49 protein-coding genes (2 of these 49 cut by a window edge) are annotated in these 57,671 nt (G+C 56.9%); 21 read left to right on the plus strand and 28 right to left on the minus strand.

What is annotated here, in order from left to right; genetic code table 11:
- A protein-coding gene (locus MID00_RS12905) for an SDR family NAD(P)-dependent oxidoreductase (RefSeq protein WP_254498922.1) crosses the window boundary here: on the plus strand, nt 1-396 show its 3' portion. It extends 357 nt beyond the left edge of the window; the window shows 396 of its 753 coding nt (coding positions 358-753); the start codon falls outside the window, past its left edge; the stop codon is at nt 394-396.
- A gap of 218 nt (nt 397-614) precedes the next feature.
- Here the strand turns inward: MID00_RS12905 and MID00_RS12910 are convergent, their stop codons facing one another.
- The 3 genes from MID00_RS12910 to MID00_RS12920 form a co-directional block, all read right to left on the minus strand.
- Nucleotides 615-1,874: an FKBP-type peptidyl-prolyl cis-trans isomerase N-terminal domain-containing protein gene (locus MID00_RS12910; RefSeq protein WP_254498923.1), complete on the minus strand. Its 1,260-nt coding sequence runs from the start codon at nt 1,872-1,874 to the stop codon at nt 615-617.
- Nucleotides 1,871-2,233, minus strand: a complete 363-nt coding sequence (locus MID00_RS12915) for a hypothetical protein (protein ID WP_147293836.1) — start codon at nt 2,231-2,233, stop codon at nt 1,871-1,873. Before MID00_RS12915 ends, MID00_RS12910 begins: the two co-directional genes overlap by 4 nt.
- Nucleotides 2,234-2,560: 327 nt before the next feature.
- Nucleotides 2,561-3,757, minus strand: coding sequence for an MFS transporter (locus MID00_RS12920; RefSeq protein ID WP_254498924.1), 1,197 nt, complete (start codon nt 3,755-3,757; stop codon nt 2,561-2,563).
- 219 nt (nt 3,758-3,976) lie between these two features.
- On the opposite strand from MID00_RS12920, the gene MID00_RS12925 reads away from it, so the two are divergent.
- Nucleotides 3,977-5,323 (plus strand): PLP-dependent aminotransferase family protein, encoded by a 1,347-nt coding sequence (locus MID00_RS12925; RefSeq protein ID WP_254498925.1) that lies wholly within the window; start codon nt 3,977-3,979, stop codon nt 5,321-5,323.
- 373 nt (nt 5,324-5,696) lie between these two features.
- Here the strand turns inward: MID00_RS12925 and MID00_RS12930 are convergent, their stop codons facing one another.
- The gene (locus MID00_RS12930; RefSeq protein WP_115633984.1) at nt 5,697-7,109 is read right to left on the minus strand and encodes an amidase; all 1,413 of its coding nucleotides are present in this window, start codon (nt 7,107-7,109) and stop codon (nt 5,697-5,699) included.
- Nucleotides 7,102-7,284, minus strand: coding sequence for a hypothetical protein (locus MID00_RS12935; protein WP_003803240.1), 183 nt, complete (start codon nt 7,282-7,284; stop codon nt 7,102-7,104). The genes MID00_RS12930 and MID00_RS12935 overlap by 8 nt, the downstream gene beginning before the upstream one ends.
- Before the next feature lie 402 nt (nt 7,285-7,686).
- On the opposite strand from MID00_RS12935, the gene MID00_RS12940 reads away from it, so the two are divergent.
- Both MID00_RS12940 and MID00_RS12945 read left to right on the plus strand, forming a co-directional pair.
- On the plus strand, nt 7,687-8,805 hold the full coding sequence (locus MID00_RS12940; RefSeq protein ID WP_115633983.1) for a fimbrial protein: 1,119 nt from the start codon (nt 7,687-7,689) through the stop codon (nt 8,803-8,805).
- A gap of 160 nt (nt 8,806-8,965) precedes the next feature.
- Nucleotides 8,966-9,964: an EAL domain-containing protein gene (locus MID00_RS12945; protein ID WP_254498926.1), complete on the plus strand. Its 999-nt coding sequence runs from the start codon at nt 8,966-8,968 to the stop codon at nt 9,962-9,964.
- A 32-nt stretch (nt 9,965-9,996) separates the two neighbouring features.
- On the opposite strand, the gene MID00_RS12950 is transcribed toward MID00_RS12945, so the two are convergent.
- The 6 genes from MID00_RS12950 to MID00_RS12975 form a co-directional block, all read right to left on the minus strand.
- Nucleotides 9,997-10,656, minus strand: a complete 660-nt coding sequence (locus MID00_RS12950) for a response regulator (RefSeq protein ID WP_035272032.1) — start codon at nt 10,654-10,656, stop codon at nt 9,997-9,999.
- Nucleotides 10,657-10,678: 22 nt separating this feature from the next.
- The gene (locus MID00_RS12955) at nt 10,679-13,822 is read right to left on the minus strand and encodes a hybrid sensor histidine kinase/response regulator (RefSeq protein ID WP_254498927.1); all 3,144 of its coding nucleotides are present in this window, start codon (nt 13,820-13,822) and stop codon (nt 10,679-10,681) included.
- Nucleotides 13,823-13,918: 96 nt separating this feature from the next.
- On the minus strand, nt 13,919-16,681 hold the full coding sequence (locus MID00_RS12960; protein WP_250755974.1) for an ATP-binding protein: 2,763 nt from the start codon (nt 16,679-16,681) through the stop codon (nt 13,919-13,921).
- Between the two features lie 26 nt (nt 16,682-16,707).
- On the minus strand, nt 16,708-19,383 hold the full coding sequence (locus MID00_RS12965) for a fimbria/pilus outer membrane usher protein (RefSeq protein WP_250755973.1): 2,676 nt from the start codon (nt 19,381-19,383) through the stop codon (nt 16,708-16,710).
- Nucleotides 19,384-19,512: 129 nt separating this feature from the next.
- A complete protein-coding gene (locus MID00_RS12970) occupies nt 19,513-20,268 on the minus strand; it encodes a molecular chaperone (RefSeq protein ID WP_250755972.1) in 756 nt (251 codons plus the stop codon).
- 67 nt (nt 20,269-20,335) lie between these two features.
- Nucleotides 20,336-20,899: a fimbrial protein gene (locus tag MID00_RS12975; protein ID WP_247966543.1), complete on the minus strand. Its 564-nt coding sequence runs from the start codon at nt 20,897-20,899 to the stop codon at nt 20,336-20,338.
- Between the two features lie 366 nt (nt 20,900-21,265).
- Here MID00_RS12975 and MID00_RS12980 point away from each other — a divergent pair, with 366 nt between their 5' ends.
- Nucleotides 21,266-22,438: a fimbrial protein gene (locus tag MID00_RS12980; RefSeq protein WP_254498928.1), complete on the plus strand. Its 1,173-nt coding sequence runs from the start codon at nt 21,266-21,268 to the stop codon at nt 22,436-22,438.
- Nucleotides 22,439-22,480: 42 nt separating this feature from the next.
- Here the strand turns inward: MID00_RS12980 and MID00_RS12985 are convergent, their stop codons facing one another.
- The 12 genes from MID00_RS12985 to hcaE form a co-directional block, all read right to left on the minus strand.
- Nucleotides 22,481-23,101 (minus strand): hypothetical protein, encoded by a 621-nt coding sequence (locus MID00_RS12985; protein ID WP_238441753.1) that lies wholly within the window; start codon nt 23,099-23,101, stop codon nt 22,481-22,483.
- Between the two features lie 362 nt (nt 23,102-23,463).
- The gene (gene mhpT, locus MID00_RS12990; RefSeq protein WP_250755970.1) at nt 23,464-24,708 is read right to left on the minus strand and encodes a 3-(3-hydroxy-phenyl)propionate transporter MhpT; all 1,245 of its coding nucleotides are present in this window, start codon (nt 24,706-24,708) and stop codon (nt 23,464-23,466) included.
- Between the two features lie 141 nt (nt 24,709-24,849).
- Nucleotides 24,850-25,884, minus strand: coding sequence for a 4-hydroxy-2-oxovalerate aldolase (gene dmpG / locus MID00_RS12995; RefSeq protein WP_115634055.1), 1,035 nt, complete (start codon nt 25,882-25,884; stop codon nt 24,850-24,852).
- A 17-nt stretch (nt 25,885-25,901) separates the two neighbouring features.
- The gene (locus MID00_RS13000; RefSeq protein WP_250755969.1) at nt 25,902-26,846 is read right to left on the minus strand and encodes an acetaldehyde dehydrogenase (acetylating); all 945 of its coding nucleotides are present in this window, start codon (nt 26,844-26,846) and stop codon (nt 25,902-25,904) included.
- 25 nt (nt 26,847-26,871) lie between these two features.
- Nucleotides 26,872-27,669 carry a 2-keto-4-pentenoate hydratase gene (gene mhpD / locus MID00_RS13005; protein WP_115633973.1) on the minus strand — a complete coding sequence of 266 codons (798 nt, stop codon included), beginning with the start codon at nt 27,667-27,669 and terminating at the stop codon, nt 26,872-26,874.
- A gap of 1 nt (nt 27,670) precedes the next feature.
- Nucleotides 27,671-28,525 (minus strand): alpha/beta fold hydrolase, encoded by an 855-nt coding sequence (locus MID00_RS13010; RefSeq protein ID WP_060186368.1) that lies wholly within the window; start codon nt 28,523-28,525, stop codon nt 27,671-27,673.
- 32 nt (nt 28,526-28,557) lie between these two features.
- Nucleotides 28,558-29,505, minus strand: coding sequence for a 3-carboxyethylcatechol 2,3-dioxygenase (locus MID00_RS13015; RefSeq protein ID WP_254498929.1), 948 nt, complete (start codon nt 29,503-29,505; stop codon nt 28,558-28,560).
- A 14-nt stretch (nt 29,506-29,519) separates the two neighbouring features.
- Complete coding sequence (gene hcaD, locus MID00_RS13020; protein ID WP_254498930.1) at nt 29,520-30,806, minus strand: 3-phenylpropionate/cinnamic acid dioxygenase ferredoxin--NAD(+) reductase subunit; 1,287 nt, start codon at nt 30,804-30,806, stop codon at nt 29,520-29,522.
- Nucleotides 30,806-31,621 (minus strand): 3-phenylpropionate-dihydrodiol/cinnamic acid-dihydrodiol dehydrogenase, encoded by an 816-nt coding sequence (hcaB, locus tag MID00_RS13025; RefSeq protein ID WP_060186371.1) that lies wholly within the window; start codon nt 31,619-31,621, stop codon nt 30,806-30,808. Before hcaB ends, hcaD begins: the two co-directional genes overlap by 1 nt.
- The gene (gene hcaC, locus MID00_RS13030; RefSeq protein WP_060186504.1) at nt 31,618-31,938 is read right to left on the minus strand and encodes a 3-phenylpropionate/cinnamic acid dioxygenase ferredoxin subunit; all 321 of its coding nucleotides are present in this window, start codon (nt 31,936-31,938) and stop codon (nt 31,618-31,620) included. Before hcaC ends, hcaB begins: the two co-directional genes overlap by 4 nt.
- 28 nt (nt 31,939-31,966) lie before the next feature.
- Nucleotides 31,967-32,515 (minus strand): 3-phenylpropionate/cinnamic acid dioxygenase subunit beta, encoded by a 549-nt coding sequence (gene hcaF / locus MID00_RS13035; protein ID WP_009459254.1) that lies wholly within the window; start codon nt 32,513-32,515, stop codon nt 31,967-31,969.
- Nucleotides 32,512-33,870: a 3-phenylpropionate/cinnamic acid dioxygenase subunit alpha gene (gene hcaE / locus MID00_RS13040; RefSeq protein WP_009459253.1), complete on the minus strand. Its 1,359-nt coding sequence runs from the start codon at nt 33,868-33,870 to the stop codon at nt 32,512-32,514. Before hcaE ends, hcaF begins: the two co-directional genes overlap by 4 nt.
- A gap of 385 nt (nt 33,871-34,255) precedes the next feature.
- On the opposite strand from hcaE, the gene MID00_RS13045 reads away from it, so the two are divergent.
- On the plus strand, nt 34,256-35,209 hold the full coding sequence (locus tag MID00_RS13045; RefSeq protein ID WP_009459251.1) for a LysR substrate-binding domain-containing protein: 954 nt from the start codon (nt 34,256-34,258) through the stop codon (nt 35,207-35,209).
- A 45-nt stretch (nt 35,210-35,254) separates the two neighbouring features.
- Here the strand turns inward: MID00_RS13045 and MID00_RS13050 are convergent, their stop codons facing one another.
- From MID00_RS13050 to MID00_RS13060, 3 genes are all read right to left on the minus strand, one after another.
- Nucleotides 35,255-35,701: an OsmC family protein gene (locus tag MID00_RS13050; RefSeq protein WP_239054546.1), complete on the minus strand. Its 447-nt coding sequence runs from the start codon at nt 35,699-35,701 to the stop codon at nt 35,255-35,257.
- 310 nt (nt 35,702-36,011) lie between these two features.
- Complete coding sequence (dbpA, locus tag MID00_RS13055) at nt 36,012-37,400, minus strand: ATP-dependent RNA helicase DbpA (RefSeq protein WP_031232692.1); 1,389 nt, start codon at nt 37,398-37,400, stop codon at nt 36,012-36,014.
- 364 nt (nt 37,401-37,764) lie between these two features.
- Nucleotides 37,765-38,553: an IclR family transcriptional regulator gene (locus MID00_RS13060; protein ID WP_031232690.1), complete on the minus strand. Its 789-nt coding sequence runs from the start codon at nt 38,551-38,553 to the stop codon at nt 37,765-37,767.
- 310 nt (nt 38,554-38,863) lie between these two features.
- Here MID00_RS13060 and MID00_RS13065 point away from each other — a divergent pair, with 310 nt between their 5' ends.
- From MID00_RS13065 to MID00_RS13110, 10 genes are all read left to right on the plus strand, one after another.
- Entirely contained in the window at nt 38,864-40,339 is a 1,476-nt protein-coding gene (locus MID00_RS13065) for an NAD-dependent succinate-semialdehyde dehydrogenase (RefSeq protein ID WP_254498931.1), read from the plus strand.
- A 98-nt stretch (nt 40,340-40,437) separates the two neighbouring features.
- A complete protein-coding gene (locus MID00_RS13070; protein WP_009459234.1) occupies nt 40,438-41,736 on the plus strand; it encodes an ABC transporter substrate-binding protein in 1,299 nt (432 codons plus the stop codon).
- A 252-nt stretch (nt 41,737-41,988) separates the two neighbouring features.
- The gene (locus MID00_RS13075) at nt 41,989-42,885 is read left to right on the plus strand and encodes a branched-chain amino acid ABC transporter permease (RefSeq protein WP_031232688.1); all 897 of its coding nucleotides are present in this window, start codon (nt 41,989-41,991) and stop codon (nt 42,883-42,885) included.
- Complete coding sequence (locus MID00_RS13080) at nt 42,882-43,868, plus strand: branched-chain amino acid ABC transporter permease (RefSeq protein ID WP_021446921.1); 987 nt, start codon at nt 42,882-42,884, stop codon at nt 43,866-43,868. The genes MID00_RS13075 and MID00_RS13080 overlap by 4 nt, the downstream gene beginning before the upstream one ends.
- Complete coding sequence (locus MID00_RS13085; RefSeq protein ID WP_254498932.1) at nt 43,865-44,614, plus strand: ABC transporter ATP-binding protein; 750 nt, start codon at nt 43,865-43,867, stop codon at nt 44,612-44,614. Before MID00_RS13080 ends, MID00_RS13085 begins: the two co-directional genes overlap by 4 nt.
- Entirely contained in the window at nt 44,604-45,266 is a 663-nt protein-coding gene (locus MID00_RS13090; RefSeq protein WP_009459228.1) for an ABC transporter ATP-binding protein, read from the plus strand. Before MID00_RS13085 ends, MID00_RS13090 begins: the two co-directional genes overlap by 11 nt.
- Nucleotides 45,267-45,277: 11 nt before the next feature.
- A complete protein-coding gene (locus MID00_RS13095; protein WP_026484785.1) occupies nt 45,278-46,432 on the plus strand; it encodes an iron-containing alcohol dehydrogenase in 1,155 nt (384 codons plus the stop codon).
- A 318-nt stretch (nt 46,433-46,750) separates the two neighbouring features.
- Nucleotides 46,751-47,425, plus strand: coding sequence for a hypothetical protein (locus MID00_RS13100; RefSeq protein WP_254498933.1), 675 nt, complete (start codon nt 46,751-46,753; stop codon nt 47,423-47,425).
- Nucleotides 47,418-48,113: an RES family NAD+ phosphorylase gene (locus MID00_RS13105; protein ID WP_009459224.1), complete on the plus strand. Its 696-nt coding sequence runs from the start codon at nt 47,418-47,420 to the stop codon at nt 48,111-48,113. The genes MID00_RS13100 and MID00_RS13105 overlap by 8 nt, the downstream gene beginning before the upstream one ends.
- Nucleotides 48,114-48,306: 193 nt before the next feature.
- Complete coding sequence (locus tag MID00_RS13110; protein WP_254498934.1) at nt 48,307-50,058, plus strand: DUF4153 domain-containing protein; 1,752 nt, start codon at nt 48,307-48,309, stop codon at nt 50,056-50,058.
- A gap of 51 nt (nt 50,059-50,109) precedes the next feature.
- On the opposite strand, the gene MID00_RS13115 is transcribed toward MID00_RS13110, so the two are convergent.
- Nucleotides 50,110-51,012 carry an alpha/beta hydrolase gene (locus MID00_RS13115; protein ID WP_254498935.1) on the minus strand — a complete coding sequence of 301 codons (903 nt, stop codon included), beginning with the start codon at nt 51,010-51,012 and terminating at the stop codon, nt 50,110-50,112.
- Between the two features lie 481 nt (nt 51,013-51,493).
- Between MID00_RS13115 and MID00_RS13120 the strand changes: the two genes are divergently transcribed.
- The 3 genes from MID00_RS13120 to MID00_RS13130 all read left to right on the plus strand — a co-directional run bounded on the left by MID00_RS13120 (nt 51,494) and on the right by MID00_RS13130 (nt 56,066).
- Entirely contained in the window at nt 51,494-52,438 is a 945-nt protein-coding gene (locus tag MID00_RS13120) for a helix-turn-helix transcriptional regulator (protein WP_254498936.1), read from the plus strand.
- Between the two features lie 147 nt (nt 52,439-52,585).
- On the plus strand, nt 52,586-53,761 hold the full coding sequence (locus MID00_RS13125) for a Bcr/CflA family efflux MFS transporter (protein WP_254500301.1): 1,176 nt from the start codon (nt 52,586-52,588) through the stop codon (nt 53,759-53,761).
- Between the two features lie 106 nt (nt 53,762-53,867).
- Entirely contained in the window at nt 53,868-56,066 is a 2,199-nt protein-coding gene (locus tag MID00_RS13130; protein WP_254498937.1) for a TonB-dependent siderophore receptor, read from the plus strand.
- Nucleotides 56,067-56,241: 175 nt separating this feature from the next.
- On the opposite strand, the gene MID00_RS13135 is transcribed toward MID00_RS13130, so the two are convergent.
- Nucleotides 56,242-56,766 (minus strand): DinB family protein, encoded by a 525-nt coding sequence (locus MID00_RS13135; protein ID WP_254498938.1) that lies wholly within the window; start codon nt 56,764-56,766, stop codon nt 56,242-56,244.
- Between the two features lie 168 nt (nt 56,767-56,934).
- On the opposite strand from MID00_RS13135, the gene MID00_RS13140 reads away from it, so the two are divergent.
- Both MID00_RS13140 and MID00_RS13145 read left to right on the plus strand, forming a co-directional pair.
- Nucleotides 56,935-57,450: a MarR family winged helix-turn-helix transcriptional regulator gene (locus MID00_RS13140; RefSeq protein WP_009459754.1), complete on the plus strand. Its 516-nt coding sequence runs from the start codon at nt 56,935-56,937 to the stop codon at nt 57,448-57,450.
- 62 nt (nt 57,451-57,512) lie between these two features.
- Nucleotides 57,513-57,671: the beginning of an MFS transporter gene (locus tag MID00_RS13145; RefSeq protein ID WP_254498939.1), read on the plus strand. 1,038 nt of this gene lie beyond the right edge of the window; only the first 159 of its 1,197 coding nucleotides appear in the window; it begins with the start codon at nt 57,513-57,515; its stop codon lies beyond the right edge, outside the window.

Below are 57,671 nucleotides of genomic sequence, written 5' to 3' on the forward strand. Positions count from 1 at the left end.
GTAGCCTATGGCTTGCGCTATCAGATTCCGGCTATTTTGGCAGCGGGTGGTGGGGCGATTGTGAATATGTCGTCCATCATGGGCCTGGTGTCCAATGCCCGTTTGCCCGGCTATAACGCGGCGAAACATGGGGTAGTGGGGTTGAGCCGAGCCGCTGCGCTGGAATACTCCTCCAAAGGCATACGCATCAATACGATCCATCCCGGCTATGTGGATACGCCGATACTGTCGGACTACGACGATGCGGCGCGGGCAGATCTGGTGACTCAGCATCCTATTGGCCGCTTGGGGCATTCAGATGAAATTGCCCATGCCATTGCCTTCCTGTTGTCGCAGGGGGCCAGCTTCATGACGGGAGCATGTCTGGTGGCCGACGGGGGCTATACCGCTCGTTAAGCGACAGGTTTGGCGGCTCTTTTTTTGTGTTGGAGCCGCCATCCTGTGTTGGAAAATATATTGATGCCGACATCCGACATCCGACATCCGACATCCGACATCCGACATCCGACATCCGACATCCGACATCCGACATCCGACATCCGACATCCGACACCTGACACCTGATATCCGGCTCGATCCTTGATGCGGAGGAATGGGGCACCTCTATTCCAGTCTTATTTCACACCAATAATTTTGATGGTAGTGATCGATACCGAGCCCGGCAGCACACCAGTAGCAGCATGAGCCTCGGTGATAGGGATATGGATTCTTGCCGAACCGCCAATACCCAGTTGTTTGACGATATCTTGGAATAGGGGCGGCAAGTTCGTGGTGAGACTGGTTTTGGTTTCTCTGGCCGCCAGCACCTCACCTGTGGCCAGTTCCTCATCCAGTTCAAACAGAATGTCGCTGCTAGCGGTTACCATGGGCGCCTTGCCCTTGCTCAAGATTTTGTAGACCACACCATCAGGCATTTTGATTGCGCCTTTTTCGGCTCCAGCCGCCGCAAGAACAGACTTGGCCTGTTTCTCGTTCTTGGACAGCATGGCTTGCTCCAATAACTTGTCTACGTTGGCCAGCTCCACAGAAATGATGCTGGAGGACAGCTGCAGGCGTTGATCGATCTTGTCGCTGAAGCCTTGTGAGAAGGCTTGCAAATCCAGTGTTTTGCCAATGGATGCCAGCTTCTGTGTCTCGTGCGGCGCACTGTCCGCATACCAGGCTCCGATGGCATAGCTAAGGCGGATATCTGACGAGGCTGCATCATTCACAATCATGCGCCTGGGGGCTCCGCCAGATTCGGCCTTGCTGGCAGTAAGAGCCTGCGCGACCAGTCTGTGCTGCAAGTCCTGTTTTGTTTCTTTCAGATCATCAATTTCTTTTTTGAGGGTGGTGATTTCAGCCGCATTTGCAGCCAGTCTGCTGTCTTGTGACTGGCCATTAGACAGCTCCAGGCTTCGGTCTCTTTGCAGGCTTTCCAGTTCTGATGCCAAAGCATGTTTCTGATTCAGCTCCTCTTCCAGACGCTGACTCAATTCCTTGATCCGTGCTTGGTTCTGCTCCTGATCGATAGCAATGGGCGCCAGGACCAGAGCTCCATCCGGTTCTGCCTGTAGCTGCTGGAGTTGTTGTTGCAACTGGCTATTCAGGTTTTCGGCATCCGACAGGCGCTGCTGCAAGGCGATCAACTGAGTATTGGCTTGATGCAGTTCGTTGCGGAGCAAGGCGTGGCTGTTGTCCTGATCAGAATCGACAGCGAAAGAGGGGACGGTATTTCGCTTTACTGGATTTGAGGCGGATTGGGGGCGAGCTAGGCCGTCGCCAATAATGTTTTCCTGGGCCAGACGGTCTAGTAAACCTGTTCCAACCGAGTGAGAGGCCTCATAGAAAATCAGCAAGGTGCAGCACAGGGCTGCATTGAAGTACTTTTTCATAGCTTGTTCAGGGATTGAACGCGATCGACCATATTGGAATAGACGGCGTTGTTGATCCGGATGCAAACCAGGGAAAGCATTTTATTCACTTCGGTCAGCATGATTTCAGACGCATTTTCATCAATCAGAGATTCATTGGCTTTGTAGATGCCAAAGTTCTCATCAATGGTCTGCATTTGCTGTCGATATTTCTCATAAGAGACGGGGTCCAGCTCTTTTAGCGCCGCGAATTCCTGATAGCACTTGTCTTCCTTGCCCGACGCGGCGGATTCCGGGGTGGGCCGAACAGGGGCGCTAGCTTGGCAAGCAGAAAGAAAAAGAGCGACCAGGATGGCCGCGCCGGGAACAGCGAATCGCATAAACACCTCGAGACGTTCGACTATCTTTATTCAGATTCTTTTAGGGGACGAGCATTGAGTTCGAGCGTTGCAGCCAAGTTGGGACATGCAGGCCATCGCTGCCTGTGGTAAGTGATAGCCTCGCGTGGCGTGATCAGAGTGTCTGGGCTTGTGCTGCACGGGAATTGGACCATGCAGATGCGGGCAGAAAATTAAGAACTATCTGATTTTCACGGCTTGCGATTATCGACAGGAGTACAAAAATCCTGCCGCTTTTCATAGGAAGCCGTGATTGTGCAGGGGCGGGCTTGAAAGCCCGCTAGCGTGTTCAGTGGGTAAGGTCCGGATCTATGGCTTGCCTGATGTTTGGGGCGGAATATAGATCAGCGACAGAAGCAGTAGCATCAGGCAGATAAGTCCGGCCAGAATATTGGTGCCGCTCCAGCCAGCAAAGCTGAACAGGAAGGCAGGGGCAAAGGCACCCAGTGTGGCAAAGATGGAGACGCCCAGATCATTCAAGCCCTGTACCGCCATAGCTTGCGGCTTGCCTTCCAGGCAGTTGCTCAGCAAGGCACTGCCACCGACATAAGTAAAGTTCCATCCCAGCCCCAGCGTTAACAGGGAAAGGCTCAGCGCCGTATAAGTATGAGCCACGATATTGGCCAGACTGCTGAGCAGCAAGAGCACGATGCCGCTGATGGCAATGGTTTTCAGGCCAAATTTTTGAATCAGAAAGCCGGTGAAAAAGGAGGGGGCAAACATGGCCAGCACATGCCATTGAATGGCGGTGCTGATATCCGAGAAATGCACATGAAGATGGGACATATGCATGGAAGCTTGAATCATCAGCAGATTCATGATGCCGTAACCTATGGCCGCAATGCAGATGGCAATGGCCAGGGTTTTGTTGTGCAGCACCAGTCCAAGTGCCTGGCCACGGCTTTTTTCCCCGAGTGCCGCGCCATGACTCGGTTTTACTTCTTTGATGAGCAGATTCAGCATCAGCGACACTAGGGCCAGAACGGTGAGGGCAGCATAGCAGGCTGCAAATTCCTGTCCGAAGCTGCTGCTTTTCAAACCCCGTATCAGCATTGGGCCTGATACTGCGGCAAGCACCCCGCCAGCCACAACTAATGAAATGGCGCGTGGTTTCAATCTGTTGTTCAGCCCGTCCGTGGCTGCAAAGCGATTGAAGTTGGCAAAGGCAATATAGATTCCCAGTAGGGCGTGTGAGGCCACCAGCCAGGAAAACTGCTTCATTTCTATCGCCCAATATCCCACCACCCCCGATACAGCCAAAGGCAGGCTTGCCAGCAGAAAGGATTTCTTGCGACCTATGGCAGCCATCAATCTGGAGGCGGGCAGGGTAAAGAGCATCACAAACAGGAACTGAAAACCGTATGGAACGGTGGATAACCAGGGCTCGGGGGCCAAACTGCCACCTACCAATGCAGCCATGGTGACAGACATGACGGCAGTGGTCAGGTTGATGGATTGGGCCAGAAAGTAAAGGTAGGTTCTGTAAGGAAGGTGGGTGGCAGTCATGGTGCTACGTGGTGAGGGATATTGAGGCTGATCGTGCAGTCAGGAACAGCGGAAGTGTGATGCAACGCGTTCTGTATGTGCAGGAGAAAATGCGGGTCACGCCTGCACATGCTGGTGGGGATTTTGGCCTTGTCGGGGGCCCCTGTCTCGAACAGTCGGTGTACTATCCTGAAAACTGTTAGCTAATTTTTTCTAACAGTGTTTGGGGAGCAGGCAGGTATGGATTTTCACGAGCGTTTGAAGGACGCCATCCTCCAGGGCGAGTGGGCGGTAGGGCAGCAGTTACCTTCGATTCGCAAGATGATGGTAAGGGAGGGTTTGAGCCATCACACAGTCGTCAGTGCGTACACCCGTCTGGTGGGTGAGGGCATGCTGGAGGCCTTGCAAGGGCGCGGTTATTTTGTGGCCCGCTGGTCCGGTTTGAACGAGGACCTGCCCATTCTGCCGTCCGAAGCCCCGATGGATCCCTTGTTTAAACTGCTGCAGGCCAGGCCCGAGCAGTGCAAGCTGGGCTGTGGTTGGTTGCCCCTGCCTTGGCGGGATACGGATATGCTGGCCAAGGCCATACGCAAAACGGCCCGATCTGGCCGTAGTGGTTTGGTGGAGTATGGCGATATTCATGGGTATCTGCCGTTACGCAAGCAGTTGTCCCTTTTGCTGCGTCAATCGACCTTGATCCAGGTTTCCCCTCAGCAGATTTTGACGACCCTGGGAGCAACGCAAGCCTTGGATCTGATCTCGCGCACGGTGATTCGCGCCGGGGATCATGTTCTGGTGGATGAGCCTTGCAGCAGTAATTTGATCAAGCTGATTCGTTTGTGCGGTGGGATACCTGTCGGGGTGCCTCGTCTGGCGGATGGGCCGGATGTGGCGGCGCTGGATCGTATTTTGCAGACTCACAAAGTGCGGGCTTTTTTCTGCAATAGCACGTTTCATAATCCAACTGCTGCGGGTTTAAGTCCCAAGGTGGCTTTTGAAGTGCTAAAGCGCGCAGCCGAACACGATTTTCTGATTGTGGAAGATGATGTGTATGGGGATTTTTTCCCTGGTGTGCGTCAGACGTTTGCGGGGTTGGGGGATTTTGAGCATGTGGTCTATATAGGCAGTTTCTCCAAGTCGCTGTCGGCTTCCTTGCGTATCGGCTATCTGGTTTGTGGGCCGAAGTTGATGGAGTCCTTGCTGCGTCTGAAATTGTTGACCAGTGTGGCCGTACCGGGGTTTTGCGAGCGTTTTGTGAATACGATTCTGGCCGATGGCACTTATGCCAAGCACACGCAGGCGATTCAGCGCCAGTTGATGACGCATCAGCAAGTTGCGCAAAAGGTACTGAAAGAATACGGCTGGGAGTTCGAGGTGCAGGCGCAAGGTGGAATGTTCTTGTGGATTCGGCATCCGGATCTGCCGGATTTGACGGACTTTATTCAGCGGCTGGAGAGCAAAGGGGTTTTGCTGATGCCGGGCAGTGCGTTTGCCGTCAGCAAGGAGTTCAAGGACAGGACGCGATTGAATGTGGCGCATTTGATGCCTGCGGTGTTTGATTGTCTGGATGTGAGTGTGGGAGCTTGATTCTTGGTCAGTATCTGGGTTTTTTTGCCAAGACGCCCCTCAAGCCCGCCGCCCGACCAATCTGCTGAGCCCTTGCCGGTGCTGCGCACCGGTGCCCTTGGCGTACCATTGCTCCGGGCGCGCCCTTAACTCCGGGGGTGACTGGTCCCCCGGACCAGCCACAAGCGTCCCCGTCAAACAGAAGGGCGCTTGCATCCCTACGCAATGGTTCGCCGGCGGCAAGGACTCTGACCCGCCGATTGGTCGGGCGGCGGGCTTGAGGGGCTTGGGAAATACATAAAGAACAAGCCAGAATCCCAAACTGGGTTCTGGCTTGTTGGTGTAAAAAAACCGGCCCCGTTTGCCTATGCATACAGGTGGGGCCGGGGTCGGCTTAAGGCTTCAGAACGGGTTGGTGTCCTGCCAGGGGTTTCATCGATTCCACGGCGTAGGCTACGTTCAGGATGCGTGCTTCTTCAAAGGCAGGGCCGATGATTTGCAGGCCTACGGGCATGCCGTTGGAGATACCGGCGGGCACCGTGACGGCCGGCAGACCGGTCAGGTTGCTGGGGCCGGTAAAGCGGATGCCTTCGTCGATGAAGTCCAGCGTTTTTCCGTTGATGTTGACGGTATCCATGCCAATGTCCGGTACCTGGCAAGGCAGGGTGGGGGCGATGATGACGTCTACGTCGCTGAAGGTGCCGGTAAATTGCTGTTTCAGGGCGCGGCGTACTTGCTGGGCTTGCAGGTAGTCGATGCCGCTGAACAGTTCGCCCAGTTCAAACAGGAAGCGAATGTCACCGCCAAAGTCTTCTGGGCGTTTGATCAGGTCCTGGTGGTGGATGGTCGCCGCCTCGGTCAGGCTGACGGCCAACTCGGCCCATTCGGAGTAGCGCAGGGCAGGCACGTTCAGGGGGATGACCTTGGCGCCCTGTTTTTCCAGGTCGGCTAGGCGGTCGCGAATGACTTTTTCAATGCCCGAGTCGACGTTCTTGAAGAAGTAGTCTTCGATGATGCCGATGCGCAGACCTTTGACGTTGCCGTTCAGAGCGCTCAGGTAGGAGCCGACAGGGACATTGGCGCAGGTCGGGTCGCGGGGATCAAAACCGGCAATCACTTCCAGCATCGCGGCAGCGTCCGCTACGGTTTTGGACATGGGGCCAACGTGGTCCAGGGTCCAGGCCAGTGGGTAGACGCCAAATTTACTGACGCGTCCGTGCGTGGGTTTCAGACCCACAATGCCGCAAGCGGCCGACGGGATGCGAATGGAACCGGCTGTGTCAGTACCCAACGTGTTGTAGGAACTGTGGGAGGCAACGGCGGCGCCGGAGCCACCGCTGGAACCGCCGGGGACGCGATCAGGGTTCCAGGGGTTATGCACGGCACCAAAGTGCGGGTTGTTGTTGTCAATGCCCCAGGCATATTCGTGCATGTTCAGCTTGCCGGTGAAGATCACCCCGGCATCGCGCAGCTTGGTGGCAACGGTGGCGTCGTCCTTGGAGACAAAGTCCTTGTGAATCTTGGAGGCCATGGTGGTGACCTCGTTCGCAAAGTAGATATTGTCTTTCAGCGCCAGGGGCACACCATGGAACACGCCCTTGTACTTGCCGGCCATGATGTCCTGTTCGGCTTGCTTGGCACTTTTTCTGGCCTGCTCGGCGGTGACGGAAATGTAGGCGTTGGTCTGTGGGTTCGACTTGTCGATGTAGGCCAGTAGGTTGTCGGTCACTTCGACAGGAGAAACAGTCTTGTTGCGCAGTTTGTCCGCCAGTTCAATGACGCTTAGCTCAAGCAATTCCTTATTCATGGTGATCCCCTCCGGCCAGGTGTTTGATAGCAAGGTCGGCATCGTCAATGGCGATGCCTTCCAGATTGCCTTTCATGGCTTGAATCTCGCGCCATTTGGTCTCCAGCTTGGCCAGATGTTCGGGACTGGGGTGTATTCCTTTTGCAGCCAGGGTGTCTTTGACACTTACAGTCATTTGTCCTCTCCTTATCGTTTTCAAAACCGTGCATGCGCCGATGACGCGCACAAAAAAAGCCCCACCCCTGGTGACAGGGAGTGAGGCTTTATTGCCTGCATGTCGCTGGCAACGTTGGCAGCGCATGCATGTGTTTTGGCAGACTCAGATGTCTGCTTTTTCAATCTACAAAATATTGTTGCCTAAACATACTGGGGTTTACCAGAGGGCGTCGAGGACGGGAAAAGCTGGTCGATTTTGCAGCTTTCCGGCCTCTGATCTATGCGCTTTAGCCGGCTTGATTCACAGATTTAGACAGTAGGTAAAAAGCACTATCGGAATAGTCTTATGGTTTGTTGGGGTATGAATTGGTGAAATTGTATCTGGGTCTTTTTACATACCTATTTAACAAAAGGTAATCCCATGAGAAATAAAAAATTCAAAAGCAAGTTGTGTTCAATGCTGGTAGCCGGTTTTATTACCTGCTTTTCCGTGAATACTATTGCTCAAACTAATGAGGATTGCATAAGAAATACGGATTTGAATTTATATGATTGGAAGGTTGAGCCTTATGGAAATGGGTTCTATAACGGTCAGGTAATAGCCTCGGCGCTGACATACTCGACATTTTTTTATTCGGGATACGAGCGCAAAACCAGTGTGGATGCAGGGGGGGTGAACGGTGGTGAACACCCCTATAACGCTATTCCTATGCCCAAAACACCTGGTGTGGGAGTGCGAGTTTCCTGGAATGGATTTTATAGCCTTTACGCGTTTACTGCTTCTTCTGTCCGTCCTAACGGAACCCCGGTTTCTGTTCCTTATCTGGGGAAGATGTTGACTGGAGAAGGCCCCAGAAGCTACACGATTTCGTATTATTTCAAATACGAAATTGTGGTGATCGACGCGGAAAAATATAAGGGTGGGAAGCTTGAGGTAACTAATGAGCAGGCAGTTACTGCTTTTGTTTCTCGGACTAGTTCAGCAGGCAGAAACACAATTTGCGTTAATGGGATTCTTGATTTGATGGCGCCTTTGGTAAAAGGGGGTGGAATTCCCGAAATGCCCAAACCTCCAGCTCCTACCTGTTCGTCGGCGGACCTGAACCGGGTGGTGTCCATGCCGCCCATCACCCTCTCGCAGTTGGCCGCATATGGCAGCAGTCGCAGCGAGGGGAGGATCGCTGAACAAAACTTTGAACTGGTAGGCCGCGGCTGTCCGGCAGGTACCACGATCAAGGCCTTTTTTACCGATACTCGTGCCAGTTCGGAGCCCAAGAATTATTTGCGCTCTTCACATCCGTCGGTTGGTGTGCGTCTGTATCACCGGGATAGCCAGCAGCCAATCGGGTTTGGGCCTGCGCCTGTGGGTTCCACTTTGCCGGACCGTCCCCCCGTCGTGGAAGGGCCAACAAGCAGCTCTTTATCTGATATGTATTTGCCTATCACCGCCCAGTATGTGCAATTGCCCAATGTGCAAAGCGGCACGGTAACACCAGGCAGTTTGCAGGCCGAGGCCGTGGTCACTTTCATGTATGACTAGGCCTGTGATGGCATCCGCTCATACAAAGAGCGGGCTGCACTGGCAAGGGCTGGGGTTTTCAGACTATTCCTAGGCCATTAGCCCGCAGGAAATCTTACGATCTCAGTTATCGATTCTGGCCTGGAAATTCCAGTCTGTTCATTGTTAGCCGGGGACATTCATGTTCGCACCATCCACTTCTCACCTGCCACCTACGATGGTGATGAACTTGCTTCGTCAGCCTCGCTCGGAGTCCGGCTTGTGGATGCCCCGGCGCATTGTCCCTGCTGTCGGGCGTTCTGCTAAAGCAAGCGCAGCTCCGGTAGACAGCAAGGCCTTGAGCAGCCGCCTAGTCCGGCCTTACGGCTTTTCGGGCCGTAGGGGGTGCGCTCAGGCTGAACAGGGCGGGATGCTGATTACGCGGGCCGTTTTGCTCGATGCCTTGCGGAAGGAGCAGGTTCAGGCGTGGCTGCAGCCCAAGGTCTCGGTGCAGTCCCAGCAGTTGGTTGCGTTGGAGGCTCTGGCGCGCTGGCGTCACCCTCAATGGGGTGTCTTGTCACCCGATGTGTTTTTGCCCTGGTTCAGTGAGCATGGCCTGGACGAGGCTTTGCTCTTGCATATGCTGCAAGAGGTTCTAGGTTTACAGGCCTATTGGCGTCGTCAGGGTTTGTCGGTGCCTGTTGCAGTGAACCTGCCCACTCATTTGCTTGATGATGTCAGCCTGCCAGATCGTCTGATGGCCTGTGTACAGGAACAGCAGGGGCAGGCCAGCCAGATTACGTTGGAGTTGCTGGAAAACTCCAACACCCGGACGCCCTGCGCCTTATTTTTAGGGGCTTCACGCCTGGTAGCGATGGGCTTTGGGCTGGCGCAAGATGATGCCGGGGTGGCCTACAGCTCAATGGAACGTTTGATGTCAGCCCCGTTTTCAGAACTCAAACTGGACCGGCAAAGTGTGTATGGCTTGGCGCACAGTCGCGAGCAAAGCGAACAGGTACAAGACTGGATCCGGGTGGCCAAGCAGCGTGGCCTGCGTGTTACCGCCGAAGGAGTAGAGCAGCAGGAGGATCTGGATTGCTTACGACAAATGGGCTGTGATTATGCTCAAGGCTATTTGTTCGCCAAACCCACACCCGCCTTTGAGCTGGATATGTGGATGCGTCAGCGTTGGGCGACATGAATCAAGCATGCCCGGCCCTGCCTTGTGCGTATTTAGGAGAACAGGTTGTTCTGGGTACAGAACGCAATCAGGTCCTGGTTGTTATGCACGTTCAGTTTGCGCATGGCCGATGCTTTTTGGGCGCTGATAGTCTTGATGCTGCGGTTTAATTGTTCAGCAATGGCGCTGATGGAGTCTCCCATGGCAAACAGGCGCAGGACTTCAAATTCCCGGGGGCTCAGGGACTCCAGGCGTTCCTGTACCGAGCTGGTCAGCACGTCTTTGGGCGTATCTTGCTTGAAATTGGCCGGGTAGTACTTCACGCCCTGGCGCAACAAGTGCAGGGCGACCAGGACTTCAGAGAGCTCGTCCTGTTTGAGGACAACTCCTTGTACGCCAGCATCGTACAAAGAAGAAATAATCATGGGGTTGGACACCATGGTCAGCACAATCAGTTTGACGTCTGGAAAGTGGCGCCGTAGATAAGAAATGAAGCGCATCCCGTCGCCATACTGCTCATCGCCGGGCATGGAGTAGTCGGTAATGATGGTATCGGGCTGGTTTTTCTGCAGGTGCTCGACCAGCTCCGAGGGGCTGGCAGCTACGGCCTCAACGCTCAGGTTGATATCGCGGCCCAGCAGCTCGCGTATCCCCATCAAAATCAATGGGTGATCGTCTGCAATGATGACGCGCAGTTTCTGAATGGCGGGCATTCGGGTTTCCTTGCCTGTTTTGCTAGACTTGTTCAATCAGCTCGCGTAGTGCCTGGCACACGGCAGCGGCTGTATGAACTTGTGTTTCAGTTTGTTGAGTATTTTGCCTGAAATTCTGTTCCAGTTCTTTCACTCTGTCCGCGATTTCATGCAGACCCATTACCACCAGAGCTCCAGCCATGCGATGCAGGACGGCCTGGCTTTGCGCCGCGTTTTGCTCTTGCAGGGCTTGTTCCAGAGTCTGTAAATCCTTGCTCATGGTGCTGCGGAAAATATCCCGATAGCGTTTGGGCACAGGTGAGGTAGCTAACGATTCCAGCAGACTGCTCAGGGTGGCCAGATTCATGGGCTTGACCAGGCATGCGTTCATGCCGCTTTGCGTACAGCGCTGGGCTTCGTCGCGCATGGCGTTGGCGGTAATGCCAATGATGGGTGCATTCATGCCTTGTGCACGCAGTTGGCGTGCCAACTCGTAGCCCGTCATATTGGGCATATTGACGTCTGTCAGTAGCAAATCATGGTTGTTGTCATCCCACAGACTCAAGGCCTCTTCGCCATCTTGAGCCAGGGTTACCTGATATCCCAAACGCTCCAGCTGTTCCCGCAAGGTCGCCTGATTGAGCGGGTTGTCTTCAGCGACCAGCACATGCAGGCCTGGGCGGCTGGGGGGCTTGATCGCTGTTTTGGCGGGTGGCGTGGACTCCAGGATTTGTGCCGGCGTGGCATGTTGTTGTGCCCGCCAGCGCTCCAGGGAACGAGCGATGCTTTCGGGACTGGTGCCATCCGCCTCGGGCAAGGTACTACTGCCATCGCGTGCCGAGACACTGAGGTAGGGGCCGAGCCAATGAGGTACCGGCTGGCTGCCGGGCATCATCACATCCAGCAAGATCTCTTCGGCCTGGCCTGTCAGAGAGTCGCTGGGCAGCAGGGCTTGTGCCTGGGCATTCCAGCGGATGAGCCAATTGCAGATTGACTCGGACAATTCGGCATGGGGTGTTCGCACATGCAGCTTCATGCCATTCAGATTCGGGGCAGGGAGGGCTCCGGCCTCTGTGGGCCCTATGTCCAGGTTTAGCGTAAAGGAGAAACTGCTGCCCAAGCCTGGCTCGCTGGTGAGTTGAATCTGACTGTTCATCAGTTCGGCCAGACGGGCACAGATGGACAGCCCCAGGCCTGCTCCGCGTATGGTGTGCTCGCCCGCGTGGGCGACGTAGAAGGGGGTAAATAGCTTGTCCTGTTGTTCGTGCTCGATGCCCACGCCACTATCAGCTACCTGAAACAATACTTGCGCTTTGCCCTGGACAACCTGCTCAAGACGTAGCCGCACAATAATGTGGCCAGCCTGGGTGAACTTGACGGCATTGCTGATCAGATTGCTCAGTATCTGGCGTATGTGCAACGGATCGCCCAGGACGCAACGGGGCACATCCGGGTCTACATGGCAAAACAGCAGCAGATTTTTTTGCTGCGCCATGGCGGTATAAGTGGCGGTGCAATCCTGGACCAGAGCAACCGGGTCCAGGGGGACAGACTGTACATGTGTCTGGCCCGCTTCAATCCGGCTGATATCCAGAATGTCGCTGATGATTTGCAACAACTGGCGCGAGGCCCCTTGAATTCGGTCCACTTGTTGATGTTGCTGGCTATTCAGCTCCGTCATGGACAGCAATTCCAAAGAGCCCAAAACCCCATACAGGGGAGTGCGGATTTCATGGCTCATGGTGGCCAGAAAAGCAGACTTGGCGGTACTGGCTTCATCGGCGGCGGCGCGAGCGCGCTCCAGTTCGCGCTGGATTTCTTCTTGTGCCGTCAGGTCCATCAATACACACAGCAACACATCCTGCTCGTGATAGCGGCTGGGTGCGCAGGCCAAATGCAGGCTGCGGCCATCTGCCAAATCTACTTTGCCCTCGGTCGCTTGCGGTCCTTCTTGCTGCAGCTCGTCCAGGGCTAAGGCCAGAGGAGCTTTCTCAGGCAAATTATCTCCGGCATCCAGTCCCAGCCATTCCAGTGCCTGGGCATTGCCAAAAATAATCTGCCGCTTTTCTTTGCTGATGACGCACAGGGCTACCGGCGAGGTATCGATGATGCTGCGGTTAAAGTCCCGGCTTTCCAGCAGCGCTCGTTGGGCCTGGCGAGCTGGTTCCACTACGCGGCGTCCGTACCAGCGCGCATAGGCCACGCCGCCAAGCAAACTCAACAATAAGAATGCCACGGTGCCCAAGGGCACCCAGGTGCTGTTCAGCAACTGGCTGGGGCTGATCAGGTAGCGCCCTGTCCAGGTGCCGGAAGGGTCGCGTACTTGAAAGGCCAGGCCCTGCAGGCTGATGCTGAAACCGTCGTGCTGCAAGTTCGGGGAGTCGTTTTTACCGATCAGCAAGCCCTGGTCGGCATGGTGCAGCCAGAACCGATAGCCGACAGGCGCTTCGGATTGATTGAAAAATTCACGCAACCTGCCCTTGTCAAACAGACTCATGGCCTGGAATCGGGCAGGGTCTGCACCCGGTACGGGCAGGCCGGGCAAGGCAATCGGGATGATGCCCAGCATATGCAAAGGGTGGTCGGGCAAGGAAACCCATTTCACGGGCTGCGGGCCGGGTAAGGGTGTGCTTGAGGGTTGAATATGTTCGCGTGCTTCCTTGTGCGAGGCAATGGGCAAGACCGTATCCGTGCGGGAGGATTCCAGCTCCGGAATGCTCAGGCTGTCCTCCATGTCGGGATGGAACAGGAACAGGTAGCCGGACGGAAAATAGGATCTGGCCCAAAAGGACGCAAAGCTGTCGGCCAGATCAGCCCCCAAGGTTCCGTAGGCCTCTTTGGGGGCGCGGCAGTGCTGCTCGCAAATCATGGAAAACGAGACGCTGGCTGTTGGCCGCCAGATACTCACGGAACGGCCGCTTTCTACCGGAGGAGGTTCTGGCTCCGGCCCGGCTTGCAGTTTGGCGGCATCTGCCTTGAGCTGCGCTAAAAATCGTTCCTGTTCGTGGATATAGGCCACCGTCACGGCGAAATCGGATTTCAGACGATGGCGCTCTTGGCTGAAAAAATGCTGGCCGCCTACGACCAGAGCGCCCAGCAAAACGAAGGAGACAGGAATAACGCTAAGCAATAGTCGCGTGTGTCCACGCGAGCGCCGCGTCATACGATTAAAAGGTGAGTTGGCCATGGTTCTCCGTGAGGTCGCCGATTTGGGCAATTCCTGCCGTATCATACCGCCCTGCGCCGCGGTAGCGACGTAGCATTTGTGGCGGGTCGGGCTGGTTTAGAGGGTCGGAGGCTGCAGGCTATCGCGCAAGGCGGCCATGGGCAGAGGTTTGATCAGCAGGGCATCCATGCCTGCGGCTGACCATTCTTTGTCTTTATCCAAAATGGCATTGGCGGTAATGCCAATAATGCGTCCCTGGTAGCCTTCCGCACGCAGGGCGCGGGCCAGAGAGTAGCCGTCCATGCCGGGCATGAACAGGTCTGTAAACACAATATCAAATTGATCTTTGTTTGCCAGTGTCAAGGCGGCTTCGCCGCTGGCTTCCAGATGAGTCGTGCAGCCCAGTAAAGTCAATTGCTCCTGAAGAATTTGCCGGTTAACCGGGTTGTCGTCCACGACCAGTACACGTTGGGGGCGTACGGAGGGTTTTAATGTCTCTTTGGTCGGCTGAGGCGCGCAATCGAGCGCTTGAGCCTGCTGCACCGCTTGCATGATGTGTTTCATGGCGGTCGAGGCAGTGTAGAAGCAGTCGGGATTATCGGCTTGAGGGGGTTGGGTCTGGGTATTGGGTTGAACCATGACCTGGCGGCCAGTCCACTCAGGTGTACTGGTGGCAAAAGACGGCCAGCTATGCACCAGCACAGCCCCCGGTTTGGCGACTTGCCCGGTGTAGGGCAGGGCATAGGCACCCCAATGACGGAGCCATTTGCTGACGTTGGAAACGATTTCCGGGATGTCTCCAGTTACATAAACGGGGCGGAACGCCAATTGGGACTCGGGAGCCGGAGCTGTGCCGGGCGGGGAGGCCACAGGCAGAATCACTTCAAACGTGATACTGGTGCCCAGGCCCGGTTCACTGACCACAGACAGAGAGCCGCCCATCAGGCTGGCCAGGCGCTGACAAATGGGCAAGCCCAGACCCGTGCCAGGCTGCTTGTTGGCGCTGCCTTCGTTAAGGCTGAAATAGGGCAGGAACAGTTTGGGCAGAACCTCTGCACTGATGCCCTGTCCGGAGTCCGTAATCTGAAAGCGCAGTAACAGGCGGTTGCCCGGCTGGGGTTCAGTATGCAGACGCAGCACCACATGGCCAGAAGTGGTGAACTTGATGGCATTGCTGATCAGGTTGCTCAGAATCTGGCGAATCTTCAGGGGATCACCAATAGTGGGAACCAGGGCCCTGACAGGGGTGATGGAATACAGTAGCAAGCCCTTGTTTTGTGCGGTTGCAGCAAACGCTGCAATAGTTTCATCCACCTGCTCCTGCGCACAGAATTCGCGCGGTTCCAGGGTGACGTGCCCCGCTTCAATACGAGACAGGTCCAGCGATTCACCCACTACCCGGAACAGTGTTTCGGCCGAGCGGCGCAAGGTGTCCAGATAGGGCGAAGGGTGTTGCTGCTTTTCGGACAGAGACAGGAGCTCCAGCGTCCCTAGAATTCCGTACAGGGGCGTGCGGATTTCATGACTCATGGTGGTCAGGAATTGAGTTTTGGCGATGTTGGCGTTCTCGGCCAGTTGGCGGGAGTGACGCAGGGCAGCCTCTTCGGCTTTTTCAGCGGTGACGTCAATAATGGAGCATAGAGCCGCGGGCTGTCCGCGGTAATGCAAGCTGATGGCATGGACACGTACACTGCGCCCGTCCTTCAGGGTAACGTCGGTGCATGTGCTGGGCTCATGCTCACCGGGTAAGCGCGTACGCCATTGATCATCACCTTGCATCCAGGTGCGTGCCTGCAGGTTTTCTTGAAAAACCACTTCACCTTGAGCGTCGACCAGGGCCAGGCCGACAGGAGCCATGGCAACCAGCTTGCGATTCAAGGACACGCTATCGACCAGGCTTTGTTGCTGCTGGCGCGCAGGTAGCAACAAGCGCCTCCGTATCAGGCAAGCGCCGACCAGAACAACGGTGGTAAAGACGGTGAGGGTCAGCAAGGCCGTGATCAAGGCATTGCGGCCATCGTGCAATAACTGTTTGGTGGGCAGGGCGTAGAGTACGCGCAGGCCGCCCGTCCCAATGGATTTGCTCAGGATGATATGTTTGGGCCAGCCTTTGCCGTCAAAACCAAAGTAGTCTTGCTGAACCCAGCGCAACTCGGACGCATCAGGCGGGGAGCTGCTGTACAAAACAGCTTGCCCGCGTATATCGAACAAAATGTATTCCGTGCCAGGTGGTGGTGGCGTCAAGGTCAGGGCGCGGTCGATATTGTTCAGTTCAAGACCCAACCAGGCTCCCTGACGGTTTTCTCTGTCTATAGGGGTGTAAGCCACCAACTGCGAGAAAGAGTCATTGTCCTGGTGTAGCCAGAGTACGGGAACTTGACGGGCGTGAGGCTGTTTATTGATGGTGTTCAGGCGTGTGGCTAGCGCATTCGCCTGTGGTTCCCAGAACCGGCCCTGGCCGTCGCGCTCCAGACGGTAGTCTCGGGCAGGATCCAGCTCGCTGTATCGCAAGGTGCCTGTGCGATGGATGGCATTCCAATGGCGGCGCGTCAGTAAAAAGACGTAGTGATCGGCTGAGCCATTGTTCGGGGTGTCGAGCGTTTCCAGGTTTTGTCTATTGGACGAGAGCTGCACGGTGTCGGGAGAAACCGCTGCTGCGGCCACGGCGCGCAGCAGGACCTCACGCTGGTCAAAAAATAATTGGGCGTGGTCGGCAGCACCGTTCAGTTGCCGACGGTACTCGGAAATCAGGTGCGTAGCCGATGCATACAGATATGCCCCGGTGCCCAAGGAGGCACACAGGATAAGGATTAAGGACAAGGCACCCAGCAAGACGCTGGGAAAGCGAGGAACCTGCATGCAGGGCAGGTTCTCTCGCATGGGGCTGCCTCTTAGCTGAACGGGCCTCATACTGTTCCGTCCTGGCTTGCGCCTTGGTTGGCCAGATCGCCGGGCAGCATGGGATCGGGTTCACGCTTGACACAGTTCAGGCGAAGCAACTGATAGTTCAGGCTTTCGGCTTGTTCGGCCAGCTCGTAGCGGGCGCGACACAGCTGACCATTACGGCTGATATCCAGATAGCCGCGCATTTGTTCAGGGGAGACCATGGTCAGGATACGGCCACGCGGGTCGGTCATGCCCAGTTGCTGGCCGGCGGCATCCCGCACCATGGCGCCAAAGGGCAACGCTGCACCTTGCTCATCGCGCAATTCAAACTGTACGCGGTAACCGACTTCGGCCTTGAAAGTAGCCAGGGCAACCGCACCGCGGGTAGGGACGATTTGCTGCACGGCGTTGTCGAATTCGGCATTGCGCGGGGCGTTGCGTGTATCCAGGCTGACGTGGTTGCTGCGGTAGGGGGTGGCATTGGGGATGATGGCGTAGCCGTTCGAGCCGGTCTTGACACCTGCGTGGCTGGATACGCCTACCCCGGCTACAGGCGGCTCTACTTTGGCCAGCATGATGGTCTCGCCCAGCGCCTGCCCCAGGTTTACCCCACCGCTATGCGCGACAAGCGAACCATTGGCCGAGAAATTGCCGGAGCTGTGCTGACTACCATAGGAGTAGCCGGCATTCATGCGGGCAAAAGAGCTTGCTGTTCCTACGTTGACCGAGGCGCTGCTTTCACCGGCAGCACTGCGGCCACCAGCAACGGCGTAGCTGATCTCGCGCTCGGTAGGCAGCAGGCCGCTGGCACCGGCCTGGACAGCATTGCCACTATTGTCGTGGCTGACCGTGGTGAAGCTTTGCGGTGCATTTTGTCCGCTGCCCAGGGGAATGCTCAGAGTCAGCATGACCGCGTTGTCGTGCGAGCGCGAAGGACCAAAGGAAGACTGCAGGTTCCGGGTACGGGTGTACGACAGGTTGTAGTTCACCTTGCCGATATGGTTGCTGTAGCCCACCGACAAACTATTGGAGGAGTTGTTCTCCCAGTTCTTGTTGTAGGAAGCGCTCAGGTACAGATTGCCACCGCCTACAGGTTGGCTGATATTGGCATCGATGCGCTGGCGCGAGTCACGTTGACCGTACAGGCGCAAGTGCGCTGGTGCTTCTGTGGCGGTGACGTGATCGGACAGGGTGCGATAGCCACGGCTCAAGTCGTGACGCATATTGATGGACACGTTCGAGCCGGTAGCCTCGATGAACTTGTTGTAACGCAGGTTCATGCTGGTGCCCTGGGATTGCTGGCCCTGGACACGACTGGTGGAGCGGGTCGCATCCAGCGAGACCGCACCCAACTGGGTGTTCATGCCGACCCCCAGGGAATAGGCATTGAAGTCTTTGGACACCTGCACCCCGGCGGCCAGGGTGGTGTTGGCGCTGACGCCATACAGCATGGAGCCGCTGACAAAGTGGGGACGCTCCTGCATTTCGTCGTTCAGGCGCAGTTGACCGGCGGCGATGTCATAGCTCAGGCGGCCTTCACGCACCATCAAGGGCGGGGCAGAGAATGCCTGGCGCAAGATGCGACGCGAACCATCGGCTTCGATAATGGTGATTTCCAGATCACCGTTCGAGCCCGAGGGCGCCAGGTCACTGATGGCGAAAGGACCGGGGGCGACGTTGGTGGTGTAGATCACATAGCCGTTCTGGCGTACTTCGACCGTGGCATTGCTTTCGGCCGTGCCACGGATAACCGGCGCGTAGCCCTGCTCGCTGTCGGGGCGCATGGCCTCGTCCGAGAGCATCTGCACACCCATAAAGCGCACACTGTCAAACAGGGGCGAGCGGGTATACGTCTGCCCGGCCAGCAACTGGCTTTTCAGGGACACGATATCGCGCTGGGCATAAGTGTTCTGGCTGGTAAAGGAGCTGGAACGATTGGTGCCCGAGGTGTAGTAGGAGTTGTTGCGTATGCGCCAGGGGCCGATGTTCACACCCAGGCGCAGGTCTGCACTCAGGTGGTTGGTGGCGGACATGCCTTTGCTTTGATCGCGGCGTACATTGACACCGTAGTTCACAAAGGCAGCTGTCTGGCCTTCGTCCCACAAAGAAGGATCAACATAACCGCGTTTGCTGGGGCTCAGGTAGATCTGCGGGATGCTCAGCAGCAGACGCAATTGGGCACTTTCGTAGACCACCGTGGCGTCGGGCACAATTTCAGGCAGACGCAAGCAGGTGGACTCGGCCGACACGGGAGCGGGCAATTTGCTCAGATCAATCCCGATCTGCTCGAGCATCTCCTGGTCAAAGCAGGGCTCGTTTTCGTCCGTACGCGGGTTGCGTTTGAAGGTGATGTCGCGTCGTCCGGTACGCTGCTGGTTCACGTACAGGTCCACGCGCTGTACGCCTTCAGCGACGTTGCTGCTCGAGAGCAGGGTGCGCAAGTCGGCGGTGGAGGCGTTGCCTTGCAGGAAGGCCATGTTAAATGCCATGGAGTCACCGCTATCCAGAGCAGCAACTTGTACGGGCTCTGTCTTGTTTTCTTCGGGAGCGGGCACGGTAACGGAGGCGGTCGTCTGAGCCTGGGCAGCACAAGCTGCAAATACCATGCAGGGCAGCAAGGCAATCCGCAACGCGGCCAGTGGCTGGCGGCTGATGGGATGAATGCGATGGCAGAACAGATGGTTTTTTGTGAACATGACTCTGCACCCAGGGGGCGTGATTGACGATTTGAAGACGTGCAAGGGCTCCTGCTACTGGCCGGGTGCCAGTAGCCGAAAGGGTCAGACGTGAGAAGCGGGGAGTGGGCGGCGGGTCGTGCCGCCGGCTTACGGAGTGTCCGAGCTCAAGGCGCGGGCCTGAACTTTGCTTTGGCCGTTCAGGCGAACTTCATAGGGATCGGCGCTGCCGTAGTCGCTGATCGCACGAAACTGCAAGGTGTCTTGTGCGCCGGAGCGACCCAAGGGCAAGCGACGGGTCTGGCCAGGGGCAATCATGCCGGGGTCTTCCATTTCCTGGCCCTTCGCAGTGCGCAGGGTGGACATGGACACGTGGTAAGCGCTGGGGTTGTGGATCTCCAGCATAGGTGCGCCCTGAGCGTTGACCACGGACCACTGCAAATCGGCAGGGGCCTGGGCGGCCGAACCGGGCAAGCCGTCAGGACGGAAAAATAATTTGATGCGTTGGCGAATGGCTATCTGCAGCTGATTGTCACTGGGACTTTGTTGTGGGATTTCCTGGATGTTCAGCCAGAGCACGGTTTCGCGGTCACGAGGCAGGCCCTGGTCACCACCGGCATAGAGCACACGCATCACTTGCTGGCCGTTAGGGGCAACTTTGACCAGTGCAGGGGTAATGGCAAAGGGGAGTTCTGCTTGATCGTGATCGGTATTCGTTTCCAGCCAGGACTGAACCAGGATGGGCGAATTGTCGTTGCGAACCACAATGGACGCTTCTTGCTGCTTCTCGGGCAGGATCAGGCGGGTACCGCTCAAGGAGATGGATGCCTGGGCCTGGTTGCTCAACAGCGCAGCGCTCAGGGCCAGACATCCAAAAGCCAGTTTCTTGAAAGTTAAGATGGACATGGTTCATTCTCCTTGAGGGGTTAGTTCTGGCGAAAGGGATAACCCTTCGCCAGAGGTTCAGGCAGTCTTATTCGTAAGACAGCTCGTAGGCGACGGTCGCGTTGGCTTGGCCACCGACAACATCAGCAACGTCAGCACCGGCCTTGCGGGTGTAGTAGGCGGTCAGAGGAATGTTGATGGCGCCGTCAGCGTAAGGAGCTTCCAGCTTGGCGGTGCCGCTGGTGAAGTCCAGAATGGTTTGGTCGCTGACTAGCATGATCTGCACGTTCTGGGCGCCGCCAGTGACAGCAATACCCTTGCCGGAGGTCGCGGTAGGAGCCAGCTTCAGCTCAACTTTGGTGCCGGTGGCACATTCGATCTGCATATCGATGTTCTTGGAAATCGAGGTGATGCCGCCTGTAGAGGTAGCGGGCGTCGCTTCCGTGCCCAGAGTCTTGGCCGACACAGGGCCCATATCGACCAGCATGTTGGCACCGGAGCTGGAAGCACCAGGAGAACGCACGGTGCAACTGTCAGCGTTGATGCTGCCCACAAAGTTGATGTTGCCGCGGGCAGCAGTCGTGAGCTCGGCTTGGGCACCGGTAGCAGCAAAAGCGGAAAGGATAGTGAGGCCGAAAAGGATCTTTTTCATGATTGATTTGACTTCCGATTGTTGGACAAACGAAGCAACCTTGTTGTACGCCTTGGGGCGCTCTAAGGTTCCCAGGAGTGTGCTCTGTTTGGGCACAGTTGAAGTTTAGGAAATCAATCGGGGAAAAGATTTAGGACTATTCTTAAAATGCAGTCCTATTAATTGAGAATGTTTTTTTTAATTGTTTTTTTCTGTCAAGTGGCTTGTTTGCTTGGTTTGCAATTCTTGACGATTAAGCTTGATTGGGTTTGAGTATCTATTAAGAGCGGAGAAATAACTCTAGGAATAATCTTAAATAATTGAATAGACCGTGCTTTTAAAATTTCATCATTAATTGGCTCCGATAGGGGCTGCAAACGAATTTTGATGAATGGGATGCGTGGTATGTGGAGCCGTATACTCAGGAAGCAGGAGTTTTCCCGCCAGCGATTCGTGTGGGCTAAAGCACTGATGCTGCCCATTGCCCTGCTTGTCGGGATGGGCCAAGTCCAGGCTCAGTCAACGAGCTGTTTCAGATCCAGAGACCTGACGGCCAGCTCAAGCTGGAGCATGGCCCCTAGCGGCACCGTCTTTAAAAATGGCGATATTGTAGGGCGTACGTCTGCCTATGCTGAGTACTACCTGCCCCTTGCTCACGGCGAAACAGTGAATGTCTATGCAAGCGGGCAGATAGCGGATAACGCTTATCAAGCAGTTCCCTTGAGTGGGATGCCAGGGTTGGGTTTGGTCGTTCGCTGGGCGGGGTACGCCTCCACTGTCTCTTTGACGCCAATCGGACCAAGTGCTCCGCAGGGAACGATTATTTCCAGTAGCCCGTGGATTTCTGTGCTACGAGCGCGAACAACGGCCAGTTACACGCTGGCCCAGTTCTACAGTTTTGAACTGGTGGTTATTGATGACAAGGTATATAAAGGCGGCAAACTGACCTTTACTGAAGCCAATAAAGTCCTTGTTATGACAGCCAATCAAAAGGGCACGGCTAATGCACAGCTTTGTATTAATGGATTCGTGGACCCCATGGCGGCTTTGACCGGCACCGTGCAAGTGCCTGAGTTGCCCAAACCTGCTCTGCCCAGCTGTAAGTTCTCGACCAGTACCTTGACTCAAAATGTGGTTCTGGGACCCGTTGATCCCGGTCAGATTGTGCCTGCAGGTGCAAGTCGCTCTTCAGGTGCGTCAGGGCAAGCCCATTTCTTGATTGAGGGAACGGGGTGTACCAAAGACACCAAACTGAATATCTATTTCACCGACACCAGGGATAGTGCAACGAATAAAAATTATTTGCTCTCAAGCAACCCGGCAGTCGGGGTACGTTTGTTTCATCGCGGTGAATCTGACCCCCTGCCTTTTGGTCCTGCGCCTTCAGGCTCCTGGGTGCCGTCGCGTTATGCGCCTTCTGTAGGGCCGGCTCTGACGGATGGTGCTGTACTGTCTACCGGTTTTACCGCTCAGTATGTACGGCTTCCCAATAAAACCGAATCAGATGTCAGACCGGGGCCTTTGGAAGCGGCTGCAACTTTTGTGATTGTGTATCCCTGATACGCAGGAAGAAAAAAGCGGAGCCAAGGGGCTCCGCTTTTTTTATTTGCTGGTGGCGGGTTCCTGCCAGCGTAAATAGGCATTGCGGGTTTGGGTGGACACGGACTCCAGCACCTTTTGATGTGTCACCTTATGGCGTGCCAGCAGGCGTGCATCTGCCACTGTTCGGGATTTGCAGAACCAGTGGCAGCTGTGTTGAAACAGGTATAGCTCGGCGGACAGATGAAAGGCCCGGCTTTTTGGGTCCAGCTGTTCGGGGTTGTCCACCATATGACGCAGCCCGGCAGCATGAATCTGCAATAGCTGGCGGAAGTCGCGCGTCATGGAGGGGATGATGCGTTCGGCATAGGGCACGCAAAAGGGCAGCATGCCTACTCGGGTGTTTTCTGCTGGTTCTTTTTGCAGAAGGTCAGCCAGGGATTGAATCTGGGTGGCTACCGCGTTTTCGGTCTGGGCAAACATCTCCAACACCTGCAGTTGGCGTGAGGGGTCTTGTTCGCCAATCGCGCGGGTATAGCCTTCCGTCAGCGTTTCCATATGACGTTCCAGCTGGAAGCTGCTCAAGTGGCGACCCAGCAAGATAATGCGTCCGCGTTGATACCGTGCCCGCACAAAGTGCAGGGCTATTGCGGCGACCAGAAGAAGAATTACTGTGTCCATCATCCGTGTTTCCGTGCAGGGCCAGGCACCTTGTTGTTTTCTGCTGCAGCGCCAAGCCTGGCTATAAAAATCTCGGCTGCCAAATAGCAGCCGGCCATTGTATCCCGCCATTCTTTATTCTTGTTTTCATTCTTGTCGGGGATTGCCACCAGTGAGGCCAGGTGGATTGCATAGACGGAAATCGCTGAAGAAGGGGGCAGTCCCCCCGAGCAGCCCCCAAGCTTGAAGACGAATTCAAGCTTGGGGAACTACGTATGTGTGGGGTGCGTCCTCCAGGTAGAACGCAGCCCTTGGTGCAAGGGCTGACTATAGGAGGGCTGGTGTCCAGGTTGCAGCTGGGTTCCAAGCTGCAATTGGCTCTGTTCTCACGCTTTTCCAGCGGCTGGCAGGGCGGGGCTGTCGGATGCCCGTACTTGCTCCTGGCTGATCTGACGGACTACCAGCAGCATGCACAAGGCCGAAACAATAATGCAGGGAATTGCCGAGCTGATGACGCCAGCGGCTCCATATCCCTGGCTAAGCAACATGCCTGCAAGGGTTGGACCCAGTGTTGCGCCGATACGGCCAACGGCTGCAGCGGTGCCGACGCCAGTGGCACGTACGGAAGTAGGGTAGACAATACCGCCAAAGGCATACAAGACGCCCTGGCAACCAATCACAAACGCACCCGTCAGTGCGGCAGCCCAATACATCTGCGTCAGGCCGGATGCGGCGTTCAGGCTTAACAAACCAGCCAGAATACCGCCGTACATCAGTGCAATAACCAGGGTTTTGTGCCAGCGGTCGGTCAGATACCCTAACAAGACGGTGCCCACGGTTGCGCTGACCATGAACCAGAATTGGGCTGTGCTGCCTTGCTTGCGGCTAAAGCCCAGCTCCTGGAACAGGGAAGGAAGCCAGCTCAGCATCAGGTAGACAACCATCAGCGTGAAAAAATAGCTGACCCACAAGAGCAGGGTGCGGGTGGCCAGACCATTGCTGAACAGATCCTGGAAGCGCCCTTGAACGACAGCAGGGCTTTGTCGAGCCTGCAGGAACTCGCGTGATTCGGGCAGGAACCATACCATGACAGGAATAACCAGCAGGGGGAGCAGGCCGCCCAGATAGAAGATGTTTTTCCAGTTTTCACCAAAGTTGGAGGCAGCGACCAGTGACAGAATGGCGGCCCCAACAGGCATGCCGGCATACATCATGCCCACTGCACGGGCACGGTGTTCCGGTTTGACGGATTCGGCAGCCAGCGTAATCAGATTGGGCATGGCCGCGCCCAGACCTGCTCCAGCCAGAAAGCGGACCATCAACAGGATGGCCAGGCTATTGACCCAGGCAGTGAACAGGGTAAACAGGGCAAAGATGGCGACCGAGGCAATCAGCACGGCCTTGCGACCGTATTTATCGGCCCAGCGTCCGCCCATCAGGGAGCCGGGCAGTAGCCCCAGAATGCCCGCACTTAGAAAATAACCTTGGTAGGTTTTATTCAGACCAAACTCTGCTGCTACGCCTTTCACGGCAATACCAGCAGCCTGTATGTCCATGCCTTCGATAACGGCGATCAGAAAGCAGATCGCCACGGTGATGACCGCATGTCTGCGGCCTTGAGTATGTGTCATTGCTATGTCTCCTCGGTTGACCGGGACGTTTTTCTTGTTGCTTCTGCCCCCTGCCCGCCCCGAATTCAGGGTGCAGAAACCCGCTCACTGCGCGGCAAGGCAGCGCTGAGCGGGGGTAGAACTTTTTTTAGAGTCTCGGAATCAAGCTGTGGCGCCTTGGCGCTGCAGCAAGTCCAGCGCCACGTCCACAATCATGTCTTCCTGTCCGCCCACCATGCGGCGTTTACCCAGCTCGACCAGAATGTCCACGACTTTCAGCCCGTACTTGTTGGCTGCGGCTTCGCTGTGGCGCAAGAAACTGCTGTAGACACCGGCGTAACCCAGGGCCAGGGTTTCACGGTCCACACGGACCGGGCGATCCTGCAGCGGGCGCACAATGTCGTCGGCGGCATCCATCAGGGTGTACAGATCGGTGCCATGGTTCCAGCCCATGCGCTCGGCAGCCGCAATAAAGACTTCCAGCGGTGCATTGCCGGCACCGGCGCCCATGCCTGCCAGGCTGGCATCAATGCGGTCGCAGCCTTCTTCAACGGCCACAATGCTGTTTGCCACGCCCAGGGACAGGTTGTGGTGGGCGTGAATGCCGGTCTGGGTTTCAGGCTTGAGTACATCCTTGAAGGCCCGGAAGCGTTCGCGCACATCGTTCATGTTCAAGGCACCGCCCGAGTCCACCACATAGCAGCAGGTTGCCCCGTAGCTTTCCATCAGCTTGGCCTGTTCGGCCAGATGCTGCGGACTGGTCATGTGGCTCATCATCAAAAAGCCGGCGGCATCCATGCCCAGCGAGCGGGCGTATTCGATGTACTGCTTGCTGACGTCCGCCTCCGTACAGTGCGTGGCAACGCGTACGATGCGTGCGCCGGCGTCGTAGGCGGCTTTCAGATCATGAATGGTGCCAATGCCCGGCAGCAGCAAGGTGGCAATCTTGGCGTGCTGCACGACCGAGGCCACTGCCTCGATCCACTCCAGATCAGAGTGCGCCCCAAAGCCGTAGTTGAAGCTGGAGCCGCACAGCCCGTCGCCGTGGGCCACTTCAATCGAGTCCACCTTGGCCTGGTCCAGGGCACGGGCAATGTCGATGGCGTTCTGCACGCTGTACTGGTGACGCACGGCGTGGCTGCCGTCGCGCAAGGTCACATCGGAAATAAAAAGCTTTTTTTGTGAGTCGTGTGCCATGTTCGTGTCCTTGCTAATCATGCGGCCTGCGTCAGCAAGCGGGTTTGTGCCAGACGCTCGGCACAGGCCAGGGCGGTGCTGGTCATGATGTCCAGATTGCCTGCGTAAGCGGGCAGATAATGGGCCGCACCTTCTACCTCGATAAAGACCGACGTTTTCAGACCGGAGCGCAAGCCCAGACCAGGTACATTGATGGGCTGGTCTTCCCGGATCAGGTCAAATTGCACTTTTTGCTTGAGGCGATAGCCGGGCACATAGGCCTGAACCTTGGCTGCCATAGCTTCAACCGATTGCTCGATTTCAGCCTCTTTGCCCGGATCCGTCAGGGTGTAGATGGTGTCGCGCATCAGGAGCGGGGGCTCGGCCGGGTTCAGCACAATAATGGCTTTGCCTACCTGTGCGCCGCCTACCACTTGCATGGCTTTGCTGGTGGTTTCCGTGAACTCGTCAATATTGGCGCGCGTGCCGGGACCGGCCGACTTGGACGAGATGGAGGCAATGATTTCCGCATAGTGCACGGGGGTGACTTGCGAGATGGCCGCGATGATGGGCACGGTGGCCTGTCCGCCGCAGGTCACCATATTGATATTAGGCGCGTCCAGATTGTCTTCCAGGTTCACCACGGGCACGGTGTACGGGCCAATGGCGGCAGGCGTCAGGTCAATCACCTTGATGCCGTGTTCTTGCAGCAGCGCATTGTGGCGGGCATGGGCCCCGGCACTGGTGGCATCGAACACAATGCGAATGTCCTGGAAGTTGGGCAGCTTCAACAGCCCTTCAATACCTTCATGGGTGGTGGGCACGCCCAGCCGTGCCGCACGGGCCAGGCCGTCCGAGCTGGGGTCGATACCGACCATGGCACCCATGCTCAGGTATTTGCTTTGGCGCAGTACCTTGATCATCAGGTCGGTGCCGATATTGCCCGAGCCAATAATGGCGACGGCAATTTTGGGGTTTGTCATGTGTGTTACTCCGAACAAAGAGGACTTAGCCTGCGCTGAAGGTGACCGATACCGAGCCTATGCCCTCGATCACGGCTTCAAAGTGATCGCCACTGGCCACCGGCGCCATGGGGCCCAGAGCGCCGGTCAGAATGACATCCCCGGCCTTGAGCGGATCACCCAGTTTGGCCAGGGTGCGGGCCAGCCAGGCGGCTGCATTAAAGGGGTGGCCCAGGCACTCGGCACCACTGCCGCTGGAGGCCGCTTCGCCGTTACGCAGCAGTGTCATGCGGGCGGCGCGCAGGTCCAGACCATCCAGGCGGCGAGCGGGTCCGCCCAGCACATACAGGCCGCTGGAGGCGTTGTCGGCCACGGTATCGACAAAGCGGATGTCCCAGTTTTCGATGCGGCTGCCCACAATTTCCAAAGAAGGCATGACCCAGCCTACGGCGGTGGCGACATCCGCAAAGCTGGTGTCGGCGTGGGGCAGGTCGCGCTCCAGAATCAGGGCGATTTCGGCCTCGATCTTGGGCTGCAATACACGTTCGAAGGGGACGGTGTCGCCATCGCCATAGGCCATGTCGGCAAACAGGGCGCCGAAGTCGGGCTGGTCCACGCCCAACTGCTTTTGCACTTTGGGGTTGGTCAGGCCGATCTTGCGGCCCGTCAGGCGGCGTCCCTGCGCTACGCCACGAGCAATATTGATACGCTGGATGTCGTAGGCGGCCTGGGCATTGTCTTCACCGATCAGAGCGCGGATCGGCTCAATGGCCTGACCGCTGTGTTCGGCCTGGCGCAGGCGGGCAGCCAGCGTGTCCAGCAGTTCAATGGATGATTCGCTCATCTCAACGCTCCAGGAAGTCCAGAACCAGCTGGTTGAACTTCTCGGCATGTTCCCATTGCGCCCAGTGGCCGCATTGGTTGTAGACGTGCAGCTCGGAGTTCGGGATACCCGCCAGCAAGCGCAGGCCGGTGTCAAAAGGAACGACACGGTCCTGACGGCCCCAGATGATCAGGGTGGGGGCGGTGATGCCGGGCAGGCGCGGGCTGAAGTCGGGGAACTGGCGCGGGTTGGCTTCCAGGGATTTCAGGAAGTTTTCCAGATGATCCTTGCGGCTGAGCATATTGTTCAGACGGGCTTGCAGCAGCTCTTCGGTCAGAACGCTGGCATCGAACACAAAGACATTGTTAAAGCGCTTCAGGTTTTCCAGCGTAGGTTCGCGGTACAGGCCGTTCAGCAGCTTGATGCCTTCGCTGGGCATGGGGGTGAACAGGCTCATGCCACCTGTGCCGCCGCCCATCAGAACCAGTTTGGCCACGCGTTCGGGCCAGGTCAGGGCAAAGGCCACCGAGCTATGTCCGCCCATGGAGTTGCCCAGCATGTGAATCTTGGCTATGCCCAACTGGTCGATGATGCTTTTGACGACACGGGCATTCAAATCCGAGCGCGAACCGCTGTTGACGATGGAGTCGCTCTTGCCCCAGCCGGGGCAGTCAATCAGCAAGACGCGATAGCCGGCCTGGGTCAGGGGCTCGATATTGCGGTTGAAGTTGGCCCAACCGGTTGCACCGGGGCCAGAGCCGTGCAGCATGACGACGGTCTGTTCGCCCTGGCCCAGATCGTTGTAGTGAATGCGCAGTTCCTTGCCTTCCTCGACCACGGTCGCGAAACGGCTGTAATCAGCTTCATTAAGACTCATGACAATCTCCTGATGTTTTGTTGTGGTGGATTTCAGTTCTTGCTGGGATGGGCGGACAAGCCGCCAAAACCGGCAATCCACTCGGGAATTTCGCGGTAGTAGCGATGGCCTGCTTCGTAAGGGCCATAGGCCGACAGCCCGGCAAAGGCGGCTACCCAGGTTTTGACTTCGTGGGCGCTGCGGCCTGCCAGGGCGGAGACGTCGTCGTTGGCGACCTCATCGAGCTGGGCATAGCGCTGCGTTTGCAGCAGATCCAGAAAGTTCTGGTCCCATTCGGGGTTAAGCGGATGCAACACCGAGGGGTCCTGGGTGAAAGCCTTGCCAGCATCAATCGTGCGTTGGGTGCGGGCGGCACGGGCTTCGGGCGACAGGGTGTAGCCTTCGCCATCCAGGGAGCGGCGCACGGGTTCGGGCGCTTCGGCGTAAACGGGCACGGGTGGCTGATGTGACAGGCCGCCGGAACCCAGCCACAGCACGCGTTTTCCGGTAGAACGGGCCCATTGACCGATGGCTTCACCCAGCAGGCGTGCACGCTTGAACGTGGGCAGGGGGGCCGCTACCGAGTTGATGAACACCGGAATAACCGGGTACTGATCCAGACTGCCTACCAGATGCTCCAGCGGATAGGCAGCACCGTGATCGACCTGCATATCGTGTGAAATCGCCACATCCACACCGCTATTGATGACATGGGTGGCGCAGTCGGTAGCCAGCTCGAAGGGCACGTTCAAGCGCCCGGCCAGACTGCCAAAATCCCCAATCGCATGGGCCCCTGTGCCGATGCAAAAGCTGGGCATGACGTTATAGAAAAAACCATTGAAGTGATCGGGCGTGAACAGCACGATCAAATCCGGTTTGAAGGCGGCAATGCGCTCGCGGGCGGCTTTTTGTACCGCAAAGACTTCGTCCAGCACGGCCTGTGCCGGGTCGTGATGACCCAGCAAGGGGGTGTGCGATAAGCACTCCAGATGTGCCTGCATCCCGGTCTCCTGTTTTATGAGTGTGAAGGGGCCGCGACGCATGGAGCCGCGGCTTGTGCGGCAAGCGCAAGGCTCGCCCCCTGTTTGGCCAGATTGCGCAGGGCCTGGGTGGTATCGGCCCAGACCTCCAATGGCAAGATGGCTCTTTGTTCAATCAATTCCTTCAAGGGACGCATGTCGCGACCTTGGTTGACGGTGATGGCGCCACAGATGGCACCTTCCGGGTCCAGGCCGATCAGCACAAAGGGCGTTTGCTCCAGTGAGCCACGCAGGACCCAATGAGCCGCCTGCATCTCCCCGGCGAATTGAATGTTCAGGTCGCATTGATCGGTCCAGAACCAGGAGGGAGTGGCTTTGGCGGGTTCCTGGTTCAGCATGTGGCACACAGCCATCACGGCCTGGCGGTTGGCGTTCTCCCAGGTTTCCTGCCGCTGCCAGCGGCCATCCAGCCCGATCTGAACGGTGGTGTCGCCGGCGGCATAAATGCCTGGGCAGGAACTGCGACCATGCTCATCAATGACCACGGCGCCTTGCTCGGTATTTAGCCCGGCACTGTCAGCCAGGCAGGTGTCTATGGTGACGCCTACGCCGTAAATCAGCAGATCACCTTGCAGTGTCTTGCCGTTGCTGAGTGTCAAAGCAATTCTTTGTTCAGCTTCAAGGCTTGCATGCTCGACATGGGTGCCCAGATGAACGTGGACGCCACGCGCTTGATGGACGCCGAGCAAGTAATCGCTCAAGACTTCGGGAGCATTGCGCGACATGATGCGGGTGGCCGGGTCGATCAGCTCGACAGTTGCGCCCATGGCGACCAGGCTGGAGGCCAGCTCCAGACCAATCACGCCAGCCCCTACCAGCAGTGCATGACTACCGGGTTTGATCTGGGCGCGAATGCGATGGGCGTCGTCAAGGGTGCGCAGCACATGCGATACAGAACCCAAGGCATCCAGTTCGGGCAGGCGTCGGGCCTGCGCACCGGTGGCCAGCAGCAGCGAGTCGTAATGCAGGCTGTCGCCATTGGACAGGCTGACCTGACGAGCTTGAGCATCAATAGCCACAGCACGTACGCCCAGTTTCAGATCAATATTCTGTTCCTGGTAGAAACTTGCGGGGTGCAGTGTCAGTTGGGCCTGTTCGGGGTTGAGCAAGGCATCCTTGGACAGCGGTGGACGCTCATAGGGCAGATGAGGCTCATCACCGACCAGCGTGATCGAGCCTTGAAAGCCACGGCTGCGCAGTTCAGCGGCTGCTGTGGTACCGGCCTGCCCAGCTCCAATAATGAGGATATGTGGTGCTTGCATCACAGCTCCAGACCGCCAGCCACATTGCGGATGCCCCGGATACCCAGGCCCGCATCAGCATTGATCATGACGCCGGTCAGCGTCTGGTTGTTCTGGCGTGATGCCAGCAGCACAAAGGGGCCGGTAAATTCTTCCGGTTCGGGGAAGAACTGCAGGGGCAGGATGGCCTTGATTGCATCGGGCGAGCGAGAGTCCATGATGCGGGTGTCTTGCTGACCCAAAGCCTGCGGTCCGCGCAGATCGGTTTTCATGCCGCAAGGGCCCACGCCATTGACGCGTACCTTGGGGGCCAGCTCGAATGCCAGTTCACGGATCAGACCGACCGCCGCGTGCTTGCTGGCGGTGTACAAAGGGCCACCGCCTTCGGCGTAGAAGGCGGAGTTGCTCAAGGTAAAGATCATGCTGCCGCAGGATTTCACCAGCTCGGCGGCAGCCGCTTTGGCCCCAAGCAGATAGCCTTTGACGTTGATGGCAAACAGCTCATCAAAGCCTTTGTCCAATTGCTCCATGCTGGTGTTGATCAGGCGTGCGCCGTGATCCCAGACAGCCGCATTGCCGATAAAGCAGTCCAGCTTGCCAAAGCGGGCCACTGTGGCAGCGACCGCTTTTTGATTGTCGGCCGCGCTGCACACGTCCCCCTGGACGGCCAGCACCTTGCCTTCAAAGTGCTGCTCCAGCTGGGCGCATTTTTCTGCCGAACGTTCCAGCACGGCCACCTTGGCCCCTTCTTTCAAAAAGCGTTCCACCAGAGCCAGGCCCAGGCCGGAGCCGCCTCCGGTGATCAGTGCGACTTCGTTTTCAAGCCAGCCTTTCATGCCTGGGCCTCCAGATCGATATAGACCATGCCTTCGCTGATGATGACCGGATAGGTACGCAGCGCTTCCGTGGCGGGCTGGCACAGTGCCGCGCCCGTTTTCAGACAGAAGCGGGCAGCGTGCAAGGGGCACTCCACGGTGCCGTCGTCCTCGACATAGCCTTCGGACATGGACGCGTTGCCGTGGGTACAGCGGTCGTCCGTGGCGTAGAAGGTGCCAGCGATATTGAACAAGGCGATCTGGCGCTCGGGGGTGTCTATCTTCAGTGCTTCGCCATCGGCCAGCGCACCGGTTTCACATGCAGTAATGCGGGTCATATCAATCAACATCGGAAAATAAGCGGGTTCAGAACAGAACGCTTAAGTTGTGGGAGGTAATGACGACCTGATCCAGAACGATTTCGCGTTCGTACAGCTCCCAACCAAAGCGGTTGTCGCTGCGGCGCACGCAATCAATGCGTTTGCCGGCATACCAGGTCTCATCCCGTTCTTTCTGAGCGCGGTACAGGATGTAGTTGCTGCGGATCTCGTAGCCCTGGCCATCGCTCGTTGGGCGGATACGCAGATTGCTCACAAAGTGACGGGTGCGGGAAGGGGGCTCTTCCGCCCAGGCCATGCCGGTTTCCAGACGTGCGACGCGGCGCTCCAGCTGGAACTTGTTGTCGTTGAAGATCCAGGTGCTCGGTGGCTGCACACTGCGCCGACGATCGCGGGTTTGCGCATTGGTCGTGCTGCGCATGTGGTAGTGCACATCCTCGGACAGCAGGTCCAGCCAGTCACGGAACTGCCAGTCATCCAGCAGTTCGGCTTCCTGGTACAAAAAGTCGGCAATCTCGTGATGCAGCTGCATGTCGACGATGGCCGCTTGAGTCGGCTCTTGAATGACGGCGCTCATTTCACCAGCTCCTCTTCGTAGGCACGGCTGCGCTCCAGCACTTCATCCCAGGTCTCGGACACCATCAGGTCGGCCCAGTACTTGTACAGGCCACGGGCGGCGGTCTCGGAGAAGATGTAATTGGTCACACCGGGTACGCCATCGCTGCGCAGCCCTTCATTGCCCAAGCCCATTTCCATGCACAGTTGCGTGCCGCGAGCGCGTTTGCCACGCAGGATTTTCTGGATTTCAGCCCAGTTCTCGGAGTCGTCCTGCTCCAGGAAACCGGCGGGACCGAAGGCACGGGTAGCGCTGCGCTCGAAGGCGGCTTTTACATCGTCGGGGGCGGCTGCATCGGCAATGCAAAAGGCCCAGACTTCTACCTGATTGGGGCCACGGGGATGCCAGACGCGTAGTGTGGCGGTGCCGTTCAACCAGCTCAGGGTAGGGAACATATTGTTGTGACCGGCCAGGCGCAGGGCGCGGACTTCACCCAGGCGTTCGTGGGCTTCGGCATAGGTGTCGCGGAAGTACTGGGAGACTTCACCGTCCACCCACACGTTGGCGTCGGGCTGCTCGGTAAAGAAGAAGCCACTGCCATGGCCGCGCTGGCCGTACTGGACGGCGTCCTTGGCGGTTTCCCAAACCGGGCGTGCGGTTTGTCCGGCGCCCAGAGCCTTGTCCTCATCACCGGGTTTCTGGCCCAGCACTTGCACGGCAGAGGCGTGCGAGAACAGGGCGTGATACTGGTCGGAGGCAAACTGCTCGGCGGGGAATTTCCAGTTGCATTCGATGGTCCATTTCTGAACACCACCGATGATTTCAGTGCCGCCTTCGCGTCGGTCCAGAACACCGTCCAGGTACCAGGCAATGTCGCCCATGTACTCTTCCAGATCAGGCGCTGTGGCATCCCAGTTGCCAAAGACCAGGCCTTTGTATACTTTGACGCGGGTTACTTCCTGCAGGCCCCACTTTTCCTTGCACAAGCCTTGCGGATAGGCGCGTGGCTCCAGCGGTACATCCACCAGATCGCCGTTGGTGCCGTAGCTCCAGCCGTGGTAGGGACAGGTAAAGGCTTTGGTGTTGCCCGAGTCTGCATAAGACACGCGCATGGAGCGGTGTCGGCATTGGTTCAGGAAGGCCTTGATCGAGCCGTCTTTCTGACGAACCACGATGATCGGGTCCTCGCCCATATAGGTATTGAAGAAGTCTCCCGCTTTGGGAATCTGGCTGGTGTGGCACAAGAACAGCCAGGTGCGGCCAAAGATGCGCTCCAGCTCCAGCTCATAAATATCCGGGTCGGTGTAAATGGAGGGGGTGACGCGTCCATTACGTGCATCGACCAAGGCTTCGATTTTTTCAGGGTTGATTCCCATCGTTTGCTCCTCGCTATTGCAATGCGTGCTTTTGCAAAACAGGTTTTTGTCGCTAGCGGCAAAATGTAGAAGCTTGAAATGAATCCGACCAATACTTGCTTTAGATCGGGTGATCGGCAAACCCGATAAGTCCCTCTAAAACCCCTTGCTTGCATGTGGGTTTCGGTTTCAGGCCAGTATTGATGCGGCTTTGGCGACACCTAGGGTTTACGCTAGCTATGATTGCTGCGCTGCAGCATTGAAGATTGGGTCTGCTTTTCAGGGCGTGGGAGCGGCGACAATAGTGCCTAAAAGAAAGGCTTGTTTTGGTCCTCACAGCAGGCAGTGTCCAACGCTGTGCGGGTACGTTCCGGGCAGGGAACGATCAATTTGACAGGAGACAAACTTGGAGTTGCGACACTTGCGTTACTTTGTTGCAGTCGCGGAAGAGTTGAATTTCACCCGTGCTGCCGAGCGGTTGTATACCTCTCAACCCTCCTTGAGCGAGCAGATCCGAAATCTGGAAGAAGAAATCGGTTATCCCTTGCTGAACCGCACGCGCCGTAAAGTCGAATTGACCGAAGCTGGTGTGATTTTCCTGGATGACGCGCGCGAGATCCTGCACAAGGTGGAGGAGGCCGTACAGCGAGCCGGCAAGGCGGCCTCGCAGGCGCGGGAAGTGCTGACGATAGGCTTTGTGCCCGCGGCCGAGGTGCGTATCTTTCCAGCAGTGCTGCCCGCTTTTCGCGCAGCCTTTCCTCAGGTCGATGTAGTGTTGCGCAGCCTGACTTCCAATGAGCAGGAGGGAGCGCTGGCGCGTGGCGAGCTGGACCTGGGGTTCATGCGCGGCCCGGTGCGCGCCACCAATGTGTTCAGCGAAGTGGTGCTGGATGAGCCCTTGCGAGTGTATCTGCCTCAGGGGCATAGCCTGGAGGCTTATAGTCTGATCCCGCCGGCACGCCTGAATCGCTTGCCCATGATTGCGGTGGATCGTTCCTATGGCCGCTCCATGCACGATGTGCTGGCCCGCTATCTGGCTCATCATAAAGTGGTGCCCGAGCACACCTATAACTCGGCCAACCCCCTGATGAGTATTAATCTGGTCGCTGCTGGCCTGGGTTATACCTTGCTGCCTACCTACGCGGAATACTTCATGCCCAAGAATGTGGTGTCGCGCCCCTTGATCGGTGGCGGCCCGCGCTGTGAATTATTGATGGCCTATCCACGAGATACTGGCTGCATGAGCGAGGCTGCGGTCAGCCTGATAGAACGTATACGGGAGCTGGCTCGCTGGCACGGTTCGGGCCCCTCGGCTGCCAGTCATTTGAAACTGGCTCCCAGCAAAATCGCCTGTATGTAGTTGCACATACAGGCGAGGGCGTTTTTCAAAAATACGGGCTCTATCTTACTGTTTGATAATGTGGATCTCGTTTGACAGTTCAGGCGTATTTATTATTGTGTCCAGAACTGGGCAGGTTCTTTCAATGAAATTGACGAATTCTTCTATTTCTTCATCATTGTTATTGGCCTGGATATAGTATTTGCACGTAATTTTATGAAATCCCATTTTGGCCTCTTTATTGATCCCGTAGAAGCCATCTGTGTCTATTTCACCGTCCATCTCGATTTTGATGTCGATTAAGTCAATTTTTTGACTCTTTGCAAAGCTTTTTGCAGCAATGCATTTACAGGCGCCAATTGCTGAAAGCAGGGCCTCCAGGGGAGTCATCCCGCCGCTGCCATTATCTCTCTTGCCGGGTTCATCCAGAACAATGGAAAAATCCCTGGAAGTGCATTCAATCTTTAGTTGGTCTATTAACGTTGCGGTTGCAGAAAAAACGTGGTTGCTCATGGCTGTTCCTTTTGCTTATAGCTTGTTAATTGGCTAATGATTCCAGGCTTCTGTCTCTTTTTTAAAATTGGATATGGGTGTGCTTTAGTGTGCTCCGGTGGGAGCGTGCGGCGCTTTTGGGCTTGAAAGGTAGTTTATATATTTTTTTTGGCTGCGGCATTTATTTTAAAAATTAGCTGCCTAAGCTAATAACTGCCTGGTATGGCACGAGCTGCTGCTTGCAGACTCGGCAACGGCACTGGCTATTGCTTCCAATAGGTTATGGTGCTGGCGTTGCCGGTCCTTGGTTCAGAGACTGTCGCTGTCCTATTTATTTATCTTCTACAAAGCGCATGCGAAAGCGTCGGCCTTTGATGTTGGCGTTGGCAATGCGGTCAAAATATTGACGTGCAATCTTGCGGTCCAGCGCCACGTAGGAACGGGCGTCGGTAATCGCAATCTTGCCAACCTGCTCGCCTTTCAGGCCCACATCGCGGGTCAGGGCACCAAGCAGGTCGCCGGGGCGCAGCTTGTCTTTTTTGCCACCCTGAATTTCCAGCGTCATCATGGGTGCGCGCAGCGGCTCTTTGGACTGAGGGCGCAAGCCTTTCAGATTGCTCCATTTCACTTCGCTGCCCTGGAACTCCTCGATCAACTTCACCCAGCGCTGTTCGCTGCGCGAAACCAGATTCAGGGCCAGGCCTTTCTGATCACCCCGGCCGACCCGACCCACGCGATGGATATGCACTTCGCTGTCTTTGGTGACGTCTACGTTGATGACGGCCCCCAGATTCTGAATGTCCAAACCGCGTGACGCCACATCGGTCGCGACCAGCACGGCACAGCTCTGGTTGGAGAACTGCACCAGAATCTCGTCGCGATCACGTTGTTCCAGGTCGCCGGTCAGAGCCAGGGCCTGGATGCCTTCGGATTGCAGTTCTTCCACCACTTCCTGGCAACGCATCTTGGTGTTGCAGAAAATCAGGGTAGAGGCGGGGCGGAAGTGCTCCAGCAGGGTCACCACGGCAGATAGACGTTGCTCAGGATGAACTTCATAAAAGATCTGTTCGATCTGGCTGGCATCGTGCAGCGCTTCCACTTTGACTTCTGCAGGGTTTTTCAGAAAGCGGGCGCTGAGCTTGCGGATATTTTCCGGATAAGTGGCCGAGAACAGCAGGGTTTGACGGCGTGGTGGGCAGTGCGAGGCAATGGCCACGATGTCATCGTGAAAGCCCATATCCACCATGCGGTCGGCTTCGTCCAGGACCAATGTTTTCAGGGCGGACAAGTCCAGATTGCCGCGCTCCAGATGGTCCTGAATACGGCCCGGCGTTCCCACCACCACGTGCGCACCGTTGCGCAAGGCTTCGGTTTGCGGACGTGAAGGCACACCACCGCACAAAGTCAGCATGCGCACGTTAGGAATCTGGCGGGCCAGACGACGCAGTTCCGTGGTGACCTGATCGGCCAGCTCGCGCGTGGGGCAGATCACCAGGGCTTGCGGAGTCAGCTTGCTGGGGTTGAGGGTTTGCAACAGACCCAGGCCAAACGCGGCGGTTTTGCCGCTGCCGGTCTTGGCTTGGGCGATCAGGTCGCGGCCTTGCAGAATCAAGGGCAGGCTTTGTTCCTGAATGGCCGTCATTTTTTCAAAACCCAGGCTATCCAGGGTTTCAAGCAAGGCGGGCAGAAGGGGAAGGGTACTGAAAGAGGTATGGGGCACGATGGGTGACATCAAAAAGGACTGCAAAATAAAGGATTTAGCGACAGTTTACCGTTTGCGGGCCGATCGCTGGGAAATAGAAAGCAGGGAAGATGGTTGGATGTTGGCAAGCAAGCAAGCAAGCAAGTAAGCAAGTAAGCAGGCAAGCAGGCAGGAAGGTAGTGCAGCTCCTGCGATTTACTGGTTTTCTTGCAAGGCCTGGCGGGGGTGACAGTCAAGGCCAGGGTTCATAGGCCTGCGCTTTATAAACAAACTTCAGGGTAGATGCCGCTACCGCCTTCCGGATCAAGAAATAATTCAAACAAAAAGGGGCTGCTGATGCCGCCCCTTGTTTTTATAACGTGCTGTGCAGGCTGGAAAAAGCTTATGCCTTGCGCGACGCCCCCAGGCGTTCTGACAGGCGATTAGCCAACTTGCGCATGGCTTCTCCGGCACGGCGCTGGGCCGCTTCATCGGCTTCCTGGGTCAGCAAGCTGACGGCCACTCCGGCCACGGCAGCGCGGTTATTGGAGTCAAACACGGCAGCTCCAAAGCAGTGCATACCGTCGCGTACGCCACAGGCGTCCACGGAGTATCCCAGGCGCTGCACATCGTTCAATTCCACCATCAAGTCTTCCTTGCTGCGCGGGCCATGCACGGTAAGCGGTTCGGGCCAGGGGTGATTCAAGGCCTGCTCCAGCTCCGATCCCGGCAAGGTGCTGAGCATGGCTTTGCCGGTAGCGGTATAGACCGCAGGCAAGCGCATCCCGGCACGGAAGGTGAAACCCAGCGGGCGGGTTCCGTTGCGGCAGGCAATGTAGACCACGTCTTCGCCATCCAGAATGGACAGGGTGATGGTCTCTTCAGGCAGGACGCGCATATCGTCCCAAGCGGCAAAAAACTCCTGCGTCAGATCGAGCTGAGACAGGAAGGCATTGGCCCAGCCCATCACGTGTGTACCCAGGGTGAAACTGCCATTTTCCAGCTTACGGATCAGGTGCAGATCCAGCAAGGTGGTGCACAGACCATACAAGGAACTTTTGGGCATACCCAGGCGTTTGACCAGGTCCGTAAATGACAGGGGCTCCGGCGAGGCCGCCAATTCGTCCAGTACGGTGACGGCACGTACTACAGCCGGAACCAGTTTCTTCTCTTCCACTACGACTAACTCCATAACGACACACAGGAAGTCCAATAAGCCCGGATGGACAGGGCTGAACTCTGGGAACAGGGGCAGGGTTCTGTCAGCACAGCCAGAAGCATCTCATAGGGCAATCAGCCTACAGACCAGGCGTACAGGCCCTGAATTAGGCCAGATTTGCTGTCGGGATGCCAACTTTACATTGTGCCTTCAAATGCCCCAAAACAAAAAATACGGTGACTGATGTTATACGGGTAAACCCGTAATCCGATTCGTTGACGTCGCGATTTTTCGGCTCCTATAATTCTATCAAGTTCACTATAAGAGAAACAGGTTCAGCATAATGAACAATATCGCGGCATCATTGATTAGCAAACTGAAGGATCCCAGCCTGGCAAAAGATCAGTCCTGGACCGCTCAGGGTTGGGTCTCGGCAGGCGATGGCAATACCTTCGCCGTTCTTAATCCTGCTACGGGTGAGTGCCTGGCCAATGTCGCCAGCCTGGCCACAGCGGAAATCGAAGCGGTCATCAGCGATGCTGAAGTGGCCCAGCGCGAGTGGAAGGCACGTAGCGGGCACGAGCGTGCCAAGCTGTTGCGCGCCTGGTTCGATGCGCTGGTTGCCAACGCGGACGACCTGGCCACCATCATGACCATGGAACAGGGCAAGCCCTGGGCCGAGGCTCGTGGTGAAGTGCTGTACGCCGCTTCCTTTGTGGAATGGTTCAGCGAAGAAGCCAAGCGTGTATATGGCGACGTGGTCGGCCACCCCCAAGCGGACAAACGCATTGTGGTGGTCAAGCAGCCCGTCGGTGTGTGCGCTGCCATCACTCCCTGGAACTTCCCTGCGGCCATGATTACCCGCAAGGTAGCGCCAGCTCTGGCTGCGGGTTGCAGCATTATTGTTCGTCCTGCCGACCTGACTCCCCTGACCGCCCTGGCGCTGGCCGTACTGGCCGAGCGCGTGGGTATCCCTGCTGGTGTGTTCCAGTTGGTCACCGGTCAATCCCGTGTGGTGGGCGCCGCTCTGACGGAAAGCCCTATTGTGCGCAAGCTGTCCTTTACCGGCTCCACCGAAGTGGGTCGTTTGTTGATGGCGCAGTGTGCTCCAACCATCAAGCGTCTGTCGCTGGAACTGGGTGGTAATGCCCCGTTCATCGTGTTTGACGATGCGGATCTGGACGCCGCCATCGAAGGCGCCATGGCCTCCAAGTACCGCAACAGCGGTCAGACTTGTGTGTGTGCCAACCGCTTCCTGGTGCAAGACGGTATTTACGATCGCTTTGCCAAAGCCCTGAGCGAACGGGTTGCTGCCCTGAAAGTGGGCAACGGTATGGAAGAGGGCGTGGAGCAAGGTCCGCTGATCGAGCAAAAAGCCGTCAATCGTTTGCGCGAATTGATTGATGACGCCGTTGAAAATGGCGCCAGCGTTCTGCAAGGTGGCCAGCCTCATCCTCTGGGCGGCACCTATTTCTCGCCCACCGTGCTGGGTGATGCAACACCGGCCATGCGCGTGGCTCGTGAAGAATTGTTTGGCCCTGTGGCGCCTTTGTTCCGCTTCAAGGACGAAGCCGAAGCGGTCGCGATGGCCAATGACACCGAATATGGTCTTGCTGCCTACCTGTTCACCCGCGACAACGCACGTGCCTGGCGCATGGGCGAAGCGCTGGAGTACGGCATGGTTGGCGTCAATACCGGTTTGATTTCCAACGAAGTGGCTCCCTTTGGTGGCGTCAAGCAATCCGGTCTGGGTCGCGAAGGCTCCCGTTACGGAATCGATGAGTACCTGGAAATCAAATACATGTGCCAGCAGCTGTAAGTTGATACATGCCCGCGCTCAGCGCAGCGAAGGGGGCCGCTCTTATATAGAGCACCCCATCAGCAGAACCCCACAATAAGCTAAATAAAGGAGACGCTATGTCTATCCTGTCTGCAACCCCACGAAAATTGACTTTGGCCCTGACACTGGCCACCGCTGGCCTGATGGCCAGCACGACTGCCAACGCTGATGATGTCAAACCCATCAAGATTGGTGTGGTGACTTTCTTGTCCGGCGCCGCTTCCGGTCCTTTTGGCGTTCCAGCCAAAAATGCCGCTGAACTGACGGCTGCCCAATTGAATGAAGGTAAAGTTCCTGCCCCTTACAACACCAAGGGTCTGGGTGGCGCGCCGATTGAACTGGTTTTCATTGACGAGAACGGCGGCACCGCCAAACAGGTCAGCGAATACCGCAACCTGGTTCAGCAACAGAACGTGGACATCGTGGTTGGCTACATCTCCTCGGGTGATTGCCTGGCCGTGGCCCCCGTTGCTGAAGAGCTGAAAAAACTGACCCTGATTTTCGACTGCGGCACACCGCGTCTGTTTGAAGATGCCAGCTACAAATACGTGTTCCGTCCGGTGGCTCACGCCACCATGGACAACGTGGCTGCTGCCCGCTTTGTGCTGGAGCGCAACCCCGAGTTGAAGAGCTACGCCGGTATCAACCAGAACTACGCCTGGGGCCAGGACGCCTGGCACGACTTTGAAGGCACACTGCAAGCCCTCAAGCCCGGTGTAGAAGCCAAGACCTCGCAAATGCCCAAGCTGGGCGCTGGTCAGTACAACGCCGAAATCTCGTCCTTGATGGCTGCCCGTCCTGAAGTGATTCACTCCAGCTTCTGGGGTGGTGATCTGGAGGGCTTCGTGGTGCAGGCTCTGCCACGCGGTCTGTTCCGCAACACCCTGACCGTGCTGACCGCCGGTGAAACGGCAACACACCGTGCCAATAACCAGATCCCGACTGGCACCATCATCGGTGCTCGCGGCCCGCACGCTGCTTTCGCTCCTGACAATGAATTGAACCGTTGGTTGCGTGCCAGCTACCGCGAACAGTTCAATGCAGATCCTAGCTACCCGTCCTACAAGATGACGCAAACTCTGCTGGGTCTGAAAGCGGCTTACGAAAAAGCCCAGGCTGCCAACGAAGGCAAAACCCCTTCCACCGAACAAGTGGTTACTGCATTCGAGCACCTGACCTTCGAGAGCCCATCGGGCGACGTGACCATGTCTTTGGGTAAAGGTCACCAGGCTGTTCAAGGTACGACCTTGGGCGTGGTGAAAAACGATAAAGGCGTGATCAGCTACACCGACTTGCGTCACTTCAAACCTGAAGAAGTCACTCCACCCGAAGGCGTGAAGTCCATCGACTGGATCAAGGGTGGTCTGAAGTACTGATCCGAGCAGACGTCCTGAAAAGGACGCTGCCCTGACAATCCGGGCATGCAAGACCGTTTTTTGCATGTCCGGTTTTTACCGCCGGGCCGCTCCCAAGGTTAAGGCTCCCTGTAAGGGGGACACCGAAGGCGTCGCAGTGGTATGTGCATTACCGCCCAGTTGCTTGCGAGGTAAAGGCTCCTCCCCCAAGGAGAAGCGCACCAAGCTTGTGGCGTGGTGGCATTTTTTATTCCCTTTCCACAGAAACCGACTATGTCTCTTCTTTCTGCTGCCCTAATAGATGGCATCATGTACGCCGCCTGGCTGTTTCTGGTCGCGGTCGGACTCACGCTGATCTATGGTGTGATGAAGATCCTGAACATGGCCCACGGCAGCCTCTATACCATTGGCGCCTATACCGCTGTCACCATGGTGACGCAGTGGCTCTCCACCGATCAAAGCCCATACGGCAGCTATTTGATGCTGATCCTGGCCGCGCTTATTGCCGGTCTGGTGCTGGGGCTGGTCATTGAATATGGCCTGCTGCGCTTCTTCTACCAAGAAGAACCTGTTGTCTCTTTGCTGATTACCTACGCGGTCTTCCTGATCCTGGAAGATACCGTCAAGCTGGTCTGGGGCGTGGATCCTTATGTGATCGCCGAACCTTATGGTTTGCTGGGTAACGTCGAATTCGGCGACCTGTTCTACCCCACCTACAGCTTTGTGATTGTTGTTGCAGCCATTCTGGCTGGCCTGTTCCTGACCTTGTTCCTGAAGTATTCGCGTCAAGGCCGCATTTTGCTGGCCGTGATTCATGACCGCGAAGTCAGTCAGGCCATGGGCATTAACGTGCAACGCTACTTCCTGCTGACGTTTATTGCTGGTGCCACGCTGGCCGCCCTGGGTGGTGCGCTGACGGCTCCTACCATCTCTGTCGCTCCCGGCATGGGCGTGGAAGTCATCGTGATGGCTTTCGCCGTGGTCGTGATCGGTGGTCTGGGCTCCTTGCCTGGTGCTGCTCTGGGCGCTGTGATTGTGGGCCTGGTGCGCTCTTTTGCCGTGCATTACTGGCCTGAAATCGAACTCTTCTCCATCTACGCGGTAATGGCACTGGTGTTGGCCGTCCGTCCTAAAGGATTGTTTGCTGCCGCCGAGGCCCGAAAGATATGAACAAGACCAACATTACGCTTAAGCAGGGCATGATTGCCCTGGTCATTACGGTGGCCGCCCTGATTGTGGGCTTTGGCCTGCCATCCTGGCAGTTTCTGATCACGGTGGCGCTGGCCAAGGGCCTGGTTGCCCTGGGCGTGGTGCTCTTGCTGCGCTCCGGCCTGGCCTCTTTTGGTCAAGGCTTGTACTACTGCATCGGCGCCTATGGTGTCGGTATGGCCATGAACTACCTGGACTGGCGTGAAGCCGTGATCCTGCTGCCATTTGCCGCTGCTTGCGCTGCGCTGCTGGCCTGGGTTCTGGGGTTTCTGCTGGCTCGCTACCGCGATATTTTCTTCGCCATGCTGAGCCTGGCCCTGTCCATGATCATGTACGGCTTGCTGGTGCGTAACCCCAGCCTGGGTGGCAGTGACGGCTTTAACGTGCACGCGCCTTCCTTCATGTGGGGTGCCTTTGCTGAAACCCTCTCGCGTCCAGGCGTGTTCGTCCTGACCGTGGTTCTGGTGGGTTTTGTGCTGTGGGCCATGCAAGGTTTTCTGCGCAGCCGTGCCGGTCGTCTGGGCCCAGCCATCAAGGACAATGAAATCCGTGTTGAATATCTGGGTGCTTCGGCTTACCGCAATATTCACCTGAGCTACGTGCTGGCGGCGGCTCTGGCTGGTCTGGGCGGTGCCTTGTCCTCGCTGAGCATCGGTCACGTGGACCCTGAACTGGCGTTCTGGACCACTTCGGGCGAGTTCATCTTTATTGCTGTGCTGGGCGGTACTCGTAACGCTTACGCGCCTTTCCTGGGTGCGCTGAGCCTGGAACTGATCCGCACACTGGCTTACCAATATGCTCCTAACACCTGGCAGATTGTCATGGGTGTCAGCATGTTGGCCCTGATTGTGTTCTTGCCCGGTGGCCTGATCAGTATTCTGAACCGTCGCAATGCAGCGGCTACCTCCAACGATTCTTCTTCACCGACAGGGGCCCGCTCATGAGTCAGTCACCCTTGATTTCTGCTAAAGGTTTGTGCAAGCAGTTTGGCGCTGTCCACGCTGCGCGCGATATGACCGTTGATATCCATGCGCAAACCATTACGGGCCTGATCGGTACCAATGGCGCAGGTAAAACCACCTTCGTGAACATGTTGACCGGCTATATGAAGCCGGACTCCGGCAATATCTTTTTTGCCGGTCGCGAGATCACGGGTTTGCCACCCCGGGAAGTGACCCGCATGGGGATCGCCCGTTCTTTCCAGATTCCTCAGCTGTTCACCTCCTTGAACGCCTTGGAAAACGTGGAAATTGCCCTGGGCGTGGCCAAGCAGCCCTTGTCCGAAGCCTGTGCGATTCTGGAGCGTTTCGGCCTGAGCGCCTTCGCCCAGTCCCAGGCAGGCACCTTGCCTGAAGGGATTCGCAAGTTGCTGGACATTGCTTTGGCCATGGTGGCCCAGCCTAAAGTGCTGTTGCTGGACGAGCCCACCAGTGGTGTGGCCAGTGACGAGAAATTTGAAGTGATGGACCGTGTCATGAAAGTGGTTCGTGATGCAGGCGTGACGGTTCTGTTTGTGGAGCACGATATGGAAATCGTGCGTCGCTACAGCGATCGCGTGCTGGCTTTCTACGACGGCACCATTTTGGCCAATGGCACTCCGGACGAAGTGCTGGCCCATGAGCAGGTCCGTGAATACATCATCGGCGAGCCGGTGGGACGCAATAAACAGGAGGCCGATAATGCTGCTTGATGTCAAAAATCTGGATGTACGTATTGGCCCCACCAGCATCTTGCGCCAGGTAAACCTGCAAGTGCGCCAAGGCCAGATCGTGGGCCTAGCCGGTCGTAATGGTGCGGGTAAAACCACGCTGATGCGCACGGTGATGGGCTTGCTGGCTGTGGACAGTGGCTCGGTCATGTTTGATGGTCAGGAACTGGCCAAGATGCCCGCTTACCGTCGCACCAGCCTGGGCATGGGTTTTGCCCCCGAGGATCGCAAACTGATCCCCGAACTGAGCGTGGAAGAGAACATCCGCCTGCCCGCCTGGGCCTTGAAATCCCAGGACATTGAAGAGCGTCTGGATCGCGTCTGGCGCATCATTCCCGAGTTGAAAGTATTTGGCCCACGCCGCGCCCTGCAATTGTCGGGCGGTCAGCAAAAGCTGGTCGCCATTGGCCGAGCCTTGATGACGGCTGACAAGCTGCTTTTGCTGGACGAGCCTTTTGAAGGCGTTGCTCCTGCGCTGTCCAAGCGTATTGCAGAAGTGGTGGGCGAGTTGAGTAAAGAGGGCTTCAGTGCCTTGTTGTCCGGTGCTGACTTGCAGCACGCAGGCAATGTGATTGATTACACCTACCGGATGGACCGCGGCCGTATCGAAGTACCGCAGCCCGCCATACCATAAGGAGAAAGCCCATGTCGGCATTCGAGTTCAGAACCACCCCCGCTATTTATGTTGAAAGCGGAGCCGCTGCCCGGCTCGGTCAGATCCTGCGCAAGCGCTACTCGCAAGAGCGCGTTTGTCTGGTGACTGACCGTTTCCTGCACGAAAGCGGCTTGCTGGATCCTGCCCTGGCTGATCTGAAAGCCAACGGCTGGACCGTGCAAGTGATTGACGATGTTATTGCCGATCCTCCAGAGCACATTGTTTTGCAGGCAACGGAGCGCGCTCGCCAGGCCAAAACGGAAATCGTTGTTGGCCTGGGTGGCGGTTCGTCCATGGACGTGGCCAAATTGCTGGCCGTCCTGCTGGCGTCAGACCAGCCCCTGCAAGAGATGTACGGCATTGATAATGTGCGCGGCTCGCGCCTGCCCTTGGTGCAGATCCCGACCACGGCGGGAACAGGCTCGGAAGTGACGCCTATTTCCATCGTGACCACCGGCGAAACCACCAAATCCGGCGTGGTGGCTCCCGAGCTGTACGCAGACCTGGCCATTCTGGACTCGGAACTGACATTGGGCTTGCCACCGCGTATCACTGCGGCGACGGGTATCGACGCCATGGTGCACGCCATCGAGGCCTACACCAGCCGTATTTTGAAAAACCCGCTGTCGGACAATCTGGCCAAACAGGCCCTGCGTCTGATTGGCAGCAAGCTGGTGCACGTTTGTCGCAACGGCCAGGATGCCGAGGCTCGCCAGGACATCCTGCTGGGTGCCACGTTGGCTGGTCAGGCTTTTGCGAACGCTCCCGTGGGTGCCGTACACGCATTGGCTTACCCGATCGGCGGTATTTTCCACGTGCCACACGGCTTGTCGAATTCGCTGGTCCTGCCACACGTTCTGCGTTTCAACGCTCCGGCTGCAGCCCCGCTGTATGCCGAACTGGCTGAAGTGCTGATCCCCGGCATCCAGGGGGATGAAGCCTCCAAGACCGAGGCCTTCATCAACTTCATGGAACAGATCGCCATTGATACCGGCATCGAGCGTCAACTGCGCGAAGTCGGCATCAAGGAAAGCGACCTGCGCCGTATGGCCCAGGAAGCCATGAAACAAACCCGTCTGCTGGGCAACAACCCCCGCGACGTGACTGAAGACGACGCATTCGCTATTTACAGCGCCGCGTTCTGATAGACCGCTAACAGCGGAAACCTTTTAGCCTGAGTCCGGTGCTGTGCCGGCTCAGGTTTTTTTTCGTCTGCTCAATGGGGGGCTGCAACGACGCTAATAGAGATAGGGAAGAGAAATAGGAATGGGGAGTTAAGCTTCTTGATGGCGCGAGTTCCGTTTTATGCGGCAGGGCAGCGGTGCCGCGTCTGCCTGATGCGTGTCAGAACGAGCGATAAGGACGTAGCTGAGGCTAGGCTGCTTGCTTGTACAGGTCGGTTTTTGGGTTATCAAGGTTATGCTATTATTAATCATCATAAATAACCTTCAAGGAGTCTATCCATGAGCGTCCTGGTAAGTAGTCCCAGCGTCTCGACCCTGGTGGGTACGCCCAAAGAGGTTAAGGTAAGTTTGGGCAAATCCAAGGCAGAACAAGTGCTGGTGCTGGCTTTCGATCACATCAAACCGGCCGCCTTCAAGGCTTTGGCAGAGAACTTCACCAATGTGGCCTCGTCCATGTTCGAGGTCTTGCAAGAGCGTCAGGACAAGGAGTCGCTGGAGCGCCTGGCCGAAGTGCTGGTGCCGCGCACGCCCCCATCGCCCCGTTTGTTGAAAGAAGCTGCCATGCTGGTGCAGGCCCGCAAGGCCGTACTGGAAAGCGGGGACTGGCTCAGTGCCGCAGAAGTGGCGCAACTGGCAGGATTGAGCACACGCAATCCCAGTGCCCAGCCCAACAAGTGGAAGAAGCAGGGGCAGATTTTTGCCATCAATCATGGTGGTGTGGATTATTTCCCCGGCTACGGTCTGGACCCGGACACCAGTTTTCGTCCCGCCAAACCCTTGGCGCAAGTGCTCGACATTCTGGCCGGGCATAAAGACAGCTGGGGCATGGCCTACTGGTTCATGTCCACCAACAGCTTCTTGGGTGGCAAGCGCCCGCAGGACTTGTTGATTTCTGCGCCGGAAAAGGTCATCGCCGCTGCGCAAGATGAAGTGCAAGCCGTGACTCATGGCTAAGCCTGCGGCTCTGGATAAAAAGCACATCCCGGCGGAGGGGGTATCGGTAATCCCCGTTCCGGACGGTGAGCTGCGCTTGACCTTGATGGACTGGCCCAAAGGGCAGTTACTGCATCGCGTTCATCAAGATAAATATTTGGCGACTCAGTTCAATCCGGGCATGCAGGGCAATGCGCGTTTCAGTCCGATTCAGGATGAGCAGGGCAAGCCGATTCCCACCTTGTACGGTGGCACCAGCCGCGATTGCGCCATGATGGAGACTGTCTTTCATGACGTTCCGCACGCCGCAGGCTTTAAAAGCTATGACAAGAAAAAGTTGTTGGGGCAGGTGCATTCCACCGTGCTGCTGAACGCGCCTTTGGTGTTAGTGGATCTGGCCAGCGTTTCGCTAAGGAAGCTGGGTGTGACACGCAAGCAACTGATCGACACTGAAAAAGATCAATATCCGGCAACCCGCCTGTGGGCTGCCGCGATTTATCAGCAATGCCCCCAAGCCCAAGGCTTGTGCTGGGTGTCCCGGCAGGACGATTCGGCGCGAGCTGTGATGCTCTTTGGGAATCGCATCGTCAAAAGCGTCTTGAAAGCCCAGGGCCCATCGCAGAGCTTGAGCGAAGATCCGGTTAGCTACGATGCCGTGCTGGATCTGGCCGAACGGATTGGGGTGGTGATCGTTCCAGGTAGTGCCTAAGTAATCGATATCTTCAGGCCTAACGTCTGCTTACAAGAGCGGCTCTATCCGGTACTGAGAGACGGCTCTTCACCGTACTAAACTAGCCCAGTTTTGCAGGGCATAGTCTGGGCTTTCCTTTTATGGCCTGATGTCGTCAGCAATGGTGCTTTCCATATGCTGTCATTGTTGAATCGACTGCTTTTTACTCTCCATGACCGCGATCTCACTTTCTTCCTTACAAAACCGGCGGACGCTGACCTTGTGTTTGGCCGGTGCAGTGCTGGGCCTGCTTGAATGGGTGGCCTTCAGCAATTTGATGATGGCGCCTGCGCCGCGCGAGCATATCTGGGTGTCCTTGCTGTTGGCCGTAGGAATCTTTGGGGTGGCGTCTTTCACCTTGCTGATGCACGTCGCTGTGCGCAAGGCCTTGCTGGTGTCCCTGGGGCTGGGAGTGGCCAGCGCGGCGCTGATCTTGCAGGCGCAAGGGGGATATGCTGAGGTCGCCCTTTTTTGGCGGGCCCCGCAGATGTGGGTGGCAATGGGGCTGCTGGCGACTATTACTCTGCCATTTCTTGCCATTCTGGTAGAGCGTCCACGCGATTGGGCTGATTACCGTCGCCTGTTCGAGCTGAGTTGGTCCATGGTGTGTTCCTGGGCCGTCGCATTGTTCTTCTGCGGCCTGGCCTGGGGCGTGCTGATGGCGTGCCATATGTTGCTCAGCTTTGTCGGCATCACCCTGTTAGGGGATGTTCTGCTGGAACCCACGGTTGCGGCTGTGGTGTCTGGTGCTTTGGTGGGAGCCGGTCTGGCTCTGGCCTCGGACTCGGATGGTGGCTATCTGTCCCCCATTCTGTTGCTGAAACTGCTGCGTTTGCTGACCCCTGTTTTGCTGGTGGTGATGGTGGTGTTCATCGTCGCCTTGCCCTGGCGTACGGGTGAGGGCTTGCCACTGGCCGCCCTGTGCGTGGCGGCTGTTCTGGGGGCGTCGACTTTGGTGTCTTCTGTTGTTGCGGACGAGGACACGAATGCCAGCGCAAACCCTTTATTGCGCGCCTCGGCCCGTTTACTGGGTTTTGTCATGCCCGTGCTGGCAGGCGTTGCCTTGTGGGCGATTTGGGCGCGGGTTGCTCAATATGGTTGGACCCCCAGTCGTGTTCTGGTCATGACAGCAGCGCTGGTGGCAGCGGGCTATGGTTTGAGTTACTTCTGGGCTGCCTGCCACCCTCAACACTGGATGGCGCGAGTACGCCGTTCGAATGTGGGGATGGCGTTGGCCCTGATAGTGCTGGCCATTATCTGGCTGCTTCGCATCGGCTCTCCCGAAGCGATCTCGGCGGCTTCGCAAGTGGCCCGGCTGGAGGCCGGCACGCTAAGCGCGGATGACTTCCCGGATACGGAAATGAGAATGTATTGGGGGCTGCCAGGGCAAAAGGCCGTGGACTATGTGGTTGAGAAGAACTTGCTGGTCGGGAAGTCCGAGGATAAACCTGAGGAGGCTGTGCCGGATCAAGAGCTCGAAGTCTGGGACATCGGTGAGGACAAGGCGCGGCAGATGCTCTTGGGCTCCTTGCCCAGCTCTCCGGCTGACCATCCTTTACGTCAGTCCTTTATCGAAACCTATCCAGGTTGGGACATCGCCTATCTGGCCAAGGCTTGCGAGACTCGAACGCCGGGTAACCACGCCGGTTGCTTGCTGGTATTTGTGGATTTGTTGCCGGGCGAAGCGGGAGACGAAGCGATTGTTCTGTCGGTCAACAACCCCATGAATAATGGTGCTGTCTTTGTGCAGACCGCTAATGGGGAATGGGAGAAGGCGACCGCTTTCACGCCCGGTTTGTCGCTGGATAATATGGGCGCCGTCATTGATGGCATTCACGCCAAGGGAGCGGTCATTGAGCCCGCGCCTTTCAGTGTCTTGAAGTTGCCGGACGGCGGCTTTATAGGTGCAGCTCAGCGCCCTTGAGGGCAGGGCGCTGATAGAGCGATCAGTGGTGATGCCTTTGGTTTGAAGGCATCACGGCTGGGCCGCAAGTCGCAGAGCAGGCTTCAAGGAGGCGGCCAGCATCTGCCCGTGGTTCAAGTCGCTGAAGTTTTCGTAGCTGACGTTCAGCCCTGCATCCTGCAAATGCTTGGCCATATCCTGTGCGGACCATTGAGCCGCAGCATTGCTCATGGAGGTACTGCGGCGCTGCCCGCCCACCATGATGGCAATGCGCTTGTCCTTGGCCAGCGTTGTATCAAAAGCCTGAGCCGTCTTGACCAGAATCCCGTCATACCACCACAGGGAGGGATCGCCCGCCACGTAGCGCTGGTACAGATCAGGATGGGTGAACAGGGTGTGCAAGGCGAACAGGCCGCCGTAAGAGTGGCCCCACAGGGTCTGGCGGGAGCGATCAATAGGCTCACGTTCTTCCACGGCAGGCTTGATGTGGGTTTCTATATAGTCCAGAAAAATATCTGCACCGCCGCCTGAACGGCCCCGTACTTCCACAGGTTTGCTGACGCCGTTTTCCGTAACGGGAGGCGTGTAGTCGAAGGCGCGGGCAATCACATCGTGGCGCGCTTCGGTGTCGTAGCCAATGGCAACCAGGACCGGGGCAGACAAGGCGCTGATGGCTTTCAGGTCGTCCACATCAATACTGGCCATGGCGGCATTGCCATCCACCATATAAATCACCGGATGACCGCGTGCGGGGGCGGGACGGTTGGGCGTGCCTATCTGTATTTTGTAGTGCCGCTTGCCGTCTTCCGAGGACATGATCAGCGTCTCGAAGCGGTACAGGCTTTGTTGCTGGTCCACGATGGAGGGGCCGGCTGCCTCGTTCCAGGGGCGCTGGGTTTGCTGGGCGTGGGAGGGAAGTGTGAACGCCAGGCAGAGCGTGGCGGCACTGATCAGAAAGCGGGGCAGGGAGGTCATTATCAAAGTGTAGGGCGATAAGGTAAGTTGATAATGATTATTATTACATCCCGCGGCCGCTGTAGTGACGAATCAATTTATACAGCTGGTAAGTCGCGATGCTGCTAAAGAGCAAAGCGGGGACAGACCAGACTGCTCCCCCACTGATCAGGTTATTACCTTCAGGCCCATAGCAGCTTGAAGAAGCGGCTTGAATGCAGTCGCGATACTGGTAATAGCGTTCGTAAAATAGCCACCAGAAAAAGAGAGCAGCGATGGTATGGATTATAAATTTCATGCTGGTTCAGCGTACAGAGACAGGCTTGCCCGCCAGTCTATCCCGATAGCGCAGGTTTCATGACGGCAAGGGTAGAAATATAAAGCCGCCATATAATTGAGAATGTGTGCTATTCTCATGTGGCCTATTTCACCCTTTCCTGCCATCCGCGCCATTAAAGAATTATTTGCGGGCCTGGCTCGGGCTGCTTGCTCCCACACTCCTATGATCAGATTTACGGTATCGGACTTTGACCGACTCGGTAGTCCGACGGGTTTTCGCTATTGCTTGCCGGATTACAACGGTCCCAAGCAGGACATGGAGCAGGTTTGTATTGCCGAAGGGCGCGTGCAGGAATACGAGGTCCGGCCCGGCATGAAGATGGTGCTTTCAGACATCATCACTCACCACCAATACCAGGCGACCTCTTTGGCCGCGCCGCAGTTCTCGGCCATTGTCATGTTGCAGGGTCGGGCGCAGACTCAGCTCGCCAGCCAGAAAACGGTCAGCATGATGGCTCAAAGTGGGGCCACCATTGCACATGCGGACGCGGTGGCCATGACAGGAACTCATCCTGCTGGGCAGCGTCTGCGTGGCTTGAACATCACTTTACATACGCTTGACAGCTTGGCTGACTCACCCTTGGGAGAGATGCTGGCCAACGTCATGGGTTCTTCGCGGATACGATTGCAACGCTGGGCGGTGCCCCCGCATTTGTTGAGCGCGATCGATCAGTTGATAGACAGTCCCTGGCAGGGCACCTTGCACAATCTGCTGCTGGAGGGTGTCAGCCTGCAAGTGCTGGCTCATGCGCTGGATGGCCTGGCCCGAGAAACAGAAAAAGATTCTCCCGTCTCCGCGCGCGACCGGCAATTGCTCGAACGTGTCAGAGAGCGCCTCTACCATTCGCCTGGCGAGGACTACACCTTGGCAGATCTGGCCAAACTGGCCTGCATGAGTCCCAGCACTTTGCGGGTGAAGTTTCAGGCGGTCTATCAATGCTCGGTATTTGGCTGGCTGCGTGAGCGCAGGCTGGAACTGGCGCGAGAGTATCTGGCACAAGGCTGGAGCGTACAGCAGGCAGCGCACTATGTAGGCTATCGCCATGCCACCAACTTCGCCACGGCATTCCGTGAGCGCTATGGCATCTCACCCAGCGAATTGAACTAGGCCGTCCCGTCATTGCCCAAAGTTCTTCAAGCATTGCGCATTCCCCGACGGTGCTTGCATCGCTCATGCTGAAAGACCCTGCCCCTTGTGGGCCGCTTCTTTTTGTATGTGACTGTGCCGCCTTTCCTGCTTCCTCCGTATCCCTTGATGGTCTTGATGTTGGGCCTGCTGGCCTGCGTGGCACCGGCCACCATTGATGCCTATTTACCTGCATTCAGCGCTCTGGAACAGGAATTCAATGTGCCGCCACACAGCATGCAGCAGACCCTGGGTGTGTATATGTCTGCGTATGCGGCCATGTTGCTCTTGCACGGTACCTTCTCCGATGCCTGGGGACGCAAGCCAGTGGTGCTGGTTTCCTTGCTGGTTTATGTGGCAGGTTCTGTGATGGCGGCTGTAGCGCCCAGCTTCTCGTTCTTGTTGGCGGGCCGTGTCCTGCAAGGTTTGTCCGCCGGAGCCGGTCTGGTCATCGGGCAGGCCATGGTGCGTGACTGCTATCAGGGGCAGCAGGCGCAGCGCACATTTTCTTATATCGTGCTGGTGTTCAATGTCTCGCCCGCGCTGGCGCCGATTGTGGGCGGGCAGTTGATCGCCCATCTGGGCTGGCGCTCGGTGTTCTGGATGCTGGCCGTATTGGCCGCGCTGGCGGCTTGCTTGTGTGCGCTGCGCCTGCCAGAGACCTTGCCGACGTCCAGACGTCAGCCTTTGGTCTGGTCGCAGTTGCGGGTCGAGCTATGGCTTTTGTTGCGCAATATCCCTTTTATGGGGATGAGCCTGGCTTTGAGCTTGTTGATCGGTGCGCAGGCATTTTTGATTGGTGCCGCGCCTGATTTCATTACCCATACCTTGAAGCTGCCCGAGACCGCGTTTGCGGCCTTGTTCGTGCCCTTGGTGATTGGGGCCAGTGCGGGAGCCTTGGCCTCGGCCCAGCTCTCTCTACGTTGGGAGGCGCGCAAGCTGATTACTTGTGCCTATGGCTTGATGCTGGGGAGCTGCCTGGCCTATGTCGCCTACCTGGCACGTGCTGCAGAACCCGCGTTGCTGTGGGCGGTCGGGTTGCCGGCATTCTTTGCCGCCGGGCTGGCCATGCTGTTTCCGGTGATGACCATGCAGGTCTTGGCGCAGGTTCCCGCACGCGCAGGGCTGGCGGCTTCCTTGCTGGGGTTTTGTCAGATGGCTACCTTTTCCCTGGTCAGTGGCTGGTGCGTACCTTGGGTTTACGGGCAGCCTGTGCGCATGGCGGCCGCGATGCTGTTGGCCGTAGTTGCCAGTCTTGTCGCTTGGCTTTGGCTGCAAAAGCGTGCAGATCGGGCCGTGTCATAGGCAGGACTGATGTTTGGCATAGCGTTTTTGCGTTTATGAATACATCGCTCTCAAGCATGAAGATGATAATTGTTCGCATCTAAAACCTTTGCTGAGATCCACCTTCATGTTTGCCGTTTCTTCCAGCTCTGCTCGCCTGCGAGTGCGTTTGCTGACACCTCTTACTCGCTCCGCCATGCTGCTGGCGGCCGCGGGCAGCCCAGCCTGGGCACAGGACAAGGCTCCTGATCAATCCCCCGTGGAGCTGTCCACAATTACGGTTAAAGGCAATCGAGATCCGGGGGTGACCGAAACCAGCCAGTCCTACACCACCAAGGCAATGAGCACAGCCACGGGTTTGTCACTGTCCATTCGTGAAACACCGCAGTCGGTCAGTGTGGTGACCCGCCAGATGATGGAGGATCGCGGTATGCAGACGACGGCTGATGCCCTGCAAAGCGCCCCGGGTATTTCCGTGACGCGTAGCGATACCAACCGTTATTCCTTTTCCTCGCGTGGCTTTGGCATCGATAACTATCAGTTTGATGGCTGGACCCAGCCTGTGCTCTCGCCCTGGGCTTTTGGTGAAAGCAATCTGGACCTGGTGGTGTTTGATCGGGTTGAAGTGGTACGCGGTGCGACAGGTTTGATGACGGGGGCGGGCAGCCCCTCGGCCTCGGTCAACTATGTACGCAAGCGTCCCTTGCGTGATTTTGCAGCATCGGGGGGCGTGAACGTAGGCAGCTGGGACTTTGCCCGTGGTTATGCCGATGTTTCCACACCCATTACCGAAGATGGCCGTATTCGCGGGCGTATTGTGGGGGCTTATGGCAAGGCCAATAGCTACACCAGTTTGCAGGACACCAAGACGCGCACCTTGTATGGCGTGATTACGGCTGACCTGATGCCCGGCATGGAATTGACTGGTGGAGTGGCCTATCAGTCCAGCTCGAACAATGGCTTTGGCAGTGGTTTTCCGCTGTTCTATAGCGATGGTTCGCGTACAGACTTCAAGCGCTCTGTTTCCAACAATACGGACTGGTCGCGCATCGAGAATGACACCACCACGGGCTTTCTGGATTTGAGCCATCAGTTCGCCAATGACTTGAAGCTGCGCCTGACTTATAACCAGTCGCACACCGATGCATCCATGAAGCAGATTTTCCGGGGCGGCTACCCGGATCGGGAAACCGGCTTGGGTACTGCCAACTCCTATTCCTATTACAAGGGGGATGTGCGTCGCAAGGCATTCAATGCCTCTTTGTCCGGCCCCTTCGAGCTGTTCGGTAAAGAGCATGAGTTCTCTGCGGGCTGGATGATGTCCCAGGACCGCGTCTCCTTCCCGCAGTATCGCGCCCTGGCACCTTTGCCGGATGCGGGCAGTTTTTATCAGCCGGGCCGCGTGCCCGAACCCGTGTGGTCAGGCGAGCCCTCCCAGGCGGATGACATGAACAACAGACAGTCTGGTGCCTATGCCGTGGGGCGTTTTGCCTTGATGGATAATCTGCGCTTGATGGTAGGTGGACGCTTGAGTAACTGGGAGACGGACCAGAGCTACTTTGGTGCCAAACGCCAGTATCGCAACCGCAATGAGTTCATCCCTTATGCCGGCCTGATCTACGACTTTGACGACACCTACACGGCTTACGCCAGCTATACGGAAATCTTCAAACCGCAGAACGCCCGCAACGAACAGGGTGATCTTCTGGCTCCCATCACGGGTAAAAGCTACGAACTGGGCTTGAAGGCCGCCTGGCTGGATGGCCGCTTGAATGGGGCGGTATCCGTGTTCCAGACCCGCCAGGACAATCTTGCCGAAGCCACTGGCAATAATGTGATCGGCGCGCCGCCCAATACCCCCGCCTATCGCCCCGTGTCGGGAGCCAAGGTAGAAGGCATCGAGCTGGAGCTGGGCGGTGAGTTGATGCCCGGTTGGAACCTGGCCAGCAGCTTGACGACCTTCACGGCCAAGGACGCACAAGGCAAACCCATCAACACTAGCAAGCCACGTACTTTGTTCAAGCTCTACACCACCTATCGTTTGCAGGGCGATTGGCAAGGGCTGACAGTGGGTGGTGGTATCGACTGGCAAAACCGCATGTACCAGGATGCGACCGCACCGGGCCGTAAAGTGGTCAAGGTAGAGCAGGGCAGCTATGCCATCGTCAACCTGATGGCGCGCTATGACTTCAACAAGCGCATGTCCGCCACGCTGAACGTGAATAACCTGTTCGACAAGACGTACTACTCGCAGATCGGGTTTTATAACCAGGGCTGGTATGGGGCGCCCCAGAACGTGATGCTGTCCTTGCGGGCGCAGTATTAAGAGAGAAAGGTGCAGGCAGTAGAGCCTGATGCAAAAGTCTGCTTGCCATCGCCAAGCAGGCTTTTTTATTGGAAGCGGATAGGTTGCTTGCTGTATCTCGGACACCGAGATCTTGTCGCCCTTGAGCTACAAGTACAGCGCTGTCGGTCTGCTTTGAGGCCTGCGGGCTACAAAATCAGGACACCAAAGCCAATAAATCAGTCACCCCAATATCGACACCTGCCTGATACAACAAGGTGCTGGCCTGACCGCGATGGTGAGTCTGGTGATTAAAAAAGTGCGTCACTAAAAGCGCAAAATCCTTCTCCATACTCTGGCCCGCCATATTGCTGTAGCGTAGCGTTTGGCCCAGTTGCTCCGGTGTCAGCGTGGCGGCCCAATCAATAATGATCCGGTCCAGCTTGTGACGGTACTGATTCAGTTCTGCCAAGGTGTCGAACAACTGCTGGTCCAGTGCACGTGGCTTGGCAAATACGCCGATTTGCTCGCGCAAGACGTGGGCATCAGGATGCTCGGCAAAGCGGTGCAGCCAGACGGTGTCCCCCACCGCAATGTGCATCATGGTCTTGAACAGCGAACCGAAGAAAGTCTCACGTTCCTGATGCAAGTCCTGCGCTGAAAGACTGGCCGCTGCATCGTAAAGACGGCGGTTCATCTGGTTGTTGTAGGATGCCATGCGGATGGCGGTTTGGGGTGTCATGGAGTGCGTTGTCAGGGGCTGGAGTATCGTGATTATTTCTTCAAACAGGCAGCAGGAGCAAGACGGAATCTTGTCTTTGCCTGTCCTGACTTGCCCCAATGTCAAAGCGCTTGACCTGCAGATAGGTAGTCAGCTACATTTCAGCCGTGGTGATTATTTGGTGACGCGATGTTTGAACTCAAGGACCTTCCCAGTTACGACACATTGGTAACGCTGGGAGCCGAGTACAGCAATCCGGATGTGGATGGCTTGCATACCTGGTTGATCTGGGCTTCTGCCACCAGCGAGATGTTGTCTGCGTTTGAGGCCAATCTTGATCGGACAAGCGGTTTGTCTCAGACCCAGTTCTTTGTTCTGATTTTGCTGAAACGCAATCCAGAGGGGCTGAGTATTGGTGTACTGGCCGACGGGGTGTCGGTGACGTCGCAAACCATGACACGCATTATTGATCGCATGGAAGCAGCAGGCCTGTGTGATCGGGAGCAGCACCCACAGGATCGTCGTGCCTGGGTGGTTCGATTGACCGAGCACGGGGCACAGGTGCTGGGCCAAGCCTTGCCAGCGCATTATGTGTGGGTTGCCAAGCTGATGAGCCATTTCGATGAATCAGAGCGGGAGATGCTGATTCGATTGATGTTCAAGATTAAGCAGGAAGGCGTGTTGCCCAAGACAAACGGCGGATAGTTGTCTGCCGTTTTTTTTAAACAGATATGTAGCTTACTGTATAACAGCCAGGAACATTAAAGATGAATGTATCCGCACATGAAGAGGGATCTGTAGGTACGGGCCTGCGGGCATTGATGGTGATCTGTGCCTTGTCCGTCGTCTCTTTGCTTTATCTGCCTTTGCCGGTGCTTGCCGTCCTGGAGCAATCCTACGGGGTGGGTGCAACAGGCATGGTCAGC

Origin of the sequence: Alcaligenes sp. NLF5-7, assembly GCF_024266725.1 — a bacterium.
Classification (GTDB): domain Bacteria; phylum Pseudomonadota; class Gammaproteobacteria; order Burkholderiales; family Burkholderiaceae_B; genus Alcaligenes; species Alcaligenes phenolicus.

Bases quoted from the DNA above. Each gene is read 5' to 3' on its own strand.
- MID00_RS12910 (WP_254498923.1), bottom strand. From the start codon at position 1,874: ATGAAAAAGTACTTCAATGCAGCCCTGTGCTGCACCTTGCTGATTTTC.
- MID00_RS12915 (WP_147293836.1), bottom strand. From the start codon at position 2,233: ATGCGATTCGCTGTTCCCGGCGCGGCCATCCTGGTCGCTCTTTTTCTT.
- MID00_RS12920 (WP_254498924.1), bottom strand. From the start codon at position 3,757: ATGACTGCCACCCACCTTCCTTACAGAACCTACCTTTACTTTCTGGCC.
- MID00_RS12925 (WP_254498925.1), top strand. From the start codon at position 3,977: ATGGATTTTCACGAGCGTTTGAAGGACGCCATCCTCCAGGGCGAGTGG.
- MID00_RS12930 (WP_115633984.1), bottom strand. From the start codon at position 7,109: ATGAATAAGGAATTGCTTGAGCTAAGCGTCATTGAACTGGCGGACAAA.
- MID00_RS12935 (WP_003803240.1), bottom strand. From the start codon at position 7,284: ATGACTGTAAGTGTCAAAGACACCCTGGCTGCAAAAGGAATACACCCC.
- MID00_RS12940 (WP_115633983.1), top strand. From the start codon at position 7,687: ATGAGAAATAAAAAATTCAAAAGCAAGTTGTGTTCAATGCTGGTAGCC.
- MID00_RS12945 (WP_254498926.1), top strand. From the start codon at position 8,966: ATGTTCGCACCATCCACTTCTCACCTGCCACCTACGATGGTGATGAAC.
- MID00_RS12950 (WP_035272032.1), bottom strand. From the start codon at position 10,656: ATGCCCGCCATTCAGAAACTGCGCGTCATCATTGCAGACGATCACCCA.
- MID00_RS12955 (WP_254498927.1), bottom strand. From the start codon at position 13,822: ATGGCCAACTCACCTTTTAATCGTATGACGCGGCGCTCGCGTGGACAC.
- MID00_RS12960 (WP_250755974.1), bottom strand. From the start codon at position 16,681: ATGCGAGAGAACCTGCCCTGCATGCAGGTTCCTCGCTTTCCCAGCGTC.
- MID00_RS12965 (WP_250755973.1), bottom strand. From the start codon at position 19,383: ATGTTCACAAAAAACCATCTGTTCTGCCATCGCATTCATCCCATCAGC.
- MID00_RS12970 (WP_250755972.1), bottom strand. From the start codon at position 20,268: ATGTCCATCTTAACTTTCAAGAAACTGGCTTTTGGATGTCTGGCCCTG.
- MID00_RS12975 (WP_247966543.1), bottom strand. From the start codon at position 20,899: ATGAAAAAGATCCTTTTCGGCCTCACTATCCTTTCCGCTTTTGCTGCT.
- MID00_RS12980 (WP_254498928.1), top strand. From the start codon at position 21,266: ATGAATGGGATGCGTGGTATGTGGAGCCGTATACTCAGGAAGCAGGAG.
- MID00_RS12985 (WP_238441753.1), bottom strand. From the start codon at position 23,101: ATGATGGACACAGTAATTCTTCTTCTGGTCGCCGCAATAGCCCTGCAC.
- mhpT (WP_250755970.1), bottom strand. From the start codon at position 24,708: ATGACACATACTCAAGGCCGCAGACATGCGGTCATCACCGTGGCGATC.
- dmpG (WP_115634055.1), bottom strand. From the start codon at position 25,884: ATGGCACACGACTCACAAAAAAAGCTTTTTATTTCCGATGTGACCTTG.
- MID00_RS13000 (WP_250755969.1), bottom strand. From the start codon at position 26,846: ATGACAAACCCCAAAATTGCCGTCGCCATTATTGGCTCGGGCAATATC.
- mhpD (WP_115633973.1), bottom strand. From the start codon at position 27,669: ATGAGCGAATCATCCATTGAACTGCTGGACACGCTGGCTGCCCGCCTG.
- MID00_RS13010 (WP_060186368.1), bottom strand. From the start codon at position 28,525: ATGAGTCTTAATGAAGCTGATTACAGCCGTTTCGCGACCGTGGTCGAG.
- MID00_RS13015 (WP_254498929.1), bottom strand. From the start codon at position 29,505: ATGCAGGCACATCTGGAGTGCTTATCGCACACCCCCTTGCTGGGTCAT.
- hcaD (WP_254498930.1), bottom strand. From the start codon at position 30,806: ATGCAAGCACCACATATCCTCATTATTGGAGCTGGGCAGGCCGGTACC.
- hcaB (WP_060186371.1), bottom strand. From the start codon at position 31,621: ATGAAAGGCTGGCTTGAAAACGAAGTCGCACTGATCACCGGAGGCGGC.
- hcaC (WP_060186504.1), bottom strand. From the start codon at position 31,938: ATGACCCGCATTACTGCATGTGAAACCGGTGCGCTGGCCGATGGCGAA.
- hcaF (WP_009459254.1), bottom strand. From the start codon at position 32,515: ATGAGCGCCGTCATTCAAGAGCCGACTCAAGCGGCCATCGTCGACATG.
- hcaE (WP_009459253.1), bottom strand. From the start codon at position 33,870: ATGGGAATCAACCCTGAAAAAATCGAAGCCTTGGTCGATGCACGTAAT.
- MID00_RS13050 (WP_239054546.1), bottom strand. From the start codon at position 35,701: ATGAGCAACCACGTTTTTTCTGCAACCGCAACGTTAATAGACCAACTA.
- MID00_RS13060 (WP_031232690.1), bottom strand. From the start codon at position 38,553: ATGGAGTTAGTCGTAGTGGAAGAGAAGAAACTGGTTCCGGCTGTAGTA.
- MID00_RS13065 (WP_254498931.1), top strand. From the start codon at position 38,864: ATGAACAATATCGCGGCATCATTGATTAGCAAACTGAAGGATCCCAGC.
- MID00_RS13070 (WP_009459234.1), top strand. From the start codon at position 40,438: ATGTCTATCCTGTCTGCAACCCCACGAAAATTGACTTTGGCCCTGACA.
- MID00_RS13075 (WP_031232688.1), top strand. From the start codon at position 41,989: ATGTCTCTTCTTTCTGCTGCCCTAATAGATGGCATCATGTACGCCGCC.
- MID00_RS13080 (WP_021446921.1), top strand. From the start codon at position 42,882: ATGAACAAGACCAACATTACGCTTAAGCAGGGCATGATTGCCCTGGTC.
- MID00_RS13085 (WP_254498932.1), top strand. From the start codon at position 43,865: ATGAGTCAGTCACCCTTGATTTCTGCTAAAGGTTTGTGCAAGCAGTTT.
- MID00_RS13090 (WP_009459228.1), top strand. From the start codon at position 44,604: ATGCTGCTTGATGTCAAAAATCTGGATGTACGTATTGGCCCCACCAGC.
- MID00_RS13095 (WP_026484785.1), top strand. From the start codon at position 45,278: ATGTCGGCATTCGAGTTCAGAACCACCCCCGCTATTTATGTTGAAAGC.
- MID00_RS13100 (WP_254498933.1), top strand. From the start codon at position 46,751: ATGAGCGTCCTGGTAAGTAGTCCCAGCGTCTCGACCCTGGTGGGTACG.
- MID00_RS13105 (WP_009459224.1), top strand. From the start codon at position 47,418: ATGGCTAAGCCTGCGGCTCTGGATAAAAAGCACATCCCGGCGGAGGGG.
- MID00_RS13110 (WP_254498934.1), top strand. From the start codon at position 48,307: ATGACCGCGATCTCACTTTCTTCCTTACAAAACCGGCGGACGCTGACC.
- MID00_RS13115 (WP_254498935.1), bottom strand. From the start codon at position 51,012: ATGACCTCCCTGCCCCGCTTTCTGATCAGTGCCGCCACGCTCTGCCTG.
- MID00_RS13120 (WP_254498936.1), top strand. From the start codon at position 51,494: ATGATCAGATTTACGGTATCGGACTTTGACCGACTCGGTAGTCCGACG.
- MID00_RS13125 (WP_254500301.1), top strand. From the start codon at position 52,586: ATGGTCTTGATGTTGGGCCTGCTGGCCTGCGTGGCACCGGCCACCATT.
- MID00_RS13130 (WP_254498937.1), top strand. From the start codon at position 53,868: ATGTTTGCCGTTTCTTCCAGCTCTGCTCGCCTGCGAGTGCGTTTGCTG.
- MID00_RS13135 (WP_254498938.1), bottom strand. From the start codon at position 56,766: ATGACACCCCAAACCGCCATCCGCATGGCATCCTACAACAACCAGATG.
- MID00_RS13140 (WP_009459754.1), top strand. From the start codon at position 56,935: ATGTTTGAACTCAAGGACCTTCCCAGTTACGACACATTGGTAACGCTG.